The 51,311-nt window shown below is 33.2% G+C and carries 40 protein-coding genes; 26 read left to right on the plus strand and 14 right to left on the minus strand.

Going from position 1 to position 51,311, the window contains the following annotated elements; translation table 11 throughout:
• Nucleotides 1–368: 368 nt before the first annotated feature.
• The 3 genes from KZH69_RS05385 to KZH69_RS05395 form a co-directional block, all read right to left on the minus strand.
• Nucleotides 369–2,309, minus strand: a complete 1,941-nt coding sequence (locus tag KZH69_RS05385; protein ID WP_219316428.1) for an ATP-dependent nuclease — start codon at nt 2,307–2,309, stop codon at nt 369–371.
• A gap of 102 nt (nt 2,310–2,411) precedes the next feature.
• Entirely contained in the window at nt 2,412–4,196 is a 1,785-nt protein-coding gene (locus KZH69_RS05390; protein ID WP_219316429.1) for a reverse transcriptase domain-containing protein, read from the minus strand.
• A 144-nt stretch (nt 4,197–4,340) separates the two neighbouring features.
• Nucleotides 4,341–5,366, minus strand: coding sequence for a BT4734/BF3469 family protein (locus tag KZH69_RS05395; protein ID WP_219316430.1), 1,026 nt, complete (start codon nt 5,364–5,366; stop codon nt 4,341–4,343).
• Nucleotides 5,367–5,956: 590 nt separating this feature from the next.
• On the opposite strand from KZH69_RS05395, the gene KZH69_RS05400 reads away from it, so the two are divergent.
• The 3 genes from KZH69_RS05400 to KZH69_RS05410 are packed head-to-tail and all read left to right on the plus strand — an operon-like array spanning nt 5,957 to nt 7,361.
• The gene (locus KZH69_RS05400; RefSeq protein WP_219316431.1) at nt 5,957–6,496 is read left to right on the plus strand and encodes a hypothetical protein; all 540 of its coding nucleotides are present in this window, start codon (nt 5,957–5,959) and stop codon (nt 6,494–6,496) included.
• A gap of 12 nt (nt 6,497–6,508) precedes the next feature.
• A complete protein-coding gene (locus KZH69_RS05405; protein WP_219316432.1) occupies nt 6,509–6,916 on the plus strand; it encodes a helix-turn-helix domain-containing protein in 408 nt (135 codons plus the stop codon).
• A complete protein-coding gene (locus KZH69_RS05410; RefSeq protein ID WP_219316433.1) occupies nt 6,906–7,361 on the plus strand; it encodes a hypothetical protein in 456 nt (151 codons plus the stop codon). The genes KZH69_RS05405 and KZH69_RS05410 overlap by 11 nt, the downstream gene beginning before the upstream one ends.
• Before the next feature lie 278 nt (nt 7,362–7,639).
• On the opposite strand, the gene KZH69_RS05415 is transcribed toward KZH69_RS05410, so the two are convergent.
• The 3 genes from KZH69_RS05415 to KZH69_RS05425 form a co-directional block, all read right to left on the minus strand.
• Nucleotides 7,640–8,152, minus strand: coding sequence for a PRC-barrel domain-containing protein (locus KZH69_RS05415; protein WP_111410770.1), 513 nt, complete (start codon nt 8,150–8,152; stop codon nt 7,640–7,642).
• 118 nt (nt 8,153–8,270) lie between these two features.
• Nucleotides 8,271–8,426 carry a hypothetical protein gene (locus tag KZH69_RS05420; RefSeq protein ID WP_165830446.1) on the minus strand — a complete coding sequence of 52 codons (156 nt, stop codon included), beginning with the start codon at nt 8,424–8,426 and terminating at the stop codon, nt 8,271–8,273.
• A 534-nt stretch (nt 8,427–8,960) separates the two neighbouring features.
• The gene (locus tag KZH69_RS05425) at nt 8,961–9,566 is read right to left on the minus strand and encodes an FMN-dependent NADH-azoreductase (RefSeq protein ID WP_219316434.1); all 606 of its coding nucleotides are present in this window, start codon (nt 9,564–9,566) and stop codon (nt 8,961–8,963) included.
• Between the two features lie 171 nt (nt 9,567–9,737).
• Between KZH69_RS05425 and KZH69_RS05430 the strand changes: the two genes are divergently transcribed.
• Nucleotides 9,738–10,112, plus strand: coding sequence for a winged helix-turn-helix transcriptional regulator (locus KZH69_RS05430; protein ID WP_219316435.1), 375 nt, complete (start codon nt 9,738–9,740; stop codon nt 10,110–10,112).
• Nucleotides 10,113–10,427: 315 nt separating this feature from the next.
• Here KZH69_RS05430 and KZH69_RS05435 read toward each other — a convergent pair whose 3' ends face one another.
• Complete coding sequence (locus tag KZH69_RS05435; protein ID WP_219316436.1) at nt 10,428–10,955, minus strand: hypothetical protein; 528 nt, start codon at nt 10,953–10,955, stop codon at nt 10,428–10,430.
• Nucleotides 10,956–11,427: 472 nt separating this feature from the next.
• Between KZH69_RS05435 and prfA the strand changes: the two genes are divergently transcribed.
• The 14 genes from prfA to KZH69_RS05505 all read left to right on the plus strand — a co-directional run bounded on the left by prfA (nt 11,428) and on the right by KZH69_RS05505 (nt 30,324).
• Nucleotides 11,428–12,504, plus strand: a complete 1,077-nt coding sequence (prfA, locus tag KZH69_RS05440; protein ID WP_219316437.1) for a peptide chain release factor 1 — start codon at nt 11,428–11,430, stop codon at nt 12,502–12,504.
• Nucleotides 12,505–12,647: 143 nt separating this feature from the next.
• A complete protein-coding gene (locus tag KZH69_RS05445; RefSeq protein ID WP_219316438.1) occupies nt 12,648–14,849 on the plus strand; it encodes a DUF5723 family protein in 2,202 nt (733 codons plus the stop codon).
• Nucleotides 14,850–14,961: 112 nt separating this feature from the next.
• A complete protein-coding gene (pyrF, locus tag KZH69_RS05450; RefSeq protein ID WP_219316439.1) occupies nt 14,962–15,804 on the plus strand; it encodes an orotidine-5'-phosphate decarboxylase in 843 nt (280 codons plus the stop codon).
• Nucleotides 15,805–15,896: 92 nt separating this feature from the next.
• Nucleotides 15,897–16,691 (plus strand): ABC transporter substrate-binding protein, encoded by a 795-nt coding sequence (locus KZH69_RS05455; RefSeq protein WP_219316440.1) that lies wholly within the window; start codon nt 15,897–15,899, stop codon nt 16,689–16,691.
• Between the two features lie 149 nt (nt 16,692–16,840).
• Nucleotides 16,841–17,626 carry an alpha/beta fold hydrolase gene (locus KZH69_RS05460; protein ID WP_219316441.1) on the plus strand — a complete coding sequence of 262 codons (786 nt, stop codon included), beginning with the start codon at nt 16,841–16,843 and terminating at the stop codon, nt 17,624–17,626.
• A gap of 658 nt (nt 17,627–18,284) precedes the next feature.
• The gene (locus KZH69_RS05465) at nt 18,285–20,051 is read left to right on the plus strand and encodes a GEVED domain-containing protein (protein ID WP_219316442.1); all 1,767 of its coding nucleotides are present in this window, start codon (nt 18,285–18,287) and stop codon (nt 20,049–20,051) included.
• Nucleotides 20,052–20,440: 389 nt separating this feature from the next.
• Entirely contained in the window at nt 20,441–22,960 is a 2,520-nt protein-coding gene (locus KZH69_RS05470) for a SusC/RagA family TonB-linked outer membrane protein (RefSeq protein WP_219316443.1), read from the plus strand.
• Complete coding sequence (locus KZH69_RS05475; RefSeq protein ID WP_219316444.1) at nt 22,957–23,436, plus strand: hypothetical protein; 480 nt, start codon at nt 22,957–22,959, stop codon at nt 23,434–23,436. The genes KZH69_RS05470 and KZH69_RS05475 overlap by 4 nt, the downstream gene beginning before the upstream one ends.
• A gap of 11 nt (nt 23,437–23,447) precedes the next feature.
• Complete coding sequence (locus tag KZH69_RS05480; protein WP_219316445.1) at nt 23,448–24,797, plus strand: RagB/SusD family nutrient uptake outer membrane protein; 1,350 nt, start codon at nt 23,448–23,450, stop codon at nt 24,795–24,797.
• Nucleotides 24,798–24,881: 84 nt separating this feature from the next.
• On the plus strand, nt 24,882–25,832 hold the full coding sequence (locus KZH69_RS05485; RefSeq protein WP_219316446.1) for an isoaspartyl peptidase/L-asparaginase family protein: 951 nt from the start codon (nt 24,882–24,884) through the stop codon (nt 25,830–25,832).
• A gap of 90 nt (nt 25,833–25,922) precedes the next feature.
• Nucleotides 25,923–26,816, plus strand: coding sequence for a cyanophycinase (locus KZH69_RS05490; protein WP_219316447.1), 894 nt, complete (start codon nt 25,923–25,925; stop codon nt 26,814–26,816).
• Between the two features lie 3 nt (nt 26,817–26,819).
• Nucleotides 26,820–28,208, plus strand: a complete 1,389-nt coding sequence (locus KZH69_RS05495) for a YfcC family protein (protein WP_219316448.1) — start codon at nt 26,820–26,822, stop codon at nt 28,206–28,208.
• Nucleotides 28,209–28,219: 11 nt separating this feature from the next.
• Complete coding sequence (locus KZH69_RS05500; RefSeq protein WP_219316449.1) at nt 28,220–29,299, plus strand: cyanophycinase; 1,080 nt, start codon at nt 28,220–28,222, stop codon at nt 29,297–29,299.
• A gap of 233 nt (nt 29,300–29,532) precedes the next feature.
• Entirely contained in the window at nt 29,533–30,324 is a 792-nt protein-coding gene (locus KZH69_RS05505; RefSeq protein ID WP_219316450.1) for a TerC family protein, read from the plus strand.
• Between the two features lie 411 nt (nt 30,325–30,735).
• Here KZH69_RS05505 and KZH69_RS05510 read toward each other — a convergent pair whose 3' ends face one another.
• The gene (locus tag KZH69_RS05510; protein WP_219316451.1) at nt 30,736–31,458 is read right to left on the minus strand and encodes a DUF4197 domain-containing protein; all 723 of its coding nucleotides are present in this window, start codon (nt 31,456–31,458) and stop codon (nt 30,736–30,738) included.
• A 185-nt stretch (nt 31,459–31,643) separates the two neighbouring features.
• Here KZH69_RS05510 and KZH69_RS05515 point away from each other — a divergent pair, with 185 nt between their 5' ends.
• Nucleotides 31,644–32,300: a VOC family protein gene (locus tag KZH69_RS05515; protein WP_219316452.1), complete on the plus strand. Its 657-nt coding sequence runs from the start codon at nt 31,644–31,646 to the stop codon at nt 32,298–32,300.
• Between the two features lie 41 nt (nt 32,301–32,341).
• Nucleotides 32,342–33,385 (plus strand): methyltransferase, encoded by a 1,044-nt coding sequence (locus KZH69_RS05520; protein WP_219316453.1) that lies wholly within the window; start codon nt 32,342–32,344, stop codon nt 33,383–33,385.
• Nucleotides 33,386–33,476: 91 nt separating this feature from the next.
• On the opposite strand, the gene purU is transcribed toward KZH69_RS05520, so the two are convergent.
• Nucleotides 33,477–34,331 (minus strand): formyltetrahydrofolate deformylase, encoded by an 855-nt coding sequence (gene purU / locus KZH69_RS05525; protein WP_111409366.1) that lies wholly within the window; start codon nt 34,329–34,331, stop codon nt 33,477–33,479.
• Nucleotides 34,332–34,648: 317 nt separating this feature from the next.
• Here purU and KZH69_RS05530 point away from each other — a divergent pair, with 317 nt between their 5' ends.
• Nucleotides 34,649–38,101: a methylmalonyl-CoA mutase family protein gene (locus KZH69_RS05530; protein WP_219316454.1), complete on the plus strand. Its 3,453-nt coding sequence runs from the start codon at nt 34,649–34,651 to the stop codon at nt 38,099–38,101.
• Nucleotides 38,102–38,192: 91 nt separating this feature from the next.
• On the plus strand, nt 38,193–39,398 hold the full coding sequence (locus KZH69_RS05535) for an alpha/beta hydrolase (RefSeq protein WP_219316455.1): 1,206 nt from the start codon (nt 38,193–38,195) through the stop codon (nt 39,396–39,398).
• Nucleotides 39,399–39,504: 106 nt separating this feature from the next.
• Here KZH69_RS05535 and KZH69_RS05540 read toward each other — a convergent pair whose 3' ends face one another.
• Nucleotides 39,505–39,906, minus strand: a complete 402-nt coding sequence (locus KZH69_RS05540; protein WP_219316456.1) for a T9SS type A sorting domain-containing protein — start codon at nt 39,904–39,906, stop codon at nt 39,505–39,507.
• A 185-nt stretch (nt 39,907–40,091) separates the two neighbouring features.
• Between KZH69_RS05540 and KZH69_RS05545 the strand changes: the two genes are divergently transcribed.
• The 3 genes from KZH69_RS05545 (at nt 40,092) to KZH69_RS05555 (ending at nt 42,780) form a co-directional block, all read left to right on the plus strand.
• Entirely contained in the window at nt 40,092–40,964 is an 873-nt protein-coding gene (locus KZH69_RS05545) for an AraC family transcriptional regulator (protein ID WP_219316457.1), read from the plus strand.
• A 155-nt stretch (nt 40,965–41,119) separates the two neighbouring features.
• Nucleotides 41,120–41,986: an alpha/beta hydrolase gene (locus KZH69_RS05550; protein WP_219316458.1), complete on the plus strand. Its 867-nt coding sequence runs from the start codon at nt 41,120–41,122 to the stop codon at nt 41,984–41,986.
• Between the two features lie 266 nt (nt 41,987–42,252).
• Nucleotides 42,253–42,780 carry a hypothetical protein gene (locus KZH69_RS05555; RefSeq protein WP_219316459.1) on the plus strand — a complete coding sequence of 176 codons (528 nt, stop codon included), beginning with the start codon at nt 42,253–42,255 and terminating at the stop codon, nt 42,778–42,780.
• A gap of 73 nt (nt 42,781–42,853) precedes the next feature.
• On the opposite strand, the gene KZH69_RS05560 is transcribed toward KZH69_RS05555, so the two are convergent.
• The 3 genes from KZH69_RS05560 to KZH69_RS05570 all read right to left on the minus strand — a co-directional run bounded on the left by KZH69_RS05560 (nt 42,854) and on the right by KZH69_RS05570 (nt 46,898).
• Nucleotides 42,854–44,539 carry a T9SS type A sorting domain-containing protein gene (locus KZH69_RS05560; RefSeq protein ID WP_219316460.1) on the minus strand — a complete coding sequence of 562 codons (1,686 nt, stop codon included), beginning with the start codon at nt 44,537–44,539 and terminating at the stop codon, nt 42,854–42,856.
• 247 nt (nt 44,540–44,786) lie between these two features.
• Nucleotides 44,787–45,740, minus strand: coding sequence for a TerC family protein (locus KZH69_RS05565; protein ID WP_219316461.1), 954 nt, complete (start codon nt 45,738–45,740; stop codon nt 44,787–44,789).
• A 144-nt stretch (nt 45,741–45,884) separates the two neighbouring features.
• Nucleotides 45,885–46,898, minus strand: a complete 1,014-nt coding sequence (locus KZH69_RS05570; RefSeq protein WP_115809986.1) for a glutamine synthetase beta-grasp domain-containing protein — start codon at nt 46,896–46,898, stop codon at nt 45,885–45,887.
• A gap of 376 nt (nt 46,899–47,274) precedes the next feature.
• On the opposite strand from KZH69_RS05570, the gene KZH69_RS05575 reads away from it, so the two are divergent.
• The gene (locus KZH69_RS05575) at nt 47,275–49,464 is read left to right on the plus strand and encodes a glutamine synthetase III family protein (protein WP_219316462.1); all 2,190 of its coding nucleotides are present in this window, start codon (nt 47,275–47,277) and stop codon (nt 49,462–49,464) included.
• Nucleotides 49,465–49,635: 171 nt separating this feature from the next.
• On the opposite strand, the gene KZH69_RS05580 is transcribed toward KZH69_RS05575, so the two are convergent.
• A partial coding sequence (locus KZH69_RS05580) for a DUF8696 domain-containing protein (RefSeq protein ID WP_219316463.1) occupies nt 49,636–51,311 on the minus strand: 1,676 nt, incomplete at its 5' end.

Below are 51,311 nucleotides of genomic sequence, written 5' to 3' on the forward strand. Positions count from 1 at the left end.
TCTTAGCAAACAAGCGATTGAGAATAGAATTTCCTCTATTCAACAATCGCTTGTCTTTTAAATCTTCAAAATGTCTTGTCTGCATTTTTTTATCTCAAAGATAAAAAAAGTTGTGTCCAGACGGTAGGCTTATGTGCAGGCTTTTTATTTTATATGTTTCTGATTTTCTTCCATTCTGCTGTGTATATAAAAATTAGGGTACGTTTTTATATATACCCGATCGAGGTAGATTTGTAATCCATGCCCGCAAAGTATACCTTAACAGATTAAAAAAAGAAAATCTAGTTTCTATTAATATAGGAACGGGAACGGAAAAAATTTGATTGCTATCGTTGAGCATATCCGAGCGATCGTGGTTATATAAATTTTTAAATCTGTTTTATAAATGCTGCTAAATCATTCCATTCGTTAGGTTGATTATTTACATCAATAAAAGGTATCAATTCGTAAATTCTGTTCTCAATTGTGCTGTCAATTTCTATACCTAATTCAGTAACAATTTTTGTCAGAATAATTTCGACATCATCTTTATTACATATATGATCTATTAATCCTGTTTTAAATTGTTCTTTACAATAAATTCTATATGAATTTGAAAGGTTTGTTCCATTATAAACTTTAGAAATTTCTAGACTACTTTTTAAGTTTGCTTTTCTTGCATCAATTTGTCCTTGAACACTATTACAAAATAATATATCATTATCCATAAAAGCTGTTTTCTCCAATACATATTCTGCATATTTTTCATCTATAACATTATCAATTTCTGAAATTGTTTTAATAATTCCTTTCGAATGGGTATAAGTAGATAATATTTTCGATAAAGCGTTCTTATCCTTTAGAATTGAAGATTCAATTGTATATGTATTCCAAATGAATGTCGAAAGTCCAGTTTTTCTTTTCAGTGCTTCTTTCAAACTTCCCTTTTGAAGATCTGTAGTATAATCAGAATCAACGATAATAGAACATTTATTCCACAGCGCTGAAATATTGCCTATTCCGCTGAAAAAAACTTTGTAATGTTTAATTTTACTAATTAAATTATCAAGTCCATCAAATGCCCAAAAAACACAGTCAATATTGATATTATTGATTTCCATTATTTTTCTTATATAATCACTGTCGTCACATCCTTCAACAAAAAATATTTTGTCCGCCTCTAGAGCATTTAATATATCTAATGAAGTTTCCGCTCCAATTTTGTGCATTATATGAGAATGGTATGATGGCGATATACCTGATTTTTTTGCAGTTAATGTTTGATTGTATATTGGATGATATTCTGTTAGTGATTTACTTGAAACATCTTCTTCAATAAAAAATATATTTTTAGGATTTGTACTTCTTATGAGAGCTTCATTATGAGTTGTTATAAAAAATTGAATTTGGCTATTAGCTAACTCCTTGATAAGTCTTTTTTGTATGTCTCTATGAATATGGCTATCCGGTTCGTCTAAAAGAATTACGTTCAAATCTTTTTTGACTTCAAAAAGATGAAGCAAAATTTCCATAATTTGTATTGTTCCACTGCCAAGCAATGAAATGTTTTTATATCCTTTCTGTTTTATGCTGACCTCAATTGAAATATTTATATCGATTTGGATATCTCCAATAATTCTAAATTCAATAGAATTATTATCATTAAATACAATTTGAGATAACATTGTTTTGTAAATCTGAAATTCATTGGCTGACTGAAATAAATTAAACAGTCTATTTCTAAAAAAAAGGACCGATTGCCTAGTTTTAACCCCTTCTTTAATTTTCGGAGGTAATGAAAACTCCTCCATGGTTGGTAATGTTGCAATTGGGGAAGAAAAGAAACAGCCAATAGGATTCGGTAATAAATTAAAAATTCTATTAAATTTCTGAAAATCAAATCGATCATGCTCTTTTAAAACAATATTATAATTATTTCCAGTTACTGCATTTATAACGAAACCAATTTCAATTTTGTCAGTATTGTTTTCTACTATCGCTGATATTGTGATTTTGTTACTAGTCTTTAAATCATAAAAGATATCTTTATATCCCGAAGTTCTTACTGAATTAAACTTACGATAATCGAAATAATTACCGTTCTTATGAGAAAACCGAAAATCATTCTGACTTATTAAAAGTTTATTATTCCCTTTTTGTGCTTTTGATATTAGATAGCCAAAAAGCTCATTCCATAATGAGATTGCTTCTAGAATTGTAGTTTTGCCACTATTATTAATACCTGTTATTACATTTAAATCTTTTTCACAGTTTAATTTAAATTTTCGGTAGCCTCGAAAATTATCAATATAGAATGACTTTATATGCATCTTCATTATTTTCTTAAATAATTAATAGTTTAGGAATTAAATTTAAGGGCTTATTGAATAGACGTGACATTATAAATTATTCAGGAAATAATTCTAAGTTCCCTAATCCATTTTTTTCTGTCTTTCTAATATTTGATAGTAATAACTAAAAGGTTTATTATATTTAATAATTTGTCTTTTTGGTTTTTTATCTTTTATAATTTCTGGTTCTTCTACTTGTTTAAGTAATTTATAATACAACTTGCTTCTATTTCGATCTAGATGCTTTATCTGTATAATTGAATGTTTATTGAAATTCAGTAGTTTAAATCCATTTTTCCAACACATATCTGTTGAAACTTCATTAAAATTATCCATACCAATACGTCCAACGGACATGCCAATTAGCCTATTTATTGCTGATTCTGTTGCAGTTCCTTTTGACTTACGCATTCCATTTTCAATTGCATTTTTTATTTCTTTAATTACTGCCTTTTGTTTTTGCAATTCTTTTTCAAATGATCTTTTTCTGACTCTAATTTCGCCCAAGAAATTAATCTCATATCCAACAAAACCAATCCAAGGAAAGGAGTTTTCTCCTATTTCACCCCATTTGTATGGCCCTTTTGATTTTCCTTTCCAGAAAGGTTTATAATTTATTTCATTGTCTTTTATTTCCATTAATTCATTTTCGGATTTAAAATTATGAGGAAAGAGTTTTAATTCATTTAAAGCGTTCTCATATATTTCTTTTGCAGAAGTGCATTCTTGTAAATCCTCTGAAATGATAATCATATCATCACAAAATCTTTGGTATAAGAAAGTCTTACCACTTAAAAGAGTATCAGCGTAATTAAGATATATATTGGCAATTAGACCAGAAAGTGCTCCTCCCTGTGGAACGCCAACTCTTTCAATTGTTATATCTGAATAATGATCTGAAACAACATTACCTATCCAAGAGAATTCGCCTTTGGGAATTCTGTATGAATTCCAATATTTTATATCTGAGGATTTTGGAACATTTATATTAAATGCGAAACAATCTAAATAAGTTTCAAAAATGTGTATCGAATTATCAAGATTTAATTCAGGATAAAGGATTTTTGACTTTGTAATAAGGTCGGTAAATAATGATTTTACAATTTTATGATTTACTGTATCATAAAATTTTTTCATGTCGCATTCGGCAATGTATAAGTCAGTTCCCTTATTTGCATTTCTAAATTTGAGTATATCATTTATACAATCATGATGGGATAATATTATGTTTTCTGAGTTTTTTTTAGATCTGAAAGCAAAAGAACTATCTTGAAAATGTTCATCAAATAATTGAGTCAAAAATTTATTTGTAGCACTTAGAATTATTCTTTCTTTCAAACTAAATATGCATATTGGCCTACATTCATTGACTTCACCTTCATCTAATTTTTCTTTTAATTTTTCTTTTAATTTTGGAAAAATGACTGGTTTTGTAATGGAAAATGACTTATTTTTAGATAATTCTAAAGTTTCATAAATGAACTTTTGTAAATCTAAATACCATTGCTCCTTTAAATCTTTTTTACTATGAACTTTAATTGTCTTTAACAACGAATAAAAATTTTTATCGTTTGATGTTAAAAATTCATTTCTCGAATTGGATTTTCTTCTTGAATTTTCACCAAGGTTAATCCATTTTTTTCTTGGAGGTAAGATTGTTCTCAAAAACACCATTAAATCACACTGATATTGTTCAAAATCATTGTTGGGAGTTTTATTTGACTTTAAATGATAATTGTAATTAGAAGAGGAAGTTAATAGATGAAGTAAATGTTTTTTTGATTTACTTTTAGCAAGCTTCACACGAATTTTACAAATTTGTCTTAAGATCTCGTTTTCTGTAAAATAATTTTCAAATTGTCTCATACATTAAAAAAATGGGGTCTCCTGTAACGTGATTTCTCACGTATGACTATTGATACTGATACTGATACATATTTGTATTTAGTCTCTTTTAAACTCTCTGGCAGTGCTTTACCGTTAATGAGAAGTGATATTCGCGAATAGAAATTAATCCTCCACCTTCGGTACCCCATTTTTTTGTTTTTTTGTATGATAGCCTCTTTGGTTTGCTAAATAAACTATACTATTAAAATTTACATTTCCTTTTCTTGTTTCATAACAGTTGTTTAAAAAATTAGTACAACTTATTTCATTATATTTTGTCCCATCTAATACACTTAATTTTAAAAAGTAATTCAATCCGATATCATAAGTAAATGAATTAGCTATAGCCATTGCAACTTTACACCATTCACTGTATGAAAATGTGATACTCGATCCTTTTTTTGATAAATATCTTATAATATCGGTCATTATTTTTCTATTGAATTGATCATTTCTTTCATATGGATTATAAAGCTTGTCTTTTGTACTTACAATTTTTAATTCTGTCTCTTTATTACCCTTAGTTTTTGTCAAAACAATAAGATCATCACTTTTTACACTAAAGTTGGTAAATGTTTCTTTTATGATTAATTCTTCGTCATATGACATAAAACAAAGTCTAGTAATGTCACTACCACTTTTATCCAGTTCAATATTGTATTGTTCTAAAAAATGCTCTGATAGTTTTTTAAATGCACTTTTATGCAATCTATCTAAATCATTTTCATTTTCTTGGACTATATATTCAACTGAAACCAGACCTTTAAAACCTTTATTAGAAGGTGAACGCCAAAATGAAATTACATATTCATCATTTAAAAGTTGTTTATAATTTTCTATTAGCTGTTCTGAATTAAGCTTATCAATATCAATAACGATTAAAGAGTTGTATGTTTTTAATTTATTAAACGATCTGTTTAAATTAAAAGTTCCGCTAAAAGTCACTGCAGGCAACTGTTTCTTATAATTATCATAATATTCTTTATCACCTTCTTCAAGTTTTTTTCTTAATCGAAAGATTTGAACTTTATGTTTTTCTGATTTTATTTCATTTAAAATTATTTCAATTTTAGGCTCAATAGAAATTGCAGACCATGTATTTGCTTGATATGATACATTTAAGTCTAAAATTTCATTTATAGCCCTCATGATTTCCTAAAATTAGTTGATCTGTTTATGAAAATTATTTTTAACTAAATAATAAAACAAATATTGCAATTTAATTCTTATATCCATTACGTAAACCATAATTTTTTATAATATTTATTTTACACAAGTTTATTTGTTGCAAACTTTTAGTACTTACATGAGTATAAACCCACTATAACTGATCTGCAATCCTCTCCCACAAAGATTAGCAATTTTAGTTTTATAAAAAAAGCTACACGATTTATTTTCTTGCAGCTTTTTTTGTATGTTAATTTTATGGCTTATTACTGCGGGCATAGATTATAGCGTCAGTACACTTCGTTAGTGTATAAATCTGCCTGTCTTACTAAGAAACTTTTGTTCACCTATCCGAACGGTCGGGTTATTTTTTAAGATTGTCGAGTTACTTATGGAGATCCTTCCTTCGTCAGTATGACAATATTGTGTGAAACTGCCTATCTAAATCGATGTTTTTTGTTGGGATGAAAATTTTGAGAGGTATTGAGAAATGAATTTATTGAAAAAAAGTATTTTTAAATTAAAAAAAAATCTAAAATAGTCATAAAATACACTTAAAAGTGTATTTTTGTTTGCAAACAACTAGTAAAGTGAATATATTTGCTCTAGAAATATGGGATGATGAAGGTGCAAAGTGCACTTTTTACACCGTGAGATACGATGATCTTCAAACCAATGAGACTGATTTGTTTTTTGAGAAGTATGATGCTTTACCAGAATACAAACAAGCCAATCAGGAATTATTATCATTTGTAATATACGCAATCGGAGAGGATCATGGTGCAATTAATGAATTGTTTAACAGAAATGAAAACGAAGTAAAAGGATTGCCGGTTCAAGGTAAAGTGGTGCTCGATGAAATCACTTATCACTATCCAAATTTTCCGTTACGATTATACGCCTTAAAAATTACAAATAATATCGTTATACTTTTTAATGGAGGTGCCAAAGATGACCAAACAAATCAAAAAAGTTCACTACACTTAATCTGGAGAGCAGCATGCGAATTTGCTAAACGAATTCTCGAAGCTATTCGTGACGGAACAATTATTGTAGATAAAAAAAACAGAAAACTTACTAATTATGATGGTTCAGATGAAATCATCCTCTAAAAGCCCAAAATTATGAGAAGCAAAGTAGCCCAAAGAATTTTAGCAGAAACACCCGAAGAAACAAAAATCTTCACTAAGTTATACGCTGACATTGTGGTACGCGTAAATCAGCTATTAAAAGAAAAAGGATTTAGCCAAAAGGATTTGGCTGAAAAATTGGAAAAAAGACCTTCAGAAGTGAATAAATGGTTAGTAGGCGAACACAATTTCACTTTGCGTTCACTTGCAAAATTAGAAGCAGAATTGGGGGATACCATTATTACTGTTCCCCATAGAAAGCCTGTGTCTTCTTCGATAGGGGGTAAAAGACATATTACTGTTTACAAGAATGCACATGTTACCACCAAAGATGTATCCTTTACCCATGTGTGGAAAAAATCTAAGACCAAACCAAAAACACCATTAGCCAATGTCAGCTAATATTTTACACCCAGAAAAAATAGAAATTGTAGATTTCAAAATCATTAAAGGGCAAATCAATAGCCCTTTTGATTTTGAAAATGAAAAAGTTGCCGGCCATACTTTTAATGTTGATTTCGAATTGGGATTTAATCTTGAAGACAAATTGGTAAGAGCCGATTTTTCTGTACATGTCGAGACTAAAAGCGAAGAGGATACTATTGAAGAAGCAGTCGGAAATTTTAGTTTTGTTTATGTTTTTTATGTTGACAATATAGAGGAACTTACCACTCTGGAAAAGGATGGAGCTATTAGTATTCATCCTGCTTTAGGAAACGCATTGGCTTCTATAACATATTCAACATCGAGAGGGATTTTAATGACGCGCTTCCAAGGAACTGTTTTAAGTGATTTTATCCTGCCCGTTATCAATCCTAATGATTTATTAGAAAAAGGAAAGAAATAAAATCTGATAGCACACGACAGCGGATTTACACACGAACGAAGTGAACTGACGAAGTAATCCGTGCCCACAAAGACTAGTCATTTCAATTTCATAAAAAAAGCTACAGGAATTATTTTCTTGCAGCTTTTTTTTGTGTGTTAACTTTATAGCATATTGCTTGGTAAAGATTATAGATTAAGTTCACTTCGTTCGTGTATAAATCTGCTATCTTACTAAGAAACTTTTTTTTACATATCTAAACGATATCTTATTCTATGAGATCTCTATTATTAGTGACACTAGTGATTGTCAAACTCTCTGCGTTTGTAAAAGCTGTCATCATCACTGTCCTCATTATGACTAGAATCATTTTCGGGGTAGTAGGACTTCATTACACTTCGCTCATAATTTCTGTCAAAATTCTGCTGACTGTTAAATCGGTTCGTGTTTTTAAAAGTATGATATCCTATACTGTTAGCCATGACAATCTTCGTGTCTTTATTTATGCTCACCGATCCAATGGGTATGATAATATGGCTGTTTCCGTCTTTATAGATGAACTCCTTTCCATTGTCGTTCGCTATAGCATCATGCACCTCATTACTGCTGTCCTCTATCAATGCTTTGTCTACATTTACATCCAGATAGACAACCCGCTGCATGTCTTTATTAACCCACAGATTATCAATTTTGCCTATAGTCCGGTTATCAGCGTCCACTATTTTCCATCCTCTTACATCAGAATAATTTGAAGCAATCTTATAATCCGAAAGTTCATCCAATTTGTATAAATTTCTGTCTTTATTTTCCATAATTTCTTTTTTACTATTATATATTCATTTTCTGCTGCGTACAGCTGCGGGAAAATATAGATTGTATTTCCTCAATAGGTGAAATAACACAATTATCCTGCTGTTTATCTGTCACTTTCTAACGTACACTTGTACTGTTTTCGATTTCTACGTTACTTTCACTTTGAGTTTCGGTATTACTCAAAAGGATGAAGTATAAAAGTGCTGCGATTATCAGCCCTGCAGCAATCCACGGCCATACCGGTTTTTTTTTCTCAATTTTAATTTCTGCCATGACTTTTTTTTTTTGATTATAAAATAGTTTTAATCCAATACTAAAGGTACAAAGGAGACTAGACTAAGATGTATGTAATTTCAGCAAAAAGTTATATAATTCACACCAGACTAACCATTAAAATGCGAATGGGGAACACTGTAATAACACCCCCTCTGGTGCTCGTTTGCAACGAGTACCTACTTACTTGTGCAAAAGAAACAAAGCGTTTCCAATGCGGGTCTAATAAATAAATTACCCGATAGCGCAGAATTATTTCGTCAGTTCGTCCCGATACTTATCGGGACTCGGGTGCATTCTTTGCCCACAAAGAGTAATAATTTCAATTTTATAAAAAAGCTGCGGGAATTGTATTCTTGCCGCTTTTTTGTGTGTAAATTTTATGGGGTAGTGCGGCGGGCATGGATTAAACAGCCACACTGTCGGATTTAAACGTCAGAATAAATAGTACTAATTCGTATTCAGAAAAAACAGCAAACCTCCAAAATTATATGATTCTGAAGGTTTACTATATTTAGGAAGTTTATAATAATTTTAATCAATCATTATGCTATTAATTGCTTTATTCATAGCATCTTCTTTTAATCCCGGAACCTTCAATCCTTCTGCTCGAAATGCCGTAAGATCTGTCATTCCCAAGAATCCTAGAAAAGCCTTTAAATAAGGAACAACAAAGTCGTTCACTTGACCAGGACCTTCTGAGTATACACCGCCTGAGGCCATTGCAACGTATACCTTTTTTCCAGTAACCAAACCAATAGGCCGCCCATCTTCACCATATCCAAAGGTTATTCCAGGTCTTGTAATATAATCAATCCAAGTTTTTAATGCTGAATGGATGGTAAAGTTGTAGAGTGGGGCACCAATAACAATTATATCTGCTGCCAGTAATTGTTCCAGTAAATTATTGGAAAATGCAATCGATTCTTTTTCTTCCTCACTGAGATGATCGGCAGGAGTAAAAAGTTTGCGAAGTAATTCCGGATTAAGATGCGGCATGTTGAGATCCACCAGACTTAATTCTTCGAGTGTGCTATTGGGGTATTTTCTTTGAATTTTTTCGATAATTGCGTTACCCAGCCGAATACTATAGGATTCTTTGGGTTGAATGCTAGACATTAAATGAAGAATGTGTTTCATAACTACTATGATTTTAAAGTTTACTTTTTTATAACCTACTAATTGCGTAATTGAAAACAATTAGATTTACAGGTTTTATTCAAGGCAAAGTTACCCCTGTGGAGTATGCAAAACATAGCAGTTTCCTAAAGGAAACCAGTTACTTTTGGGAAAGTTTGTATCTTTACTTCCATGAAAACAATTGAAGAACAAGAACTTCTAACAAAGGACGAATGCGCTGGATCTCTTAGGAACATTATAGATGCGCTCTATGTTTTAAATGGAAAATGGAAGATCGCTTTAATTCTTAGTCTTATTCAATCTCCGAAACGTTTTAATGAAATAAAAAAAGAGATCGATGGAATATCACCAAAAATTTTAGCAAAGGAGCTCAAAGATTTAGAGTTGAATGATTTTATTAAGCGTACTGTATATCCAACGACGCCTGTTAGTATTATATATCACGCCACTGATTATAGCCAAACTTTAAAAAGTGTAATACATGAACTCAGTACTTGGGGAGCGTTGCATAGAGAGAAAGTCAAAGAGAGTATGAGAAAAAAATAGGGCAATTTGAATTATACCATTTACCAATAAAATAGGTCTCTTAAAATTTGCTGTGGCGTTTTGTAAAATGATAACGCTGATAGCGGATTTACTTCATCAGTTCGTCCCGATACTTATCGGGACTCGGGTGCATTCTTTGCCCACAAAGAGTAGTAATTTCAATTTTATAAAAAAAGCTACAGGAATTCTATTCTTGTTGCTTTTGTGTGTGTTAACTTTATGGTTTATTGTCGGCCCGATTTGGGTTTGCCAAATCTTCCAGATGCAAAACCAACTTCCTGTTAAGCCTATTGCCCAAATCCGCTGTAGGAGTCGTTAGCAGGTGTTTTTTTCTTTATAATATTCAATTATATGACTTATTTCAAAAACGGAATAATTTTGGTCATTTAAAGATACTTTTATTTTTTTATTGTTTTTAAGAACGATGAGTAATTTATAATAACTTGAAACATCATTTGGGTCTATTTCTTCTATCAAAGTTGAATCAATATCAGTCCATTTTATTAGTTTTCCATTACAAATCATGTGTGCTTTAGCTATAATCAATTTTGGATTTTGATTAATTATTTTTAAAAATGGTATTATCAAGATGATAACGCAAAAAATAATTGTTAGTGACTTATTTGGATATGATTCAATGTTTTTCAATAATAAAATGTCAATGATTATGAAAAAAAGCAAACCTTGAAAATTTATTTTGATTGAATTTTTTATAGTCACTTCTTCGCCATAAATTTTACTGTCAAATTCATTGTTTTTTTTGGTACTTTCAAATGATGAATTAGTAAAAATTTTTTTTAAAACTTCAATAAACTTTATCACTTGATTCTTTTTTAAGTTCATTTTTTTTGATTTTTTGATTGCAGTTGGTTAAGTGACTGCTAATGTGCGTATATATGAAACAAAAATTATCACCTGTCTTAATTTTGTTGGATTGATGCTACTTTGTTGGCTTTGTTGTTTTATCAAATATATAATTTAATTACCGACAACACTTATAAAAAAGTATATGGTTTTGTAGTTGTTTTCAAAAGTAAATCGTTTTGATTCAAGGATGCGACGGGAAACCGTAAAGGCTCCTTTAAAACCGAAAAGCTCTAGCCTTGATTGCTTCACCAGTTCGCTTAGCTCGTGTGCAGGGGCATCTCCCGATTAACAAAAACAAGGCTTTTTGGCCGTAGTTTTTGTTAATCGGGACTACAGTGGATAGCAGGAAATAGCTCCTGAATTATCTTAATCCTATTCTCTGTTTGCGGTAAATTGTAAACTGAATAGTTTTTTTGTACTTTTGCACTCCAATTAAAGGAATAAGAAAATGTTAGATAGACTTCAAATAGTAAAACAACGTTTCGATGAGATTTCGGATTTGATCATTCAACCGGATGTAATAGCCGATCAGAAACGTTATGTGCAATTGAATCAAGAGTATAAGAATTTAAAAGCTTTGGCAGAAAAGCGTGATGAATACGTGCTTTTGATGGCAAATATCGAGGAAGCAAACGAAATTATTGCTGACGGTAGTGATGCCGATATGACGGAGATGGCCAAAATGCAATTGGAAGAAGCCAAGGAAAGATTGCCGGAATTGGAGGATGAAATTAAGTTCATGCTGATTCCGAAAGATCCAGAAGATGCAAAGAATGTTATGGTGGAGATTCGCGCCGGTACAGGTGGGGACGAAGCGAGTATTTTTGCAGGAGATTTGTTCAGAATGTACACTAAATACTGTGAAGGTCAAGGATGGAGAACATCGGTTGTGGATATGAACGAAGGAACTTCGGGTGGTTTCAAAGAGGTAATTTTTGAAGTTACCGGAGAGGATGTTTACGGAACTTTGAAGTTTGAAGCAGGAGTTCACCGTGTGCAGCGTGTACCTCAAACAGAAACGCAAGGACGTGTGCATACATCTGCAGCGACAGTTATGGTGCTTCCGGAAGCAGAGGAATTTGATGTACAGATTGATATGAATGATGTACGTGTGGATTTCTTTTGTTCGTCAGGACCTGGTGGACAATCGGTAAATACTACGAAATCGGCTGTACGTTTGACGCACATTCCAACTGGATTGGTGGCGCAATGTCAGGACCAGAAATCACAGCATAAGAATAAAGACAAAGCTTTGGGCGTTTTGCGTTCTCGTTTGTACGAACAGGAATTGGCCAAAAAACAAGCAGAAGATGCAACCAAACGTACCTCTCAAGTAAGTTCAGGTGACCGTTCGGCTAAGATTCGTACGTATAATTATGCGCAAGGGCGTGTGACGGATCACCGTGTAGGTTTGACATTATATGATTTGGGAAATATCATGAATGGTGATATCCAGAAAATTGTTGATGAGCTAGCATTAGTAAACAACATGGAAAAACTTAAAGAAGCAAGTGAAGTTTTCTGATAAGATTTAATTAAATGATAACACTTACTTGGTTGTAAAAAACTAATTAAGTGTTTTTTTTGTGTTTTTGTTATACGAAATGAATTATAATACTATTAAAATAAATATAATACCCAATTTAATATTAATTTAAAATCAATTTAATGAAAAAATCATTACTTTTTTTAATTGTTCTATTTTCTGTTATGACAGCAAATGCTCAATCCTATATGGGCTATATACCCGATAATTATGCAGGGGTACAAGGAGTGCTTTTTAACCCAGCGTCTATAGTTGATTCTCGTTTCAAAACCGATATTAATATGTTTTCTACCAGCAGTTCCTTAAACAATGACTTTTATGGTCTAAGTTTATTTGACTTGTCAAAAAGTAGTTATGATGCTAATAAAGATGGGGTTAGAACACCATTGAAAAATAATGGTGGAATTGTGTATTCTGATGTGATGGGACCTTCTTTCATGTTTAATATTGCTCCAAAACATGCAGTTGCCATTTTTACAAGGGCTAGAGCGGTTGTAAATGCAACGGATATTAATGGGCTTTTATACGATCAAGTAAAGGATGGTTTGGATGATGCAAATGATTTTAATATTAATGTAGGAAATCCAAACATGGTTGGACATACTTGGGGAGAAATTGGTGCTTCTTATGCAGCTGTTTTATGGCAAAGTAAGCAGCATTTTCTAAAAGGAGGTTTTACGGCTAAATATTTAATTGGAGGAGTAAATGCTTATGCTAAAGGTAGTGATATAACATCTTCTTTTGTACAAACTAATGATCCTGCAACAACTATGTTAATGACAACTGGTACGCTTACTATTGGAAGCAGTCAGGATATTGTTACTGGTGATGAAGACTATGTTTTTGATTCGAATTCAACTGGTTTTGGAGGTGATTTTGGTTTTATTTACGAGTGGAGACCGGATTATGCCAATTATGATTTGAATAATGCAAAACCAACCGACAATAATTTTAAAGACTTGAACAAATACAAATTGCGTTTTGGTCTCTCTGTTACTGATATAGGGGCTATCTCATATAAAAATTCAAAAGAAGAGTCTTACAATATCAATGGTGCTGTTTCTCGACAAGATATTGATGATGCCGATAATCTTGGAGATTTTCTAGAACAGCATTACGGAACTCCAGTGACTGTCTATAAAAATATAAAAGCCAATTTACCTACAGTAATGCACTTAGATGCGGATTGGAATATGTACAAGAAATTCTATTTGAACTTAAATGGAAATGTTAGCTTGGTTGATAAATCGGCTATGGGCAAAACGAGTTCAGCAAACACCTATATTTTGACACCTCGATACGAAACGAGATGGTTTACTTTTTCTCTTCCAATAAATTATATGGAATATAGTGGAATGCAAGTGGGTACAGGATTGCGTTTTGGAGCATTATTCGTGGGTTCAAGCTCGGTAATTACCAACTGGCTTTCAAAAGAATCAAAAGGTGCAGATGTGTATTTTGGGTTTAAAATCCCAGTATACCAAAAGAAATTTAAAGATACCGATGAGGATGGAGTTTTAGACAAGGAGGATGATTGTCCAAAAATTGCTGGTCCTGCAGAAAATAAAGGTTGCCCTTGGCCAGATGCTGATGTCGATACTGTAGCTGATAAAGATGATAAATGTCCAACAGTTGCTGGACCAGTAGAAAATAAAGGTTGCCCATGGGGAGATGAAGATAAAGACACCGTTTTGGATAATGTTGATGGTTGTCCAGCTGTTGCAGGCCCAGTTGAAAATAAAGGATGTCCATGGCCAGATACTGATGGAGACACAGTATTGGATAAAGATGATAAATGTCCTAACGAAAAAGGATTAGTAGCCAATTTTGGTTGTCCAGAAAATGATGCTGACAAAGATGGTGTAGTTGACAAAGAAGATGAATGTCCTACTGTTCCTGGTCCAGCTAGTAATAAAGGTTGTCCCGAAGTAACTCAAGAAGTACTGAAAGAACTTAAAGTTCAGGCAAGAGCCGTATTCTTTGTAACTGGTGAAGCAATTTTAAAAACTGCTGATAAAGGGGAAACAGATGGAAGATTAGAAGCTATAAAAGATATTATTAAAAACTATCCAAATGCCAAATTCTCTATCGAAGGACATACGGATAATGTTGGTAATGCTAAAGCGAATCAAAAACTTTCTGAGGCAAGAGCCAAAGTGGTTATGGATGCCTTAATTGCCAAAGGAGTTAATCCGGCAAACTTAACGTATGTGGGATATGGCGCGACAAAACCAGTTGCCAACAATAAAACAGCAAAAGGAAGAGCAGAGAATAGAAGAACCGAAGTGATACACGTAGGGACGATATACGAAGGAAAATTATAATTTGTTTTAATTCTAAAAAAGCCATTCTTAATTGAATGGCTTTTTTTATTTTTGCATGCCAAATAAAAGTGAATTATTTCACAATACATTAATAGTGATTAAAAAAATAGAGATGACAACACAAGAATTAATCCAACAAATTAAAATAAAAAAATCATTTCTATGCGTAGGTTTAGATGTAGATTTAACTAAAATTCCGCAACATTTATTGGCTACCGAAGATCCTATTTTTGAGTTTAATAAAGCCATTATTGATGCTACCCATGATTTGGCAATTGCCTATAAACCGAATATTGCTTTCTTTGAAGCCTATGGATTAAAAGGATGGATTTCTTTGCAAAAGACCATAAATTATATCAATGAAAAGTATCCGGAAATTTTCACAATTGCTGATGCCAAACGTGGCGATATTGGAAATACGTCTGCGATGTATGCCAAAGCTTTTTTTGAAGATTTAAATTTTGATAGTATAACTGTAGCTCCTTACATGGGAAAAGATTCGGTTGAGCCTTTTCTTGCTTTCGAAAATAAACATACCATAATGCTGGCTTTAACTTCCAACGAAGGTGCTTTTGATTTTCAAACCCTGCAAGTAAGTGGAACCCGAGGCGAAGCTAAAGAGTTGTACAAACAGGTGTTGGAAACTTCTAAAACTTGGAAAAATTCCAAAAACTTGATGTATGTGGTTGGCGCCACCAAAGCGGAATATTTTACCGAAGTTCGTAAAATTGTTCCTGACAGTTTCTTGCTTGTTCCAGGTGTAGGAGCACAAGGTGGAAGTCTTCAGGAAGTTTGTAAATACGGAATGAATGACACTATTGGATTGCTAATCAATTCTTCTCGTGCTATTATTTATGCATCAAATGGAACTGATTTTGCCGACGTAGCCAGAACCGAAGCCATGAAAATGCAGCAAGAGATGCAGGAGATTGTTCGTTTAAAGTTTAAACTTTAAAGTTTTCGGAGTTTGAGTTCTAAGAATTTAAAGTTGTTTTCTCTTGGTTTTAAATAATTTAAGGTTTTAAACAAAATTAAGCAATTTCTAAAATGAAGCAATTCACTGACCAAATCGGTGTTACCCATACTTTTGAAACTTCGCCCAAGCGAATTGTTTCTCTTGTGCCGTCCCAAACCGAATTGTTGTTTGATTTGGGTTTGGAAGACCGGATAGTGGGAATCACCAAGTTTTGCGTGCATCCCTATCATTTGAAGTCTACCAAAAAAATAATTGGAGGAACCAAGAAAGTCAATTACGAGAAAATCCGATTACTGGAACCCGATATTATCATTTGCAATAAAGAAGAGAATACTCAGGAAATAGTTCAAGAGTTGCTGAAAATATGTCCAGTTTGGGTGACAGATATTTACACCATCGAAGATAATTATCAGATGATTACTGATTTTGGTCATATTTTTGATAAAAGAATTGAAGCCAGGAAATGGAACGATAAATTGGCTTTTGCTTTGAGCGATTTTAAAAAATTCATTGAAGCCATTCCTGTAAAAAAAGTGGCTTACTTTATTTGGAAAAAACCATATATGGTGGCTGGTTCGGGCACTTTTATAGATGAATTATTAAAACTGAATCATTTTCAGAATCACTTTGCATCGAAAGAGCGATATCCTGAAATTGTACTCGAAAAAATGGAAGAGGAAGGTAATTTGGACTTGATTTTACTCTCTTCAGAACCATTTCCATTTCAAGCGGAAGACGGTTATGAAATAGCTAAATCTGCGACTAATGTCCAAGCCATTTTAGTAGACGGAGAAATGTTTTCCTGGTACGGGAGCAGATTGTTGAAAGCTTTAGATTATTTTAAATATCTGCATAACAGTATTTGAAGAAGCAAGAGGCAAGATGAAATGTGTGTAGAAAAAGGGAAAAAGTATAAAAAAATATAAAAAGTCCAGCAATCTAAATCGGCTAAAAAGCTAAGAAGTTTTATAGGAGTCTGAAAAACAACTATATTTGTCCAATAAAAAAAAGCTAAGTGATTAATTATACGATATATAAGAACGAGAACAGCAAGCAATGGGTCACATTTGTGCATGGTGCTGGAGGAAGTTCGTCTATTTGGTTCAAACAAATCAGGGATTTTAAAAAGAGCTACAATATTTTGTTGCTGGATTTGAGAGGTCACGGAGAATCTAAAACGACGTTGAAAACCGCTTTCAAACAGAAATATACTTTTTCGGCATTGGCCAATGATATACTGGAGGTTTTGGATCATCTTAAAATTGAAAAATCACATTTTGTTGGAATTTCTTTGGGAACGATCCTCATTAGACAATTGGCGGAAATGTATCCCAATAGAGTGCAAAGTATGATTCTTGGTGGAGCCATCTTAAAAATGAATTTCCGTTCCCAGATATTAATGCGTTTGGGAAACACTTTTAAATACGTATTGCCTTATTTGGTTCTATATAAGTTTTTTGCTTTTGTGATCATGCCTAAGAAGAGTCACAAACAATCTCGTTCGCTTTTTATAAATGAAGCCAAGAAATTGTACCAAAAAGAATTTATCAAATGGTTTAAATTAACAGCCGAGATAAATCCGGTGCTCAAGTGGTTCAGACAGGTCGAATTGAATATTCCTACGCTTTATGTTATGGGAGAAGAAGATTATATGTTTTTGCCGTCAGTTCGTAAAGTTGTCGAAAGCCATTATAAATCATCCAAGTTATTCGTAATTGAAAATTGTGGACATGTGGTTAATGTGGAGCAGCCCAATGCTTTCAATAGCGCCGTTTTATCTTTTATACATACTGCTCAGTAAATCATATTGAGTTTTTTAAAAAAAAAGAATCAATAATGCTTTTTTTGTTTGTTTAAAAAAAATGTTATTTTTCTATGTAAAATGAAGTGTTAAAAGAAAACCTATAAAGAAAATCTAATAAAAAGTATAAATTTATTTTGTTGGTACTTTTTTTTTTATACTTTTATCAAAAAATAAAAACACCTTATTTTGATTTTAAGAAAAACAAATATAGTTATAAATACTAAATCTCTTTATTTAAGAGGACTTCAGCCTGTATTTAATTGCTGATTTTAAATTGGTTCAAAAAACTCTATCCCTTGAGTTTTACTTTCTATTTAGTTATTGTTTTTTTCTTCTTAACCAAGACACCATGAATTTTATTAAATTAATACTTGTATGTATTGATTGTAAATCTTTTTCTCTAAAAGGATTGCAACCAATATTTAATTGTTAAAAAATCTCTTCCAGATTTAACGATTGTAGTGCTTAAATGTTTTTCTATTGGGCAACTATGATTATTTATATTCCATTTTAAAAGATTAAAAAGTGCGATTTAATAGTAATTTAAAGCTATTTGTTTGGAAATAATTATTGTTATTCCAAATTTAAATAAACAAAATTTCTGATGATTAGCATTGTTAATTTCCGATTATTAACATTTAGCAAATTTTAAATCATGAAAAACAATATTTTAAAAATAAATCAAATCATTATTTTCCTTTTTATTTCAGCAATAAGCCCTGCATATTCACAAACCTACACAAGCTGGATTACCGGAAGTGTTGCAGATGTTACAACGACTGCTACAGGTGGTGCCTGCCTGATGGGTGGCGGAACAGATAACGATGACGCCATAAAATGGATGATACAAAAATCTGGAGGTGGTGATTTTGTAGTTATTCGCTCTGCTGGAACTCAGGCTTATAATGATTATATCTATGGTTTGGGAACAGTAAATTCTGTCGAAACAATTCTGATTGATACCAGAGCCAAAGCAAGTATTGCTGAGATTGCAACCAAAATTAGAAATGCTGAAGCTTTATTCATAACAGGAGGAGACCAATCCACGTATGTTTCGTATTGGAAAGACACACCAGTAGAAGATGCCATAAATTATTTGATAAATACAAAAAAAGTTCCTGTTGGTGGTACTAGCGCTGGATGTGCCATACAGGGCAAATACTATTATAGTGCTACAAATTCTAGTGTTACATCTGCTCAGGCATTAGCAAATCCGTATAACACTGATATGACTATCGGGGCTAATGATTTTATAAACAATCCAATTTTATCAAATGTCATTACAGATACACATTACAATAACCCCGATCGTAGGGGAAGACAAACTGCTTTTATTGCCAGAATGTGGAAAGATTTAGGTGCTGGATTAAATGCAAAAGGTATTGGCGTTTATGAAAAAACAGCCGTTTGTATTGACCAAAATGGCATTGCTAAAGTTTTTGCACCCGCAACGGGTAATTACGCTTACTTTTATCAATTTGACACCTCTTCTACTCCTGAAACATTAGCTTCTGGTTCTCCATTAACATGGAACAATAGTGGGAAAGGGGTGAAAATTATTAAAATTGAAGGTGATACCTCGGGTTCTACGACAATAGATTTGAACAATTGGTCAATAGTAAATGGAAGTAAAGCAGTTTATGGTGTTATAAAAGTAATAAATGGGACGTTAACAGAAACTTCAACATCTGGAGGAGGAACAGTTTCTTATTGTACTTCACAAGGAGGTGATTCTAGTAGGGAATGGATAAAGAAAGTTGCAATTGGTACAATTAGCAATTTAAGCAATTCAAATGGAGGTTATGCTGACTTTTCTTCTCAGGTTAGTAATATAACTAAAGGAGTGGCAACTACTTTAACTTTAACTCCTGGCTTCAGTGCAACAAGAAATTTATATTGGAAAGTATTTATAGATTTAAATAATAATGGTCTTTTTACAGACTCTGGTGAGGAAGTATATTCTATTTTTAGTAATCAAACTTTAACGCCAAAAATTACCATTCGAACTTCTGCTTCTGTGGGAAATATTAGAATGCGAATTATAGTAAGTTATAATTCAATAAATTCCTCCTGTGGTACTTATAATTATGGTGAGACAGAAGATTATACATTAAATGTTATTAGTGGAACTGCAAGAATATCTAAAAATAAAGAAGCAGAATATGATAATACTACGGTTGCTTTGTATCCAAATCCTGCTAAAGATTTAGTTAGAATTAACTTTCTATCAGAACAAAAACAAGAAGCACAAATTTTAATTTATAATCTTGGTGGTTCAATAGTAAAAAGTTTAATTACAAATGTTTCTGCTGGTATTAATAATGTGGAGATTGATTTATCTGAATTGCAATCTGGTCAATATATTATAAGTATCGATAAAGGAGAGGATAAAGTAATCTCGAAACTAATAATTTCAAAATAAAGCCATTTGGAATTTAAAGCTTGAAAGTTAAAGTAATCCATTTTGATTTTAATAAAAACAAATACCATGATAAAAACTAAATCTCTTACTTTAAGAGGTCTTCAACCTATCTTCAATTGTTGATTTATATGGCTTCAAAAAAACTCTTCTTGAGTTTAGTTGATATATACTTTTTTTTTTATTACCCTAACCAAAACCAAATGAATCTTATCAATCTATTCCACGTATGTATTGATTGCAAATCTTTTTCTCTACAAGGCTTGCAACCAATATTCAATTGTTAGAAAACTTGTTCTTCACGGTTTACAGATTTCAATACCCAAACTTTCGTTTTGATGAGCAGTTAGGGTATCTATTATCAATTTTATTAAATTTAAAATATTAAAAAAATGAAATTCAATAGTAATTTAATACTGTTTGTTGTGTTGTTGGCATGTATTTCAACCTACGCACAAAAAAAAATAACAGGGACTGTTATAGATAAACAAACAAATCAGCCAATGGCAGGAGTTAATATCGTTTCTTCCAATTCAAAAACAGGAACTATATCAGGATTTGACGGGAAATTTCAATTAGAATTACCCGATAATGTTGCCTCAATAGAGCTTTCTTATATTGGTTACCAAAACAAAAAAGTAGCAATAGATGGAAGCACTAATTACAATGTTTACATGAGCTCGGGCCAAGACTTAAAAGAAGTTGTAGTTATTGGTTATGGGACAGTATCCAAGAAAGATATAAGTTCAAGTGTTTCATCAATTAAAACAAAAGATTTACCTCAAGGAACATCTTCAAGTTTTGAAAACTCATTACAAGGACAAACCGCGGGGGTAAATATCAGCTCTTCATCTGCTACGCCAGGTAGTGCGGTTAGTGTAAATATTCGAGGAGTATCCTCTATCTCAGCAAGTAGCCAACCGTTGTATATTATTGATGGAGTTCCAATGGTATCCAGAAATAATTCTGCATTAAATGCTAATATTCAGCCAACAAACCCTTTGGCGGATTTGAATCCATCAGATATCGAATCATTTTCAGTCCTAAAAGATGCTGCAGCTGCTGCTATTTATGGTTCTAGAGGAGCAAATGGAGTTATATTGATTACGACCAAAAGAGGCAAAACAGGTGTAAGTTCTGTTGATGTAAATTATTATACAGCTATTTCTGAAATTACAAATTATCCTAAAATGGTTGATAGTGAAAAATTTAAAAGCTTCTTCAACACTGCTGCCGAATTTGATGGTTTAGGAAAAGATTATTTTGATTGGATTGATACTTCAAAAGGGGTAAACACGAATATTTATGATGAAATTTTTAGATTAGGTGTTGCTCAAAATCTAGATTTGAGTTTGAAAGGTGGTAATGAAAAAACAAGTTACTATCTAAGTGGAAATTATTTTAATCAAGATGGTATTCAAATTGGACAAGGCTTTAGAAGATTGAGTGGTCGTTTAAATATAGATCATACTATAAGTGATCAATTTAAAGTGGGTTCAACTGTGTTTGTTACTCGAAGCAATCACCAAAGAACTATTGGTGAAAATGATGAGTATGGTGTTGTAATTAATGCTCAAGGCTGGGATCCTACAGAACCAATATATGATGACAAAGGAAAATACACCAATCCTTTTAGTTATAACACTTGGTGGCCATTAGAAAACCCGGTTCAAATTGCGAATGAATACAAAAATACTTCTCAATCTACACGTGCTCAAGGTTCTACATATTTAGAATGGAAAATTATTCCAGATTTAAAATTCAAAACTGCTTTGTCTTTAGACTATTCTAATTTAGTTGAGAGTTCTTATGTGCCTTCTGGAACAAATAAATCTAAAACAGGAGAAGGTATTTATGCCACTTATGAAGAAACAAACTGGCTTGTAGAAAACACTTTAAACTACACCAAAAAATTTGGAGAAAAACACGATTTTGGAGCTATTTTAGGTTGGACATTACAAGGAAATGAGTCTTTATTTTCCGATCAATCGGGTGTGGGTTACGCAACCAATTCTACAGCTAGTATTTCTGCAGCAAGTACTATTACTTCTAGTACTTCGGGTAAAAATCAATATGGATTACAATCTTTCTTTGGAAGAGCAAACTATGTTTATAATGATAAATATATTGCTTCATTTACAGTAAGAGCTGATGGTTCATCTCGTTTTGGAGAGAATAATCGTTATGGTTATTTCCCTTCTGGTTCCTTGGCATGGAGAGTAAATAAAGAAGAATTTTTTAATATAAAAACTATCTCTGATTTTAAAATCCGTGCTAGTTACGGACTTACAGGAAATCAGGAAATTAGTTCTAATTGGAGAGGTACTTATTCATTAAATGCTAATTATAATGGTGTTCCAGGTATTGCACCAAGTCGTTTGGGGAACCCGGATTTGGGTTGGGAAACAACGACCCAATTGGACCTTGGTTTGGATTTGGGGTTGTTTAAAAACAGAGTTAATTTAACATTTGATTATTTTGACAAACAAACAGACGACTTGTTGTTGCAATCTAAAGTTTCTGGTTTGACTGGTTTTAACTCCGTTTTCCAAAACGTTGGCGCGATTGAAAATAAAGGATTTGAATTTGCAATTAACGGAGCTGTTATTGACGGAGAACAATTCAAATGGAATACTGGAGTAAACCTTACTTTGTTGGATAATAAAATTAAAAAATTGAACAACGATGGTGAAGAAATTGGAAGAAATCATATCCTAAAAGAAGGCGAAGCAGTTAGCACATTATACCTAATTAAATTTTTGGGTGTAGATCCTCAAACAGGAGATGCTAAGTTTGATGATGTAAACAAAGACGGAATTATTGATTTCTCTGACAGACAGATTGTTGGAGGTGCAATCCCAACTTATTATGGAGGTTGGACTAACAACCTTAGTATAAGCGCTTTACATTGACAGCTAACTTTTTGTTCTCTGGAGGAAATAAAATATTCAACCAAAGTAGACACGTATATGATAATTATGGTTTTACAAAAAGTGGTATTCCTTATTCAAATATTAGTGAAAGAGTATATGATAACTACTGGAGAACTCCAGGTCAAATCACTGATGTGCCAAGACCATCAACAAAAGCTGGACAAATGCAACGTTTTAGTACTCAGTATTTAGAAGATGGAGATTACATTCGATTAAAAACTTTAAGTCTTGCATATAAATTCCCTTCTAACTTAATCAATACAATTGGTTTAAATAATTTGTCTTTATACGTTCAAGCACAAAATTTATTTACACTAACTGATTATTTAGGCTTTGATCCAGAGGTATCTACAAATACTTCTTCTCAAGAAGATTTGAATGTTTTGCAAGGAGAAGATTTTGGAACTTTAGGTCAGGCAAGAACGTTTACAATAGGATTAAGTACAACATTTTAAAATTTAAAATCATGAAAAAAATAAATATATATGCATGTTTATATCTGTTACTTGCCTTTACTTTTTTAGGTTGTGATGACGTATTAGAAACGAAATTGGATTCCGAAGTTCCAGTAGAAAATGCCATAACAGATGCCATTTCATTAAAATCTGCTGCAGTTGGATTATACGATATAATGCAAAGTGGAACGTATTATGGAGGCGAATTTATATTGGCTCAAGATTTAACAGGGGGTATCGCTGATGCTACTGGTTTTCAAGAGCGTTTTGCACAGCTGGATAAAGCTATTGTACCGCCATCTAACGCCTATATTCAAAACAACTGGGTGGATGTGTATAACTTGGTAAACGCTAGTAATTTGATTTTATCAAAAATGAATGAATTACAGCTTGTGGATGATAATTCAAAAGGGACAGCGCTTTTTTGTAGAGCATTAGGACATTTTGATGCATTGAGACAGTTTGGACAATTTGCAGACCTTAACTCAAAATACGGTATCCCTCTTTCTACTAGTTATGTGGATGCAAAATCAGCTTTAGGAATTTCAAGATCAACTGTAGCACAATCGTACCAACAAATTATTACCGATTTGAATGATGCCATAGGATTATTGAAGTATGATACTAATCGATTTGGAATCACAAAAGCTGCTGCTGAAGCACTACTTGCTAGGGTGTATTTGTATAAAGGGGACTATGACAATGCAATTATTTATTCAAGTAAAGTGATTGCAAATACCACTTATAAATTGAATACCAAATACAATGATATTTATGATGTGGAAGGTTCAAACGAAGCTATTTTTGAATTACAATTTTTAGGTACTGATGGAAATAGTTTAACTGGATTAATATCAGTATCTCCGCCTGAAGTTTCTGCCGATTATAGTAATTTTTTCGCACCAATGGATGATGATAATGATCCAAGAAGCTACCGTTATTATGATGATGGCAAAGTAGTTTATGTTGACAAGTACGGTACAAATAAAAATGTAATTGACGGAAATTCTATTATTATCAAGCTATCTGAAATATATCTAATTAGAGCAGAAGCTTTGGCTAAGAAAACGCCAAATGATTTAACATTAGCTTTAGCAGATTTGAATGTGATTCGTAAAAGAGCTTTACCTTCAAAACCATACACTATTACAGATGTTCCAAACCTAGATGCTTTTATCACCATTTTACTTGATGAAAATGGAAGAGAATTAGGTTTTGAAGGGCATAAATGGTTTAGTCTTGTTCGTTTAGGAAGAGCAACATCAGAATTGAATATTCCTGCTTTTAGAACGGTTTATCCTATACCTCAAAATGAAATTACTGTTGCCAAAGGTGTTTTAGAACAAAACCCAGGCTATTAAAAATCTCAAAAGAAGTTACTAATTCGGAATTTATTTGATTAAATGGATTCCGATTAGTTCCTTCTTTCTTTCAAAAAAAAAAAAATGACAAAACATACACCATTCGCATTATGTATTCATGGAGGTGCAGGCGTAATAACTCCCGAAAATCTTTCGGAAGCCGATAAAAAATTAATAAATGCTGATTTAATGCTTGCCTTGAATTCAGGTGAAGAAATTTTAGTAAAAGGGGGAAGCGCCATAGATGCAGTTGCAGCTGCCGTAGTAGTATTAGAAAATAGTATTCATTTTAATGCTGGAAAAGGAGCTGTTTATACTAGAACTGGCAAACATTTACTTGAAGCATCCATAATGGACGGTGCTACTTTTAAGGCAGGAGCAGTTGCTAATAGCAAGAGAATTAAAAATCCTGTTTTATTTGCAAAAAGTCTATTAGCAGACGAAAATATAGTATTACTTTCGGGTAAAGGTGCAGATAAATTAGCGGAAGAAACCAATCACGAAATGGTTGAAAACACTTATTTTGATACTAATTTTAGAAAAGAACAACTTATTGAAGCTCAAAAAATTTCAGAAACAGGGACCTATTTAGATCACACGAATCTAAAAATGGGAACTGTTGGAGCCGTTGCTATTGATAAGCAAGGAAACATTGCTGCAGCAACTTCTACAGGTGGAATGACAAATAAATTAGATGGACGTATTGGTGATACAGCTATTATTGGTGCGGGCACATACGCTAACAATAAAACATGTGGAGTATCTTGTACTGGTGTTGGTGAATATTTTATTAGGGCAACGGTTGCTTCGATGGTCTCTAATTTAATGGAATATGGACACAAAACACTAGAGCAGGCAACAGAAATAACAATTAAGGAACATTTAACTCAATTGGGAGGCGAAGGCGGATTAATTGCAATTGATAACGAAGGAAATGTGAACTTTTCCTTTAATTCTCAAGGAATGTATCGTGGATATGTTAGTGAGAAAACAAATGAGAAGAAAATCTATATTTGGGATAACGAAGAAATATAATATTTATCAATCAAAATGAGCATGGCCGTGATTTGGTTGTAAACATCAATAGCGGCTATGTATTTCCATAGTCCAAAAAAAAGTATAGATATGAAAAATATTCCAATTTTTATTTTAGCGTTTTCGCTTTTTCAAATTTCTTGCCAGTCTAAGAGCGAATCTGGTAAAAAACAACCTATTTCTGAATTAGAGAAGCAATCTAAAAATAAAGCTCTCGGGAAATTATTTATTATTGGAGGGGGAAAAAAGTCAGATGCTTTGATTTCGGAATTGATCACTTTAAGCAAACTCGAACAAGAAAAATTCATGATAATCCTTCCAATGGCTAGTGAAGAACCTGATTCGGCGGTTTATTATACTGCAAAGCAGTTTATTTCGTTAGGTGTTCGTCCAGAGAAGATAAAATCTTTTAATCTTAATCCAAAGAATCAAACAAAGGGGCAAATCGATTCTCTTAAAACCGCAAGTTTAATTTATATTACGGGTGGTGATCAGAACTTGTTTATGAAATCTGTTTTGAATACTTCAGCTTATGATGCTATTTCTACCGCTTATCAAAATGGAACAACCATTGCAGGAACAAGTGCTGGCGCAGCTGTGATGAGCCAAAAAATGATATCGGGAAATGAACTGAAACATCCAAAATATACAGGAGATTTTCGTGCCATTGAAGCTCAAAACTTTGAGATAAAAACAGGATTGGGTTTACTCCCAAACGCTATTGTTGATCAGCATTTTATTCGTCGGATGAGGATGAATCGTTTATTAGCTGTAGCGCTGGAAAATCCAGATCAAATAGCAATTGGAATTGATGAATCTACTGCTATTATAGTAGATGGCGACTCTGCAACGGTTTGTGGCGATTCGCAGGTAATTTTAATTCAGAACAGTGAAAAGAAAAGTATTCACACAAAAAGTGGATTATTAGGCGGTAAAAATATCAAGTTAGAAATCCTTCTTTCGGGAGAAAAATTTAAAATATAAAAGATGAAAATATTAGAAAAATTCCCAGACACAATCACTATAATTTTGGCTATAACTGTTCTATTTATTGGCTTAACATGGATAATTCCAGCGGGAGAATTTGACAGATCTATTGTTAACAATACCGAAAAAATTATCGCAGGCTCTTATAAGCATGTAGAAGCGATTCCTCAGGGTATCGAAGCATTTTTAGTTGCTCCCATCAAAGGATTTATTTCGGCAGCACAAATTATTGCTTTTGTTTTTTTGGTTGGAGGTGCTTTCGCTATTATAAACACTACCGGAGCGATAAATGCTGGTTTATTTAATGTAATTCAATACAGTCAAAAAAGGCCCAAATACAAAATTTTAGTTCTTCCTTTTTTAATAATATTATTTTCATTTGCAGGAGCTACTTTTGGTATGAGTGAAGAAATTTTAATCTTCATTTTGATTACTGTTCCTATGGCAAAAGCAATGGGATATGATGCAATAGTTGGCGCGGCAATACCAATTGTGGGTACAGGCGTTGGTTTTGGTGGCGCATTCAGTAATCCTTTTACTATCGGTATTGCACAAGGTATTGCACAAATTCCAATTTTTAGCGGAATGGAATACCGAATTTTTGTATGGTTTGTTTTGACCAGTATTGCTTGTGCAGTAATAACTCAGTATGCATCGAAAATCGAAAAAAATCCCAAGAAAAGCTTATTGTTTGGTATTAACAATGAGAATGAAAAAAGTAATATTGATACTTCAGATTTTGATTTAAATAGTTCTAGAAAGCTCGTTTTGGTGGCTCTTTTGGCTTCTATTGTTATCCTTATTTATGGAGTAAGCAATTACGCTTGGTACATTAATGAAATTGCGGGTTTATTTTTAGCATTGGCTATTTTTGTTTCCATTATTTATAGAATGCCTATATCTAAGGCTGTAGATGCTTTTGTGGATGGAGCCAAGGATATGATGACAGCCGCTTTGGTAATTGGTTTGGCAAAGGGACTTTTAATTATTTCACAAGACGGGAAAATAATAGATACAATTCTAAATTCAATTGTAACCATTACCCAAAATACGGCACCAGTAATTTCTGCTGTATGTATCTTCTTTTTTCAATCCTTTTTGAACTTTTTTATTCCGTCAGGTTCTGGACAAGCGTCTTTAACGATGCCTATCATTATCCCAATTTGCGATGTGTCAGGTATCAGCAGACAGATGGCAGTATTAACTTTTCAGCTAGGGGATGGTCTTACCAATCTCATAATTCCAACAAGTGGCGTTACGATGGGGGCTCTTACACTCGCCAAAATACCATATAGTAAATGGTTTAAATGGATGTTACCAAGAATGTTAGTGTTTTTAATAGCGTCGATGTTGTTGTTACTTCCTCCCTTATTCTTATTTAAATGGTAAAAACAAAAAAGATGAAAACAATTATATGTATTAGTTTGCTGGCATTATGTTCATGCGCTTCAGACAACGATTCAAAAGAGCCTGAGTCAACGCTGCCTGAAGCAGTCGTGCCTAGAGTTAAAAACTACACGTCTTATTTTGCTGGAAATAAAACCGACAGTAAAAACAAGGCACTTGGTGGAATTTGTTTGATGGGAGGTGCTACAGAGAATGATGAAGCGATGAAATGGTTCCTAAAAAGAGCAAATGGAGGTGATGTTTTAGTTCTAAGAACTTCGGGTACTGATGGCTATAATTCTTATTTGTATTCTTCATTAGGAGTAAAAGCAAATTCTGTTGAAACTATTCTTTTTAAAAATAGTGCCGCCAGTTCAGATAGTGAGATTCTTGTTAAAATAAAAAATGCTGAAGCCATTTGGTTTGCTGGTGGTGACCAATGGGACTACATTTCCTATTGGAGAAATAGTCCGGTTTCAAAAGCTATAAACGATGCAATTGCACAAAATAACATTGTTATTGGAGGCACAAGTGCAGGAATGGCAATTCAAGGAGGTTTTTATTTTTCTGCTCAAGAGGGAACAATAACATCTTCAGAAGCATTACAGAATCCTTTTGATTCAAAACTAACGGTTTCTAATGAATCTTTTCTTGATAATTCTATTTTAAAGAATGTGATAACAGATACTCATTATGATAATCCTGATAGAAAAGGCCGACATATAGCATTTATAGCGCGTATTATAACGGACTATGGTATCTCAGCCAAAGGGATTGCCTGTGATGAATATACATCTGTTTGTATTGATGAAAAAGGAATTGCAAGAATATTTGGAAGCTATCCCGCAAAAGAGGATGTAGCCTATTTTATAAAACCAAACACAGATATTCCAAATAATAAACCTGAATTGTGTAGTCCTAACAAAGCTTTAGAATGGAATCTCAATAAAAAAGCTATTACTGTGTATGAAGTTAAAGGAACTAATGACGGTAAAAACACTTTTAATCTAAACAATTGGACGGAAGGGAATGGAGGAATTTGGAAAAACTGGTATATAGAAAATGGCACATTAGCAGAGCGAATTGCTCTTTGATATGTATAATAAACTTCTCTATAAATTATCTGATTTGTGGACGCTAAAGATCATTTTTTTATTTTTTAAGTGTTAACCTTTAAGATGTCTTAGCTATTCTAAAAGAAATATCCGTTTATTATTGGAGATATTTTTAATTGGTTTTTTCTCAGATTAGAAGGATAATTGATTGAGAGGAAGTAGAATGGATTTTTTTTATAATTATTAATAATCAAATATTTAACAAATTTACAATGGAAATAATTTTAGAGCAATGGGGTATTCTTTGGCAGGATATTATTAATCATCCAGGAGCCTCATTAGCAATAATTGGAAATTTAATTATTATTGAAAGCTTGCTTTCTGTAGATAATGCAGCAATATTAGCAACAATGGTCATGGATTTACCAAGTGAACAACGGGATAAAGCTTTAAAATACGGAATATTTGGAGCCTACTTTTTTAGAGGAATAGCAATGCTTTTTGCAGCATTTTTAATTAAAATATGGTGGCTAAAACCTATTGGTGGAATTTATTTACTTTATCTGGCTTATGATTATTGGAAAAGCAAACATGCTGAAGATTTTGATAACGATACATTAGATAAAAGCAGTAATTGGCTCTATAGAGTAACAGTTGGTTCTCTGGGAACGTTTTGGGCTACCGTAGTTTTAATCGAATTAATGGACATGGCCTTTTCTATAGATAATGTATTTGCAGCAGTTGCATTTACCCCAAACATAATTTTAGTCTGCATAGGCGTATTTATCGGGATTTTAGCCATGCGATTCATTGCACAATGGTTTGTTACACTTATGGGGAAATATAGCTTTCTTGAAACGGCAGCATTTGTTGTAATTGCATTATTAGGACTCAAATTAACTTTTTCTTTATGGGAACATTTTTATCCGGAAAGTGTAATAAGTGTATTTTTAGGAAGTCATACTGCTGATATTGGCATCTCTGTTTTAACAGTTGCTATTTTCTTTGTCCCGATTTTAACTTCACTATTTTTTAGTTTTCCTCAAAAGAAATTAAATTCTTAGAAATTGTCTGAATATAAAGATGTATAGAGAAATCAGATTTTAATTTTTTTGCGAAATGTAATATAATATCGGTTTCCTGAAAGTTTAGACTAATTTGTTTTTAAGACATTTAATCGTTTAGATTTATCTTTTGAATTAGTGTTATTTATCTAAACAAAAAATGCCTGTATCATGACGATACAGGCAATTTTATAACTAACCAAAACCAAAGTAATAAATAACCAGTTTATTACATTGCAAAGATCAGCATAATGTTTAATTTTTGTTGTTAAGGAATTGTTATTACTTATTCGAAAAAAGTTAAGTTTTGCAAGTTGATTTTAACATATTAAAATTCTGAGTTTTTGTAAATTTAACTAATTGAAAATCAATGCTGTTTTATTTCTGAAAGAGTTAAATTGAAATTTCGGCTTACTTTTTGTCTTGCAGTGCAAATACTTTCTTTAAAACATCTGATGTTCTGGCATTGATATTGGTTCTGATGTTTTTTTCTTCTACGGTTATCATTTTAAACACACCATCAAGGGCTTTATTGGTCACATAATCTGTAATGTCTGGATTTACTTTGGATACGAAAGGGATTGTATTGTACTGTTTTATTATGGCTGTCCAAACTACATCTGCACCTACTTTACCGATTGATTTTTGAACGACAGGATTAAATTTGGCATAAAGCGGAGTAGTAGTTGCCGTTTGTAAATAAACAGTTGCAGCATTGTCTTTACCAAGTAAAATGCTTTTGGCATCGGTTATAGTTATGTTTTTGATTGCCGATACAAATATTGGTGTTGCTTCTTTTACGGCATCTTCGGCGGCTCTGTTTAAGGCTAAAATGCCTTCATCTGCTAATTTTGACATCCCCATTTTTCTAAGGGTTTTGTCCAATTTGGCTAATTCGTCCGGCATTAGAATCTTCACGGCCTCATTTTTATAAAAACCATCAGTCGCTGTTAGTTTAGATACTTGTTCGGTAACGCCTTTGTTCAATGCTTCTTTTAGTCCTGCGGCAATGTCTAAGTTGTTATTCGATTTTGTGACAGCATTGATTTTTTCGGTTGCTTTTGCAAAAATGTCTTTGAATTGAGCATTACTTATTGCAGGTAAAATAAAGAGTAGGACTAAGGCTTTTTTCATTTTATTTTTATTTTTTTCAAAAGTAGACAAACAATATTTACTAATGAAGAGCAATTTCCCAATGAAATGCTAAAAAATGATTGACTTCGTTTATAATAATCGGTTGAGTTTATTTATTATATTTGTAATATATTGAAATTAAGATGTTTATGTGTTTTTAATTAATAAAATTGCAATTTTTAAAAATGAAAATATTGGAATTGGAATTACTGTCGGATGATGTTTCAAAAACGGAAGCTTTTTATAACCAAGTTTTGGGATTGGAAACTTTATATAGAGATAATTCCAGTGTTTCATTCCGTGCAGGGGCTACAAAACTGACTTTTCATTCTTCCAAAAATGTAAAACCAGTTTATCATTTTGCTTTTGATGTACCCAATAATAAGCTATTGGAAGCTTTTTCTTGGATAGAAAGCAAAACCGCAATCATGTATGTAATTCCGCCCGATAAAATTGCCGATTTCTACAACTGGAATGCCAAGTCCTTTTATTTTTACGACAATAACGGAAATATTCTGGAGTTCATTGCGAGAAACGATTTGGATAACGCTTCTGAGAAATCGTTTGATGGCAAATCTATTCTGTCGGTTAGTGAGATTGGATTGGTTTCCAAAAATGTAACTGCACAATGCGATGAACTATTTGAGAAATATGGATTAACGCCTTATTCAAAGCAACCCAAATTACCCAAATTTATTGTTTTGGGTACCGTAACGGGACTTTTTATCCTTGTGGAAGAAAATAGGGATTGGTATCCAACATATAAGAAATCAAAATCATTTTGGACAAAAGTAGTTTTTAATCATGAAGGAGAAACCAGAGTATTGGAAGTCTCAAAATAAATAAAGTCAAATTAAGGAATGTAAAATCAATTTAGGAAAAAATGGAAAATCAAGACTATCAGCCATCACCGGGAGGTATTATGCAAATCGGATCTGGGTTTTGGACCTCAAAATTATTGTTGGCAGCAGTAAAATTTCAATTATTTACAAAGCTTGCTGAAAAGGAATCAATGTCGGCTCAGGAAATAAAGACGATGCTGAATCTGAAGTGTACTGATATTCATTTGTTTGATTTTTTGGATGCCTTAGCGGGATTAGGATTTTTAAATAGGGAAGGGCTTTTGGAGTCAGCAATTTATTCCAATAGCACCAATACGGATGCTTTTCTGGTTATAAACAAACCAGCCTATATTGGTGGAATGCTCGATATGCTGAATAATCGTTTGTACCAATTTTGGGGAAACTTAGAGGAAGGTTTGCTTACTGGTTTGCCACAAAATGAAATTAAGACAGGAGATGATAATTTATTTAATGAACTCTATAAATCGCCTGAAAGATTATTGGAGTTTATCAATGCGATGGGTAGCATTCAGATAAGAAATTTTAATGCATTTGCCCAGCAGTTTGATTTTTCAAAATACAAAACTTTGACCGATGTTGGCGGATGCGGTGCAGTATTGTCTACTACAATTGCTAAGCACCAGCCTCATATGAAGTGTACCAGTTTTGATCTTCCGGTTGTGGAGCCTATTGCAAAAGAAAAAATTGCAAAGACATCTTTTTCGGATAGAGTTACAACCGCAAGTGGTGATTTTTTTGCCGATCCATTTCCAAAAGCTGATGTTATCGTCATGGGGAATATACTGCACGACTGGGATGAACCTAAGAAATTATTGCTTCTTCAAAAAGCATATGATGCCCTTCCCGAAGGCGGTACATTTGTAGCCATAGAGAATATTATCGATGATGAGCGATCCAAAAATGTTTTCGGAATGATGATGAGTTTAAACATGCTTATTGAAACCGGAACCGGTTTTGATTATACTTTTGCCAGTTTTAATAAATGGACAAAAAGTGTGGGTTTCAAATCGACATCAATTGTTCCTTTGACAGGGCCTGCAAGTGCGGCGATAGCTTATAAGTAATTTAAGAGTAAAAAAATCTGCTGGATCTGAAAAAATCTGCGTAAAAAATTAGCACGCAGATTTTGTAGATTTAAAAAAACGTTTCTATTTCCTAAGAGAATACAACCGTTTTGTTATTATAGACCATTGTTTTTCGCTCGGCATGTAATGTTACTGCTCTAGCAAGTACCATTCGCTCCAAATCACGTCCTTTCATGATAAAATCCTCTATTGAATGGCTGTGGGAAACTCTCGAAATATCCTGCTCAATAATTGGTCCTTCATCCAGTTCCGCTGTGACATAATGGCTTGTGGCACCAATAATTTTTACCCCACGCTTGAAAGCAGAATGATAAGGTTTGGCCCCTGGAAATGCCGGTAAAAAGGAATGGTGAATATTAATAATTTTGTTTTTGTAAAGCGCAATCAAATTTGGAGTGATAATTTGCATATAACGAGCCAAAACAATAAAATCAATATCAAATTTTTTTAATAATTCAATTTGTGCCTTTTCACCTTCTTCCTTGTTGTCTTTCGTAAAAGGAACATGGAAGAACGGAATGTTAAATCGCTCGGCAACCGGTTTTAAATCTTCGTGATTGCTGATGATTAGCGGAATTTGAAGTGGCAGTTCACCCGCACAAAAACGACCCAGAAGGTCATATAGGCAGTGGTCATATTTTGAAATAAACAAAGCCATTTTTGGTTTTTCATTCTGAGGATACATATCCCAAGTCATGTTAAATGGAGTAGCCAGATTGGTTTGAAAGTGACTTTTTATAGCTTCAATATTCCAAGTGTCTTTACTGAACTCGCATTCCAGTCGCATAAAAAACACATTTTCGTCGGCATCAACATGCTGGTCCAGATAAGTGATATTTCCATCAATCGAAGCAATATAATTCGTTACCGAGGCAATAATAGCCTTTTTGTCTTCGCAATGGATAAGTATGGTAATTTTTTGCATTTGTTTAAAATTTTCTAAAAATAATTAGGAGCTAATCCCGCTGTACACTGCAAGTCCTCATTGATAAAACTGTTTTTCTAAGCTCCAAAAAGAGCTTCTTTCAGTCGCTTTTTTGGAGCAAGGAAAACGAGTTACATCCATTCCGGGCTTTTCGTTTCCATCGGGGCTAGACCTCGAAAATACCAATTTTTTCCGAAAACTAAGCTCGTTTTCTTAATAAAAAACAATGTTATCATATTTTGTGTTTTGTGTTATTTTTAATGATTTTTATTTTAAAATTTATGTAAATTGCACCCTTAAATTATCATATTCATAAAATGGAATTAGTAAAACCGTATGTCCCTGTTAATAAAGTAAGAATTGTAACTGCCGCATCACTTTTTGATGGTCACGATGCAGCGATTAACATAATGAGAAGGATTATTCAGTCCACAGGAGTTGAGGTAATTCATTTGGGACATGATAGAAGTGTAGAGGAAGTGGTCAATACCGCCATTCAAGAAGACGCCAATGCCATTGCTATGACTTCCTATCAAGGCGGACATAACGAGTACTTTAAATATATGTATGATTTGCTTCAAGAAAAAGGAGCGGGTCATATCAAGATTTTCGGTGGAGGTGGAGGAGTAATCCTGCCCTCGGAAATAGCCGAATTGCAAGCTTACGGAATCACCAGAATTTATGCGCCAGATGATGGACGTGCGATGGGATTGCAAGGAATGATCAATGATTTGGTGCAGCAATCTGATTTTCCTATCGGAGATAAGTTAACGAATGAACTGGATTTAATAGAAAATAAAACACCTACTGCTATTGCTCGTTTAATTTCGGCTGCCGAGAATTTTCCGGAAATAGCAAAACCGTTTTTTGATAAAATTCATTCCAAAAATGAAACTTCCAAGATTCCGGTACTTGGAATCACAGGAACAGGTGGTGCAGGAAAATCATCATTGGTAGATGAATTAGTACGTCGTTTTTTAATCGATTTTCCTGAAAAAACTATCGGATTAATTTCTGTCGATCCTTCGAAAAGAAAAACGGGTGGAGCATTACTTGGAGATAGAATTCGTATGAATGCAATCAACAACTCCAGAGTTTATATGCGTTCGTTGGCAACCCGCCAATCCAATTTAGCACTTTCAAAATACGTAGCCGAAGCCATTCAGGTTTTAAAAGCTGCAAAATATGATATCATCATCCTTGAGACTTCAGGTATTGGTCAATCCGATACGGAGATTATGGATCACTCCGATGTTTCTTTATATGTAATGACACCTGAATTTGGTGCTGCAACCCAGTTGGAAAAAATCGATATGCTTGATTTTGCTGATTTGGTAGCCTTAAACAAATTTGACAAACGCGGTGCTTTGGATGCTATTCGCGACGTAAAAAAACAATACCAACGCAATCATAATTTGTGGGAGGTAAACCCTGATGAAATGCCAGTTTATGGAACAATTGCTTCTCAGTTCAATGATCCAGGGATGAATACGTTGTACAAATCCATAATGGATAAAATCGTGGAGAAAACCGATTCTGATTTGAAATCGACTTTCCAAATCACCCGTGAAATGAGCGAGAAGATTTATGTTATTCCACCACACAGAACGCGTTATTTGTCAGAGATTGCCGAAAGTAACAGAAAATATGATACTAAGGCGTTGAGCCAAGAACAAGTGGCCCAAAAATTATACGGTATATTCAAAACCATAGAAAGTGTTTCCGGAAAAATTCCCGTAATCAATAAAGCTGGAATTGATGAAGAATCAGTATTGCCGAACGCTTTAGAATCCGAAAAACCGGGTGGAGCAGAGAATAAAATCTTTTTAAATCTTTTACTGAATCAATTTGATAAAGTAAAAATGGATTTAGATCCGCACAATTGGAAAATGATTCTGACTTGGGATGAGAAAGTCAATAAATACAAAGATCCTGTGTATACTTTTAAAGTACGTCATAAAGAAATAAAAATGGCTACGCATACAGAGTCCCTTTCGCACTCGCAAATTCCAAAAATAGCATTACCAAAGTACCAAGCTTGGGGTGATATTTTGCGTTGGTGTTTGCAGGAGAATGTTCCTGGTGAATTTCCTTTTACCGCAGGATTGTATCCGTTTAAAAGAGAGGGCGAAGATCCGTCACGTATGTTTGCAGGTGAAGGTGGACCAGAGAGAACCAACAAACGTTTTCATTATGTGAGTGCCGGACTGCCAGCCAAAAGGCTTTCTACTGCTTTTGATAGTGTGACTTTATACGGAAATGATCCGCACATTCGTCCTGATATTTATGGAAAAATTGGAAATGCCGGGGTTTCTATCTGTTGTTTGGATGATGCCAAAAAATTATACTCCGGTTTTGATTTGGTGCATGCCATGACATCGGTGAGTATGACTATTAATGGGCCAGCACCTATGCTGCTTGGGTTCTTTATGAATGCCGCTATCGATCAGCAATGCGAAATTTATATAAAAGAAAATAATCTTGAAGCCGAAGTTGCCGATAAGATTAACGAAATCTACAAACAAAAAGGAGTAGAACGCCCACATTATCAAGGCGATTTACCCGAAGGAAATAATGGTTTGGGATTATTCCTTTTGGGAGTAACTGGAGATCAGGTATTGCCTTTGGAAGTGTATAATGAAATTAAAGAAAAAACACTTGCGCAAGTTCGCGGAACAGTTCAAGCTGATATCCTAAAGGAAGATCAAGCCCAAAATACCTGCATTTTTTCGACTGAATTTGCGTTGCGATTGATGGGTGACGTTCAGGAATATTTTATTGCAAAGAACGTTAGAAATTTTTATTCCGTTTCTATTTCGGGATACCACATTGCAGAGGCTGGGGCTAATCCGATTACGCAATTGGCTTTTACGCTTTCAAACGGTTTTACTTACGTGGAATATTATTTGAGCCGTGGAATGGACATCAACGATTTTGGACCAAATTTATCGTTCTTTTTCTCGAATGGTGTCGATCCAGAATATGCTGTAATTGGTCGTGTCGCACGTAAAATTTGGGCGAAAGCCATGAAAATTAAATACGGAGCCAATGAAAGAGCTCAAATGTTGAAATACCATATTCAAACTTCGGGACGTTCATTGCACGCACAGGAAATTGATTTTAATGATATTCGTACGACTTTGCAAGCTTTGTATGCGATTTATGATAACTGTAATTCCTTGCATACCAATGCTTATGATGAAGCGATTACAACTCCTACGGAAGAATCTGTTCGTAGAGCAATGGCAATTCAGTTGATTATCAATAAAGAATTAGGTCTGGCCAAAAATGAAAACCCTATTCAAGGTTCATTCATCATTGAAGAATTAACAGACTTGGTTGAAGCTGCCGTTTTACAGGAATTTGACCGAATCACAGAACGTGGAGGTGTGCTTGGAGCTATGGAAACGATGTATCAACGTTCTAAAATTCAAGAAGAAAGTTTGTATTATGAAACCTTGAAACATACAGGAGAATTCCCAATTGTAGGGGTAAATACATTCTTGAGTTCCAAAGGTTCTCCAACGGTAATTCCGGCCGAAGTAATTCGTGCCACTGAAGAAGAAAAACAATATCAAATTACGATGTTGGATAATTTACATCAGTGTCATGAGGTTCTGGTTAAAGAACATTTGAATACACTACAAGAAGCTGCTATCAAAGGTGAAAACCTATTTGGACATTTGATGGAAGCGACAAAAGTTTGTTCGTTGGGACAAATCACCGAAGCTTTGTTTGAAGTGGGAGGTCAGTATAGAAGAAATATGTAAAGAAAGCAGTTCTGTTTTTGATTACAAATTAGTAGAAAGACCCTTTAAATAAAGGGTCTTTTTATTTATTTTATTTTTATAAATTAGTGTTATGAAAAATACCTTTTGTTACCTTTTTATACTTCTCATTAGTATTTATAGTTATTCTCAAGAAAAACAGTCACTGCCAAAAGGAGTGATTGTTGATTCGGTTAAAATAGCAAATACTGATAATGAATCTTATGCCGTTTATTTGCCAAAGCAATATAAGAGAGAGGTGCCTTCTGCGATTGTATTTATTTTTGATCCCGGAGGAAAAGGGAAAGTGGGAATTGAGCCTTTTGTTTTGGCTGCTGAAACCTATAAATATATTTTGGTATGTTCTAATAATTCAAAAAATGGACCAACTGATGTGAATTTAGAAATCGCAAATCGTCTGTTTGAAAGTGTGTCAACGGAATATAATTTAAATCCTTCGGAGCTTTATATTTCTGGCTTTTCAGGAGGAGCAAGATTAGCGGGCAGTATGGCTGTTTCTTCGGTTGCTTTTCAGGGCGTAATTGCTTGTGGAGCTTCTTTTAATGCGATAGATAAGTTCGCTTTGCAAGATGCTAGTTTTTCATACGTGGGAATGGTAGGAGATACCGATATGAATTATCAAGAAATGATCCAAAATGAAGAATGGTTGAATAAAATGATGGTAAAAAACACTTTGTTTGTTAGTCATCAAGGTCATACTTGGCCATCACAAAAAGAAATGCTTCGTGCTTTTGATTGGTTGGAAATACAAGCTTTTAAAAATAGCATTAGAAAATCCAACGCAACCACTATTAAAAAAATCTATGATGAGAATTTGAAAATAGCCGATAGCTTAAAAGGAAAGAATGAAATGATTGCGGCAATTGCGGAGTATGATAGATGCAATGCTATTTATGACAATAAAGAGGGAAAAATAAAAACGACTATTGAGGCAATAAAAAAATCTAAGGGATATAATGTTCAAATTACAAAAAGAGATGAAATATCAGTTTTGGAAAATGAAATGAACAATTTAATTTTAGATCAATTTGAAAAAGAATTGAAAGTTGCCAAAAGCGAGGGTAATTTTAAATTCTGGAAAACAGAATTAAAAAAACTCGAAGACAGAAAGGCAAAAAGCAAAGATATTGCAATTAAAAATATGGTTGATAGAATACAATTTATGACCAAAGCATTGGTTTATGAAACAGCACAAGAAAGTAAAAGAAATTTTCAAAATGACAAATTACTTTATTGTAAAGAATTGGAAAAAGTGATTCAAGTCTATGGTAAAATGTAATAGTTTTATAAGTCAAGTCAGTACAAGACAAAAAAGCAGCTCCTTTATGAAGCTGCTTTCTAATAACTATTAATTTTCTTGAATTAGTAAGTTGAAAATACCTTAATTAGTTAGTAACGATATTTTGATCTTTCATTTTTAGATCCGTTTTTTGTACTTCAGCAATTGATTTTCTAGATAATGTTGAAACTTCATTTGCAATAATAATTTGGTGAGTAACTTTTTTTGAATTCGTTTCTACTTCCAAAAAGTAAACACCATCAGGGAATTCTTCAAGGCTGTATGTTTTTGAAATCCCTTCTTTCCCAGATGCCACTTCAGAATAGATCACATTATGGAATTTGTCCGTGATAGTTACATTCGCTTTTTTAATTTCATTTACTGAAAAACTAATTTGTTTGCCATTTCCTTTTGATACATTTAGTAAAAAATCACCATTGATTGCGTAAGTGCTTACTGAAGACATCGCTACTAATACTACTAGACTAAGTTTTAAGATCGTTTTCATATATTTTGTTTTTAAATTTAATAATTAAAATTTCTGTTGCTAAAGTATAGCTATAGTTCAATTGATAACACAACTGAATTTTCCAGTTTGTATGTTATTTTGTCTTAACGAAAACGATGTATGTTAAATTTTGGTAATATAGAATTGTTTTTTGGTAAATTTGAGTAGTTTTTAAAATGGGTCTAATGAAAAAAATGAATCCTACGCTCGAAATTATTACTCCAACTTTTGGTAGCTCTTTCTCGTTTTCCAGGTATGTTGAGAATGCCAATTGTAAATCGGATCTTTGGCATTATCATCCCGAAATTGAATTAGTTTTTGTCAATGGAGGTTCTGGTAAAAGACAAATAGGAAGTCATATATCCTATTATTCAGATGGTGATTTAGTTCTTATAGGAAGTAATTTGCCTCATTGTGGATTTACAAACGAGGAAACAGGTAACAAAAATGAAACGGTGATCCAGATGCGACCGGATTTTTTGGGTAATGATTTTCTGGAAATTCCGGAGTTAAAAAATATTCAGCACCTTTTGCATAAAGCAAAAGGAGGAATTGCTTTTGGTTCTGAAACCAAGAAGATAATTGCTTGTAAAATAGAAGAGATGGAAAATCAATCTACTTTTGACCGGTTATTGAGCATGATTAGTATTCTGAATACTTTGGAAACCAATAATGAATATACTATTTTGAATGCCGATGGTTTTTCATTGGAATTACAAGTTCAGGATAATGACAGAATCAATGTAGTCTTCAATTATGTAAAAGACCATTTTCAGGAGCCTATTCAACTTGATACTGTTTCGAGTATGGTGAGCATGACAACACCTTCATTTTGTAGGTATTTCAAAAAAATAACCAATAAAACATTTACCACTTTTGTAAATGATTATCGTTTGGTTCACGCTTCAAAACTCTTGTCGGAGAATACCAAAAGCATTACCGAAATCTGTTATGAAAGCGGTTTTAATAATTTTAGTCATTTTAATAAAACATTTAAAGCGTTTACCGGAAAAAGCGCTTCACAATACAGGCAGGAATTAAAGTCTTTTATGGAGTAATTTGTTCATTTTGATATTACAAAAACAAATCAATTTTAAAGTAAGCAGCTGTAAATAAAAGGATTGTTTTTTTGTATTGGAATCAATTAGTTATCGTTTTCTGTATTTATTTTTGGAAATTGTATATTTACATTTCATCAAAACAAATAAATAACATGAAAAAAATATTAATAGTATGTATTGCATTTTTATTTGGTAATACCATATTGTCTTTTGCATCAACAGTTGATACTTTGCAAATCCCTAGTGTTGCTATGAGTAAAACCTACAAAGCTGCTGTGGTTTTGCCTAATTCTTATGCAAAAGGGAAAGCGGTTTATCCAGTGCTTTATCTTTTACATGGCGCTTACGGTCATTTTTCGGATTGGTTGTCAAGTACTCCCAATAAAAATACAGTTAAAAATTTAGCCGATCAATATAATATTATTATAGTGATGCCGGAAGGAGAGACTTTTAGTTTTTATCTTAACAGTCCGGTAAATAAAGGCAGTCAGTTTGAAACCTATATAGCTGAAGAAGTAATTCAAAAGATTGACAAAACGTATCGAACGGTAAATGATAAAAAGGGTCGTGTCATTGCAGGGCTTTCTATGGGCGGGCATGGAGCTTTGTCTCTGTCGGCCAAACATCCCGAATTATTTTGTGCAGCAGGAAGTATGAGTGGAGCTGTAGATATGGGAACAATGTTAGGAAGGGAGCCAAATGATCAAGTTATAAAATTAATGCAGCCTGTTTTTGGTGACCAAAGCAATAATCCTGATTTATACGCACAAAATGCTGTACTAGGGATGGTTGATAAAATTAAAGCCAATAAACTACCATTAATTATAGATTGCGGGGTTGATGATTTTCTTATTGAACTGAATAGGGAATTGCATAGAAGATTAGTTTATGCTAAGGTTCCTCATGACTATACTGAACGTCCAGGGGCACATACTTGGGAATATTGGGAAAATGCTTTACCCTATCAGGTTTTGTTTTTTAGTAAAATATTAAAAAATAATGGAGTTCTAGTTAATTAAATAATTATTGAAAATGAAGAAAGTGTTTTTTAGTCAGAGAAGCTTCTCGTGTATGAGTTTTCGTTTTTAAAGTGTTTATTTTTAATTGGATACAAATAATTGGGCTGGAGAAAGAATGAACTTTTAATAATGAATTTAGGTGTTTTTGTTTATTATTTTTTGTATAAACCAAAAACTTTTAAATTATTTTCAAGAATATTATAAAAAATATTTTTTTTTGGCTTGATTTTTGAAATACCTTTATAGAACTTTAAAACATAAAAAAAATGAAAAAAATAATTACACTTTTGGCAGTTATAGGAATGTTTGGTTTTCAGAGCTGTGAAGGACCAGAAGGGCCTCCGGGAGTTCCTGGACAGGATGGAATAGGTGCAGCTGCATTTGACATTGTAAATCAAGATTTATTTAAGGAAAATGATAACGTGTATTCTGTGTCTAATACTTTTTCAGATGAGGTTGGTAGTGATCTTCATGGCTCAGATATGGTTTTGATTTACAGAAAAAGTGGATCTACTAATACAAATCTTCCTGTTTGGCAACTTATACCACGAAGTATTTATTTCCCTAATGGAGACGTGTTAGATTATGATTTTGACTTTACTGTAAAAGATTATATTATCACTGCTAATGGGAATTATGCTTTATTGAACAGACCTGATTATGTTTTAGGTCAGACATTTAGGGTTCTTATTGTTCCTAATGAATTGCTTTCTTCTATAAATAAAAATAATTACAATGAGGTAATTTCAGCTTTAAAAATAAATGAAAATGAAATTAATAAAATAGATTTGTAAGTATTTTTTAAATATTTATAAAAAAAAGGGAATCGTAAGATTCCCTTTTTTTATTTAGTGATTTCTAGGTTTATTAATTTTTGATAATTTTTTTTCTGAATTTGTTAGATTTGTTTTCAAGTTCTAATATATAGATGCCTTTTGGTAGCGTTGAAATGTCTAGTCGTATTAATTCATTGTCAGATTGATTTGGGTCTTTCGAAATTACTATTTTTCCTGTTGTATCAATAACTTTTACTTGAAAAGAAGATATATTATCAATTCCATTTACAGTTATCATTGAAATGCCTGGATTTGGATACACTTTCAGAATGTTGTCATTCACTTCGATTTTTTTATTTTTTTCATTACTGATTTTAGCTGTTTGATTACTGTAGTTTACACTTACTGAATTGCTGATATTATATAAATTTGTTCCATAGTCTAAGGCTAGTCTTCTATATTTGATTATCCCTACATATGGTCGTCGGCCATTAGTAGATCGAATAGGTGTGTAATCTTTTCCAGTTGAATTTCCAGTTGAATTTCCATTTAAATTTCTAGTTGAAAAATCATTCCAGTCTATTCCATCCGGTGAGCTTTGCCATATATATGCAGTTGAACCAACTAAAATTGTACCAGTTATTGGATTTGGATTTGTGTTATAATATGCAGTTTGATCGCAACAAATGGTATTATTGATGTCTTTATTGTCTATTGGATATACTGTTATTTTATTGCTTGTGGAACATTTTCTGGAAATTGATTTGTCTGAAGGATTTTCCACGACTAATCTTCGGTATTCTATGCCTCTAGATTCTGATGGAGGAGTATAGTTCGCTTGGGTAGCTCCTGGTATATCATACCAACCATATAAGGCGAGTCCCTCATTAATGTTGTTCCACCATAGAGGATATATTGTTCTTTTTTGCCATTGATAATTATTTAAAAGATTTGTGACAGTTCCAGTTGCAGTGTTGTGACTTTCAGATGCTTGATTTCCAATGATAGTTCCTGGATTTTGTCCTAAAGGGACATACATGTTTTTACTGATTTCATTATTAACGTAAAGTCTAGAAAAATCGGATAAAAATTTAGAAACTGTTATGTTCATTTTTTGAGGTTCGAGTTTAATCGTTCCATTTGTGAAAATTGTTCTTTGTCTGATAGTAACGGTGTTGTATAATATCCAGTCATTTCGCTCAGATAGTACAATATTGCCAGAGCTGTCTACCCAATCTTTGGATGCCGCATCATAGTAATTTACAAACCTTGGAAGCAAAGGGGTGCCTCCGTATGGAATAGTTTGTGTCGCATAATTAGGATCAGATGGAGGGGTATTTATATTAGGAATTGTTTTTACAATTGGAATATTTACACTTTTATAAATTGTACCTGTGTCTGTTTTGTATTCCGAATATATATAACCTCCAGTTTCATCAAATTGTGCTGGATTTAATGTAATATTAAAAGTTCTTCCTGCAGAATTTCCTCCATTAAAAAGAAGATTTCCTCCCGAACCTCCATCTGCTGTAATTGGAGTAGAGATCTTATTTTTTTGATAATATATATTTATGGTTCCGTAATTGCTTTGAGGAACTGTAAAAAGTACTTCAGTGGCTAAAGAAATATTTGTAATTGCAGAGGGGTGTATATTTATCGGGTCTGAACTATTTACAGAAACATTGTTAACCACTAAAGAATTAATTGATACTGTTTGTCCAAAAGATTTTGGGTTGCAAAATAGAATGAATAATAGAATGAGCATAATTTTTTTCATGATGGAATTTTTATAATTAGGACACGAAATTACTAAAAAATATTGCACATATTTTATTTTGTAATAAAAAATCTATATTATAATGTAGTTTTTTTTCTATTTTTTGTAATAGAATTATTCTTGAGTTAATTTAAAAAACTATATAAAAAATAGTTGCGTTTGTATTTATTGTTTTAATTGGTATAAAAAAAGGAAATCGATTGATTTCCTTTTTTTATGCTTGCTCATTTTTGGTTATTAAAAGCTCCTATTTTGTCGTTTTTTCATTCTTGCTTATTTGTAAAGAAACCAGTACACCAATAATAAGTGTCAAAGCAATAAAGGTCAATGACGCCCATTCGGGAATTTCGATGTAATCATGCAGTAACATTTTTAATCCGACAAAACTTAAAATAGCAATGAGACTATATTCTAAGTGACTAAATTTCTCGAGCATATTGGCAAGGAAAAAGTACAAAGATCGCAGGCCTAATATGGCAAAAATATTGGAACTAAATACTAAAAAAGGATCGGAAGTGATGGCTAAAATAGCAGGTACACTGTCTACTGCAAAAACAACATCCATTACTTCAATAACAATTAATGCCACAAATAGTGGAGTAGCTGCATTACCTTTGTCGGTTTTTATGAAAAAATGCTCTTTTTCGGTATGTGTTGAAATCGGGATTATTTTTCCTAAAATTTTGTAAACTAATGATTTTTTGGGGTTAAACTCCTCTTCGTCTTTGGTGAAAAGCATTTTCATGGCTGTAAATAATAAGAATGCTCCAAAGACATAGGCGGTCCATGTAAATTTATTGATTAACAATACCCCGAAATAAATCATTAGACCCCGAAAAACAATTGCTCCTAATATTCCCCAAAACAAAACTCTGTGTTGGTATTTTTTTGATATTTTGAACGAAGCAAAAATTAAGGCAATTACGAATATATTATCAATGCTTAATGATAATTCAATCAGATAACCTGTTATGAATTTCATTGCCGCAACAGAGGGTTTCAATTGAGTTGGATTTAATACATAATCAGTGGAGTACAGCCAATATACTACTCCAGAGAAAAGCATAGACAGGGTAAACCAAATCGCGGTCCATTTGCTGGCTTCTTTGGTGCTGATAATATGTGGAGTCTTGTTGAATACACCCAAATCGAGTGCGAGAATTATCAATATCAATACAATAAATAAGATCCAAACAGTCATAATGGTATTTGTTTTTAATTGTACAGCAAATGTAAATTTGATTTTCTAATTTAGGGCAGTTAATTCTTGAATATATAGAAATTTATTCCAAAAAAAAAGTGCTCTCAATTACGAAAGCACTTTTTTGGTTTAATTTGGTTATGATTACAATGCTGAATTTACAGTTTTGATAATTCTTGCAGCAATTTTGTATGGATCACCATTAGATGCTGGTCTTCTATCTTCCAACCATCCTTTCCATCCTTTTTGAACAGTCATTAATGGAATACGGATTGAACATCCTCTATCAGATACTCCGTAAGAGAAATCGTGGATAGAAGCAGTTTCGTGTTTACCAGTCAAACGTTGGTCGTTGTAAGCTCCGTAAACAGCAATGTGCTCAGCAGTTACAGGACGGAAAGCCTCACATATTTTCTCGTAAATTTCTTGAGAACCACAAGTTCTTAATACATTGTTAGAGAAGTTAGCGTGCATTCCAGAACCATTCCAGTCAGTATCTCCTAGTGGTTTTGGGTGGTATTCAATATAGTAACCGTATTTTTCAGTCAAACGGTCTAATAAATATCTAGCAACCCAGATTTCATCACCTGCTTTTTTAGCTCCTTGTGCGAATAATTGGAATTCCCATTGTCCACAAGCAACCTCTTGATTTATTCCTTCAAAGTTGATTCCAGCAGCGATACATAAATCAGCATGCTCTTCAACTAATTTTCTTCCGTGTGTGTTTTTACCACCTACTGAACAGTAGTACATTCCTTGTGGTGCAGGGTAACCTCCAATTGGGAAACCTAATGGTAATAAAGTTTTAGTATCCATTATGAAATATTCTTGTTCGAATCCAAACCAGAAATCTCCGTCATCTTCGATAGTTGCTCTACCATTTGATGAGTGAGCTGTACCATCAGCATTCATAACTTCAGTCATTACTAAGTAACCATTGATACGAGTTGGATCTGGATAAATAGCTACAGGCACTAATAAACAGTCAGATGAACCACCTTCTGCTTGTCTTGTTGATGAACCGTCAAAAGACCAGTTTCCGATTTCTGCTAAAGTTCCTTGAAAATTTTCGTGTTCTTCAACTTTAGTTTTACTTCTTAAATTTTGTGTTGGTTCGTAACCATCTAACCAAAGGTATTCTAATTTTATTTTAGCCATAATATTATAATTTTTTTTTGATTTTTTTCTGATGCAAATATAAAATAATTTGTTTACGTCGTAAAATTGGGGGGTAGTTTTTATTTGGGTAGTTTTAATTTTTGATATTACTGCATTTTAGGAGGGGTATAATTAAAAAATTGCAATTTTATAGAGGTATAATAGTTAAATTCGTAATTAGCTGGTTTTTAATATTAATTATAAGTTAGGATTTTTATTACTATAATTTGAAAATTAAGCTATTGAAACATTTTTTTTGCTATTACATCCATCTCAATTGAGTGTTATTTATTAATGAGTGCTTTAATTATTTGTTTAGTAGAATAATTTATATTTGTATACGTTTAATAGTGATTATTAATTTAAGATTTATGATATGTCATCAATTCGTTTTCAAGCTTTAAAAGAAGCTTCAAATAGAAAGTTAGTAGAGTTTCAGGAGACAGGAAGAAAATCAGTTCTCTTTGGAGCTAATGTGTTCAATGATAAGGCTATGAAGCAATATTTGACTTCAGATGCTTTTAAGGGAGTACAGGGTGCGGTTCAACACGGAACTAAAATCGATAGAAAATTGGCGGACTATATTGCCATGGGAATGAAAGAATGGGCTTTGTCTAAAGGTGTAACCCATTATACGCACTGGTTTCAGCCTCTAACTGGAACAACAGCAGAAAAACATGATGCTTTTTTTGAAACCTCTTATGACGGAAGCGATCCATTGGAAAAATTTGGAGGAGCTCAATTAGTTCAACAAGAACCAGATGCGTCCAGTTTTCCTCATGGTGGAATAAGAAATACATTTGAGGCTCGGGGATATACTGCTTGGGACCCAACTTCACCAGCATTTATATTTGGGACAACTTTATGTATCCCTACTATTTTTATTTCATACACAGGCGAAGCATTAGATAATAAAATTCCATTATTAAGGGCTTTATCTGCTATGGATGAAGCAGCGACCGAAGTTTGTAGATATTTTGACAAAAATGTTAAAAAAGTGACTGCTACTTTAGGTTGGGAACAAGAGTATTTTTTGATTGATAAATCATTGGCTAATTCTCGTCCGGATATTGTTATGACAGGAAGAACCTTGTTGGGACATACTTCTGCTAAAGGGCAACAGCTCGATGATCATTACTTCGGGTCAATTCCAACTCGTGCTTTGACATATATGAGGGATTTGGAACAAGAATGTATGTTGTTGGGAATACCGGTAAAAACACGTCATAACGAGGTTGCTCCTAACCAATTTGAATTTGCTCCTATTTTTGAAGAAACCAATTTGGCCGTAGATCACAACTGTTTGTTGATGGATGTGATGCAAAAAGTGGCAGAGCGTCATGATTTAAAAGTTTTGCTTCATGAAAAGCCTTTTAAAGGGGTGAATGGCTCTGGAAAGCACAACAACTGGTCATTGGCTACTGATACCGGAGTAAACTTGTTGAGTCCGAGCAAAACGCCAATGACTAATTTACAATTTTTGACTTTCTTTATCAATACTATTAAAGCGGTAAATGATTATGAGGCTTTATTGAGGGGTTCTATCGCCACTGCTAGCAATGATCATAGACTAGGAGCCAATGAGGCACCACCCGCAATTATTTCGGTATTTATTGGTGAGCAATTAACTAAGGTATTAGCTGAATTAGAAGGAGTTTCTACTGGGAAATTGTCTCCAGAAGAAAAAACGGACTTGAAGCTAAATGTTGTTGGAAAAATTCCAGATGTTCTGTTGGATAATACCGATAGAAACAGAACTTCACCATTTGCATTTACCGGAAATAAATTTGAGTTTAGAGCTGTTGGTTCATCTGCAAACTGTTCGAATGCTATGACTACTTTGAATACCATTGTGGCAAAACAGCTTAAGGATTTTAAAATTGCAGTTGATGATTTAATCGAATCCAAAGACATGAAAAAAGATGATGCTATTTTCAATGTTTTGAGAGAATACATCAAACAATCTAAAAAAATTCTTTTTGAAGGGGACGGTTATAGTGAAGCTTGGCAAAAAGAAGCGGCAAAAAGAGGGTTGAGTAATTTTAAAACCACTCCGGAAGCTTTGAAAGCGAGAGCATCAAAACAAGCTATCGATTTATTTTCTGAAATGGGAATTATGAATCAAATAGAAGTTGAAGCCCGTTATGAAATTGAATTGGAAGAGTATACCAAAAAAATACAAATTGAAGGTAGAGTACTAGGTGATATATCGAAAAATCATGTAATTCCTACAGCTATTAAATATCAAAATACATTGATTGAAAATGTAAAAGGATTGAAGGATATATTTGGTGCTGATTTCGAATCGATTGCCAAAGAACAAATTATTTTGATAAAAGAAATTTCAGGACATATTGAAGGCATTAATTCTAAAGTGGAAGAGATGACTGAAGAAAGAAAAAAAGCCAATAATTTGATTGATGCACATGCAATGGCAGAGGCGTATTGCAATAATGTAAAACCTTATTTTGAAATCATCAGAAATCATTGTGACAAGCTTGAGTTATTGGTTGATAATGAACTGTGGACTTTGACTAAATACAGGGAATTGCTTTTGACGAAGTAGTTCTTTGTTTTTTATAAAATTTAAAAAGGTTTTTCTATTTAGGAAAGCCTTTTTTGTTTTGTGTTTGAATAATTGATTCCTGTGATGTTGTATTTGATTGAACGGAATATTTAAGTTACAAAAAAAGCACCCACTTGTGGTGGGTGCTTTTAAAATTAAATTAGTTTAAGATTATCTAGAAGAAAGCACTTTTTGCACACTGTTTCCTCTATTAGTACTTACTCTCACAAAGTAAACTTCAGCTTGACCAGTGTATGGAATATTTAGCAAAACTACTTTGTTTAAATAACCGTTAGCATCATGGTTTGACGCTACAATATTACCTTGTGTATTGAATACCTCAATTTTTACATCAGTAACATATTTAAAATCATAACTGATGGTAAGTTGGTCTTTGAAAGGAACCGGATACGCTGTAAAAGAGCTAGTGTCACTTACTTTAGCAGTACTTGTTGTGGTATTGATAATGGTGTTATCAATTGGTGTCACACAAACAAGCGGTTCAATACCATAACCTACAAATATTCTGCATTCATCAAAAGCATTATTGATTAAATCAACTGCATCAGCAATTTGAGTCAATGTCAAGCCATTTGTGCTTCCGCCTCCCAAAGCTTGATTTGCCAAAGCAAACAATCCTTGAACGGTTTTAGGTGAAATTGCATTTATGACGGCTGTAGGTATTGAATAATATTTATACTCGTTGATTACTGGAGTCAAACCGCCAGGTGAACATTGTCTAGCTTTAGGTATATCAGAACCACAACCTCCTTCTGGTACAGCAACTGCAAAAGTTCCCGGTTTCAATTCGAAATTGCCAAGTTGGCTATTTATACCTATATTAAGACCTAAAGCAATGGTTTGAGCCAATAAAGTATTATTGATTTTTCCATTTCTCAAGTAATTTGGAGGTAATTGATTTATTTCGTAATCGAAAGGAGCCAGTACTTTACTACTACCACCTCCAGGCATTACAGTTATAAGAGCATCTATATCTGTTGAATTATTCATAATATAAACAGAATGTCCAGATGAACCTATAGTCATAGTGCCTCCATAAGAAGTCAAGGCTTTTGCGATAAGTCCTGCTGTAGTGAATGGTTTTCCGTCAGCACATGACATACCACCAGGGTTACCATAGTATCCTTGAGTATAGGTACATAACGCATTGGAACAAATAGTTGGAGTTACGGTCAAACAATTACTGTTTTCGGAACACGCAACACCATTGAGTGTTGAAGTTGCGATTCTGCGGTAATTTGTTATTACAGATACTGATTGTGGATCGTAAGTTGCAGATGTAGCTCCTACGATATCACTCCAAGTACCATCACAACCAGTTGTACTCATTTGCCATTGATATGAAATTACTCCACCATTTGTGGTGCTTCCCACAGTTGTACTGGTAAAGGCTACTGCATCAAATGGAGAACAACCTGTTTGGTTTCCAGCGATTGTGCCAGGAGCAATATCATTTGGTGTCACAGTCAAAACATTACTGTTGCCTGCGCAACCCACATCAGAAGTGGCTACTCTACGGAACCAAGTTTTAACGGCTACTACAGGTGCATCATAAGTTGCTGAGGTAGCTCCCGCAATGTTAGTGAATGTTGTTCCATCAGTACTGCTTTGCCATTGGTAGCTTATTGTTCCGTGGTCAGAGCCAGGAGTAACGCTTGTAAAGGCTGCAGGATTAAACGGAGCACATAGCGTTTGGCTTCCGGCAATTTCACCGGGAACAATTCCGGTTGGAGTAACAGTCAAACAATTACTGTTTGCGGAACAGGCAACACCATTGAGTGTTGAAGTAGCGACTCTGCGGTAATTTGTTATTACAGTTACAGCTG

It is taken from the genome of Flavobacterium taihuense, from assembly GCF_019351435.1.
Classification (GTDB): Bacteria; Bacteroidota; Bacteroidia; order Flavobacteriales; family Flavobacteriaceae; genus Flavobacterium; species Flavobacterium taihuense.

What these genes read in the sequence shown, in the direction of transcription:
- KZH69_RS05535 (WP_219316455.1), top strand. Translation starts at nt 38,193, where the DNA reads ATGAAAAATACCTTTTGTTACCTTTTTATACTTCTCATTAGTATTTAT.
- KZH69_RS05550 (WP_219316458.1), top strand. Translation starts at nt 41,120, where the DNA reads ATGAAAAAAATATTAATAGTATGTATTGCATTTTTATTTGGTAATACC.
- KZH69_RS05435 (WP_219316436.1), bottom strand. Translation starts at nt 10,955, where the DNA reads ATGAACTTAAAAAAGAATCAAGTGATAAAGTTTATTGAAGTTTTAAAA.
- KZH69_RS05555 (WP_219316459.1), top strand. Translation starts at nt 42,253, where the DNA reads ATGAAAAAAATAATTACACTTTTGGCAGTTATAGGAATGTTTGGTTTT.
- KZH69_RS05505 (WP_219316450.1), top strand. Translation starts at nt 29,533, where the DNA reads ATGGAAATAATTTTAGAGCAATGGGGTATTCTTTGGCAGGATATTATT.
- KZH69_RS05455 (WP_219316440.1), top strand. Translation starts at nt 15,897, where the DNA reads ATGAAGCAATTCACTGACCAAATCGGTGTTACCCATACTTTTGAAACT.
- KZH69_RS05385 (WP_219316428.1), bottom strand. Translation starts at nt 2,309, where the DNA reads ATGCATATAAAGTCATTCTATATTGATAATTTTCGAGGCTACCGAAAA.
- KZH69_RS05405 (WP_219316432.1), top strand. Translation starts at nt 6,509, where the DNA reads ATGAGAAGCAAAGTAGCCCAAAGAATTTTAGCAGAAACACCCGAAGAA.
- KZH69_RS05415 (WP_111410770.1), bottom strand. Translation starts at nt 8,152, where the DNA reads ATGGAAAATAAAGACAGAAATTTATACAAATTGGATGAACTTTCGGAT.
- KZH69_RS05445 (WP_219316438.1), top strand. Translation starts at nt 12,648, where the DNA reads ATGAAAAAATCATTACTTTTTTTAATTGTTCTATTTTCTGTTATGACA.
- prfA (WP_219316437.1), top strand. Translation starts at nt 11,428, where the DNA reads ATGTTAGATAGACTTCAAATAGTAAAACAACGTTTCGATGAGATTTCG.
- KZH69_RS05520 (WP_219316453.1), top strand. Translation starts at nt 32,342, where the DNA reads ATGGAAAATCAAGACTATCAGCCATCACCGGGAGGTATTATGCAAATC.
- KZH69_RS05495 (WP_219316448.1), top strand. Translation starts at nt 26,820, where the DNA reads ATGAAAATATTAGAAAAATTCCCAGACACAATCACTATAATTTTGGCT.
- KZH69_RS05430 (WP_219316435.1), top strand. Translation starts at nt 9,738, where the DNA reads ATGAAAACAATTGAAGAACAAGAACTTCTAACAAAGGACGAATGCGCT.
- purU (WP_111409366.1), bottom strand. Translation starts at nt 34,331, where the DNA reads ATGCAAAAAATTACCATACTTATCCATTGCGAAGACAAAAAGGCTATT.
- pyrF (WP_219316439.1), top strand. Translation starts at nt 14,962, where the DNA reads ATGACAACACAAGAATTAATCCAACAAATTAAAATAAAAAAATCATTT.
- KZH69_RS05480 (WP_219316445.1), top strand. Translation starts at nt 23,448, where the DNA reads ATGAAAAAAATAAATATATATGCATGTTTATATCTGTTACTTGCCTTT.
- KZH69_RS05565 (WP_219316461.1), bottom strand. Translation starts at nt 45,740, where the DNA reads ATGACTGTTTGGATCTTATTTATTGTATTGATATTGATAATTCTCGCA.
- KZH69_RS05465 (WP_219316442.1), top strand. Translation starts at nt 18,285, where the DNA reads ATGAAAAACAATATTTTAAAAATAAATCAAATCATTATTTTCCTTTTT.
- KZH69_RS05410 (WP_219316433.1), top strand. Translation starts at nt 6,906, where the DNA reads ATGTCAGCTAATATTTTACACCCAGAAAAAATAGAAATTGTAGATTTC.
- KZH69_RS05425 (WP_219316434.1), bottom strand. Translation starts at nt 9,566, where the DNA reads ATGAAACACATTCTTCATTTAATGTCTAGCATTCAACCCAAAGAATCC.
- KZH69_RS05500 (WP_219316449.1), top strand. Translation starts at nt 28,220, where the DNA reads ATGAAAACAATTATATGTATTAGTTTGCTGGCATTATGTTCATGCGCT.
- KZH69_RS05490 (WP_219316447.1), top strand. Translation starts at nt 25,923, where the DNA reads ATGAAAAATATTCCAATTTTTATTTTAGCGTTTTCGCTTTTTCAAATT.
- KZH69_RS05395 (WP_219316430.1), bottom strand. Translation starts at nt 5,366, where the DNA reads ATGAGGGCTATAAATGAAATTTTAGACTTAAATGTATCATATCAAGCA.
- KZH69_RS05575 (WP_219316462.1), top strand. Translation starts at nt 47,275, where the DNA reads ATGTCATCAATTCGTTTTCAAGCTTTAAAAGAAGCTTCAAATAGAAAG.
- KZH69_RS05515 (WP_219316452.1), top strand. Translation starts at nt 31,644, where the DNA reads ATGAAAATATTGGAATTGGAATTACTGTCGGATGATGTTTCAAAAACG.
- KZH69_RS05530 (WP_219316454.1), top strand. Translation starts at nt 34,649, where the DNA reads ATGGAATTAGTAAAACCGTATGTCCCTGTTAATAAAGTAAGAATTGTA.
- KZH69_RS05485 (WP_219316446.1), top strand. Translation starts at nt 24,882, where the DNA reads ATGACAAAACATACACCATTCGCATTATGTATTCATGGAGGTGCAGGC.
- KZH69_RS05470 (WP_219316443.1), top strand. Translation starts at nt 20,441, where the DNA reads ATGAAATTCAATAGTAATTTAATACTGTTTGTTGTGTTGTTGGCATGT.
- KZH69_RS05570 (WP_115809986.1), bottom strand. Translation starts at nt 46,898, where the DNA reads ATGGCTAAAATAAAATTAGAATACCTTTGGTTAGATGGTTACGAACCA.
- KZH69_RS05545 (WP_219316457.1), top strand. Translation starts at nt 40,092, where the DNA reads ATGAAAAAAATGAATCCTACGCTCGAAATTATTACTCCAACTTTTGGT.
- KZH69_RS05390 (WP_219316429.1), bottom strand. Translation starts at nt 4,196, where the DNA reads ATGAGACAATTTGAAAATTATTTTACAGAAAACGAGATCTTAAGACAA.
- KZH69_RS05560 (WP_219316460.1), bottom strand. Translation starts at nt 44,539, where the DNA reads ATGAAAAAAATTATGCTCATTCTATTATTCATTCTATTTTGCAACCCA.
- KZH69_RS05420 (WP_165830446.1), bottom strand. Translation starts at nt 8,426, where the DNA reads ATGGCAGAAATTAAAATTGAGAAAAAAAAACCGGTATGGCCGTGGATT.
- KZH69_RS05540 (WP_219316456.1), bottom strand. Translation starts at nt 39,906, where the DNA reads ATGAAAACGATCTTAAAACTTAGTCTAGTAGTATTAGTAGCGATGTCT.
- KZH69_RS05510 (WP_219316451.1), bottom strand. Translation starts at nt 31,458, where the DNA reads ATGAAAAAAGCCTTAGTCCTACTCTTTATTTTACCTGCAATAAGTAAT.